This is a genomic window from Novosphingobium sp., assembly GCF_040398825.1.
Lineage (GTDB): Bacteria > Pseudomonadota > Alphaproteobacteria > Sphingomonadales > Sphingomonadaceae > Novosphingobium.
The window spans coordinates 1-57458 of record NZ_JBBATI010000025.1 but is presented as its reverse complement, the minus strand read 5'-3'; the positions used below and the strand labels follow the sequence as shown (position 1 = coordinate 57458).

At 64.0% G+C, this 57458-nt stretch carries 52 protein-coding genes (1 of these 52 running past the window's edge); 31 read left to right on the top strand and 21 right to left on the bottom strand.

All coding sequences use genetic code 11. The features are described from left to right. The 6 genes from ABWP89_RS12860 to ABWP89_RS12835 all read left to right on the top strand — a co-directional run. On the top strand, positions 1-336 hold the end of the coding sequence (locus ABWP89_RS12860; protein ID WP_353229727.1) for an acyl-CoA dehydrogenase family protein. The gene continues 861 nt to the left of window position 1, outside the view; 336 of the gene's 1197 nt are visible here — the last part of the coding sequence; the start codon falls outside the window, past its left edge; it ends in the stop codon at positions 334-336. A 3-nt stretch (positions 337-339) separates the two neighbouring features. Further along, positions 340-1452, top strand: coding sequence for an acyl-CoA dehydrogenase family protein (locus ABWP89_RS12855; protein ID WP_353229726.1), 1113 nt, complete (start codon positions 340-342; stop codon positions 1450-1452). A 171-nt stretch (positions 1453-1623) separates the two neighbouring features. Continuing rightward, a complete protein-coding gene (locus ABWP89_RS12850; RefSeq protein WP_353229724.1) occupies positions 1624-1968 on the top strand; it encodes a hypothetical protein in 345 nt (114 codons plus the stop codon). A gap of 141 nt (positions 1969-2109) precedes the next feature. Further along, positions 2110-3672 carry an acetolactate synthase large subunit gene (locus ABWP89_RS12845; protein ID WP_353229722.1) on the top strand — a complete coding sequence of 521 codons (1563 nt, stop codon included), beginning with the start codon at positions 2110-2112 and terminating at the stop codon, positions 3670-3672. A 43-nt stretch (positions 3673-3715) separates the two neighbouring features. Continuing rightward, positions 3716-5419: a class I adenylate-forming enzyme family protein gene (locus ABWP89_RS12840; RefSeq protein WP_353229720.1), complete on the top strand. Its 1704-nt coding sequence runs from the start codon at positions 3716-3718 to the stop codon at positions 5417-5419. A gap of 254 nt (positions 5420-5673) precedes the next feature. Further along, positions 5674-6438: an SDR family NAD(P)-dependent oxidoreductase gene (locus ABWP89_RS12835; protein WP_353229719.1), complete on the top strand. Its 765-nt coding sequence runs from the start codon at positions 5674-5676 to the stop codon at positions 6436-6438. Positions 6439-6479: 41 nt separating this feature from the next. Here the strand turns inward: ABWP89_RS12835 and ABWP89_RS12830 are convergent, their stop codons facing one another. Beyond that, positions 6480-8507 carry a protein-disulfide reductase DsbD family protein gene (locus ABWP89_RS12830; RefSeq protein WP_502915285.1) on the bottom strand — a complete coding sequence of 676 codons (2028 nt, stop codon included), beginning with the start codon at positions 8505-8507 and terminating at the stop codon, positions 6480-6482. A gap of 261 nt (positions 8508-8768) precedes the next feature. Between ABWP89_RS12830 and ABWP89_RS12825 the strand changes: the two genes are divergently transcribed. After that, a complete protein-coding gene (locus tag ABWP89_RS12825) occupies positions 8769-10460 on the top strand; it encodes an alkaline phosphatase family protein (RefSeq protein WP_502915283.1) in 1692 nt (563 codons plus the stop codon). A gap of 65 nt (positions 10461-10525) precedes the next feature. Then, positions 10526-11692 carry an FAD-dependent monooxygenase gene (locus tag ABWP89_RS12820; RefSeq protein WP_502915284.1) on the top strand — a complete coding sequence of 389 codons (1167 nt, stop codon included), beginning with the start codon at positions 10526-10528 and terminating at the stop codon, positions 11690-11692. A gap of 16 nt (positions 11693-11708) precedes the next feature. Here the strand turns inward: ABWP89_RS12820 and ABWP89_RS12815 are convergent, their stop codons facing one another. The 3 genes from ABWP89_RS12815 to hemC are packed head-to-tail and all read right to left on the bottom strand — an operon-like array spanning position 11709 to position 14309. Continuing rightward, positions 11709-12623, bottom strand: a complete 915-nt coding sequence (locus ABWP89_RS12815) for a hypothetical protein (RefSeq protein ID WP_353229717.1) — start codon at positions 12621-12623, stop codon at positions 11709-11711. A gap of 32 nt (positions 12624-12655) precedes the next feature. Beyond that, entirely contained in the window at positions 12656-13336 is a 681-nt protein-coding gene (locus tag ABWP89_RS12810; protein ID WP_353229716.1) for a uroporphyrinogen-III synthase, read from the bottom strand. A 10-nt stretch (positions 13337-13346) separates the two neighbouring features. Then, positions 13347-14309 (bottom strand): hydroxymethylbilane synthase, encoded by a 963-nt coding sequence (gene hemC / locus ABWP89_RS12805; protein ID WP_353229715.1) that lies wholly within the window; start codon positions 14307-14309, stop codon positions 13347-13349. A 45-nt stretch (positions 14310-14354) separates the two neighbouring features. On the opposite strand from hemC, the gene tsaD reads away from it, so the two are divergent. The 4 genes from tsaD (at position 14355) to ABWP89_RS12785 (ending at position 18572) form a co-directional block, all read left to right on the top strand. Next, positions 14355-15404, top strand: a complete 1050-nt coding sequence (gene tsaD, locus ABWP89_RS12800; RefSeq protein ID WP_353229714.1) for a tRNA (adenosine(37)-N6)-threonylcarbamoyltransferase complex transferase subunit TsaD — start codon at positions 14355-14357, stop codon at positions 15402-15404. Between the two features lie 34 nt (positions 15405-15438). Next, positions 15439-16491 (top strand): NAD(P)H-dependent glycerol-3-phosphate dehydrogenase, encoded by a 1053-nt coding sequence (locus ABWP89_RS12795; protein WP_353229713.1) that lies wholly within the window; start codon positions 15439-15441, stop codon positions 16489-16491. Positions 16492-16630: 139 nt separating this feature from the next. Continuing rightward, complete coding sequence (locus ABWP89_RS12790) at positions 16631-18082, top strand: lipopolysaccharide biosynthesis protein (RefSeq protein WP_353229737.1); 1452 nt, start codon at positions 16631-16633, stop codon at positions 18080-18082. Between the two features lie 16 nt (positions 18083-18098). Further along, positions 18099-18572, top strand: a complete 474-nt coding sequence (locus tag ABWP89_RS12785) for a helix-hairpin-helix domain-containing protein (protein ID WP_353229712.1) — start codon at positions 18099-18101, stop codon at positions 18570-18572. 70 nt (positions 18573-18642) lie between these two features. Here the strand turns inward: ABWP89_RS12785 and ABWP89_RS12780 are convergent, their stop codons facing one another. After that, positions 18643-19206: a hypothetical protein gene (locus ABWP89_RS12780; RefSeq protein WP_353229711.1), complete on the bottom strand. Its 564-nt coding sequence runs from the start codon at positions 19204-19206 to the stop codon at positions 18643-18645. A 44-nt stretch (positions 19207-19250) separates the two neighbouring features. Further along, a complete protein-coding gene (gene uvrB / locus ABWP89_RS12775) occupies positions 19251-21437 on the bottom strand; it encodes an excinuclease ABC subunit UvrB (protein WP_353229709.1) in 2187 nt (728 codons plus the stop codon). 164 nt (positions 21438-21601) lie between these two features. Between uvrB and ABWP89_RS12770 the strand changes: the two genes are divergently transcribed. Next, on the top strand, positions 21602-22165 hold the full coding sequence (locus ABWP89_RS12770; protein ID WP_353229708.1) for a DUF3617 domain-containing protein: 564 nt from the start codon (positions 21602-21604) through the stop codon (positions 22163-22165). Positions 22166-22279: 114 nt separating this feature from the next. Here ABWP89_RS12770 and ABWP89_RS12765 read toward each other — a convergent pair whose 3' ends face one another. Beyond that, complete coding sequence (locus ABWP89_RS12765) at positions 22280-23050, bottom strand: outer membrane protein (RefSeq protein ID WP_353229707.1); 771 nt, start codon at positions 23048-23050, stop codon at positions 22280-22282. 467 nt (positions 23051-23517) lie between these two features. Between ABWP89_RS12765 and ABWP89_RS12760 the strand changes: the two genes are divergently transcribed. The 7 genes from ABWP89_RS12760 to ABWP89_RS12730 all read left to right on the top strand — a co-directional run bounded on the left by ABWP89_RS12760 (position 23518) and on the right by ABWP89_RS12730 (position 31084). Further along, positions 23518-24387: an esterase/lipase family protein gene (locus ABWP89_RS12760; protein ID WP_353229706.1), complete on the top strand. Its 870-nt coding sequence runs from the start codon at positions 23518-23520 to the stop codon at positions 24385-24387. A gap of 155 nt (positions 24388-24542) precedes the next feature. After that, complete coding sequence (locus ABWP89_RS12755) at positions 24543-25826, top strand: MFS transporter (RefSeq protein WP_353229705.1); 1284 nt, start codon at positions 24543-24545, stop codon at positions 25824-25826. 165 nt (positions 25827-25991) lie between these two features. Beyond that, positions 25992-27440 carry a circularly permuted type 2 ATP-grasp protein gene (locus tag ABWP89_RS12750; protein ID WP_353229704.1) on the top strand — a complete coding sequence of 483 codons (1449 nt, stop codon included), beginning with the start codon at positions 25992-25994 and terminating at the stop codon, positions 27438-27440. Positions 27441-27473: 33 nt separating this feature from the next. Next, positions 27474-28421, top strand: coding sequence for an alpha-E domain-containing protein (locus ABWP89_RS12745; RefSeq protein WP_353229702.1), 948 nt, complete (start codon positions 27474-27476; stop codon positions 28419-28421). Between the two features lie 13 nt (positions 28422-28434). Continuing rightward, on the top strand, positions 28435-29274 hold the full coding sequence (locus ABWP89_RS12740; RefSeq protein WP_353229700.1) for a transglutaminase family protein: 840 nt from the start codon (positions 28435-28437) through the stop codon (positions 29272-29274). A 128-nt stretch (positions 29275-29402) separates the two neighbouring features. Then, positions 29403-30182 carry a proteasome-type protease gene (locus ABWP89_RS12735; protein WP_353229699.1) on the top strand — a complete coding sequence of 260 codons (780 nt, stop codon included), beginning with the start codon at positions 29403-29405 and terminating at the stop codon, positions 30180-30182. Between the two features lie 278 nt (positions 30183-30460). Further along, the gene (locus tag ABWP89_RS12730; protein WP_353229698.1) at positions 30461-31084 is read left to right on the top strand and encodes a response regulator transcription factor; all 624 of its coding nucleotides are present in this window, start codon (positions 30461-30463) and stop codon (positions 31082-31084) included. Between the two features lie 29 nt (positions 31085-31113). Here ABWP89_RS12730 and ABWP89_RS12725 read toward each other — a convergent pair whose 3' ends face one another. After that, on the bottom strand, positions 31114-31809 hold the full coding sequence (locus tag ABWP89_RS12725) for an extensin family protein (protein WP_353229697.1): 696 nt from the start codon (positions 31807-31809) through the stop codon (positions 31114-31116). A gap of 173 nt (positions 31810-31982) precedes the next feature. Here ABWP89_RS12725 and ABWP89_RS12720 point away from each other — a divergent pair, with 173 nt between their 5' ends. Then, the gene (locus tag ABWP89_RS12720) at positions 31983-34133 is read left to right on the top strand and encodes a S9 family peptidase (protein WP_353229696.1); all 2151 of its coding nucleotides are present in this window, start codon (positions 31983-31985) and stop codon (positions 34131-34133) included. A 104-nt stretch (positions 34134-34237) separates the two neighbouring features. Here ABWP89_RS12720 and ABWP89_RS12715 read toward each other — a convergent pair whose 3' ends face one another. After that, positions 34238-34747: a fasciclin domain-containing protein gene (locus ABWP89_RS12715; RefSeq protein ID WP_502915282.1), complete on the bottom strand. Its 510-nt coding sequence runs from the start codon at positions 34745-34747 to the stop codon at positions 34238-34240. 502 nt (positions 34748-35249) lie between these two features. Between ABWP89_RS12715 and ABWP89_RS12710 the strand changes: the two genes are divergently transcribed. The 3 genes from ABWP89_RS12710 (at position 35250) to serA (ending at position 39128) form a co-directional block, all read left to right on the top strand. Beyond that, a complete protein-coding gene (locus ABWP89_RS12710) occupies positions 35250-36107 on the top strand; it encodes a helix-turn-helix domain-containing protein (RefSeq protein WP_353229694.1) in 858 nt (285 codons plus the stop codon). Between the two features lie 135 nt (positions 36108-36242). Next, a complete protein-coding gene (locus tag ABWP89_RS12705; protein ID WP_353229693.1) occupies positions 36243-37403 on the top strand; it encodes a phosphoserine transaminase in 1161 nt (386 codons plus the stop codon). A 138-nt stretch (positions 37404-37541) separates the two neighbouring features. Beyond that, entirely contained in the window at positions 37542-39128 is a 1587-nt protein-coding gene (gene serA / locus ABWP89_RS12700) for a phosphoglycerate dehydrogenase (RefSeq protein WP_353229692.1), read from the top strand. Between the two features lie 55 nt (positions 39129-39183). Here the strand turns inward: serA and ABWP89_RS12695 are convergent, their stop codons facing one another. Then, a complete protein-coding gene (locus ABWP89_RS12695) occupies positions 39184-41535 on the bottom strand; it encodes a thiamine pyrophosphate-binding protein (RefSeq protein WP_353229691.1) in 2352 nt (783 codons plus the stop codon). A gap of 190 nt (positions 41536-41725) precedes the next feature. On the opposite strand from ABWP89_RS12695, the gene ABWP89_RS12690 reads away from it, so the two are divergent. After that, complete coding sequence (locus ABWP89_RS12690; protein WP_353229690.1) at positions 41726-42193, top strand: Lrp/AsnC family transcriptional regulator; 468 nt, start codon at positions 41726-41728, stop codon at positions 42191-42193. Between the two features lie 110 nt (positions 42194-42303). Here ABWP89_RS12690 and ABWP89_RS12685 read toward each other — a convergent pair whose 3' ends face one another. Next, complete coding sequence (locus ABWP89_RS12685; protein WP_353229689.1) at positions 42304-42876, bottom strand: NnrU family protein; 573 nt, start codon at positions 42874-42876, stop codon at positions 42304-42306. A 329-nt stretch (positions 42877-43205) separates the two neighbouring features. Between ABWP89_RS12685 and ABWP89_RS12680 the strand changes: the two genes are divergently transcribed. Next, positions 43206-45674 (top strand): TonB-dependent receptor, encoded by a 2469-nt coding sequence (locus ABWP89_RS12680; RefSeq protein WP_353229688.1) that lies wholly within the window; start codon positions 43206-43208, stop codon positions 45672-45674. Between the two features lie 73 nt (positions 45675-45747). On the opposite strand, the gene ABWP89_RS12675 is transcribed toward ABWP89_RS12680, so the two are convergent. Both ABWP89_RS12675 and ABWP89_RS12670 read right to left on the bottom strand, forming a co-directional pair. After that, on the bottom strand, positions 45748-46620 hold the full coding sequence (locus tag ABWP89_RS12675) for a tyrosine-protein phosphatase (protein WP_353229687.1): 873 nt from the start codon (positions 46618-46620) through the stop codon (positions 45748-45750). 78 nt (positions 46621-46698) lie between these two features. After that, complete coding sequence (locus ABWP89_RS12670; RefSeq protein WP_353229686.1) at positions 46699-47421, bottom strand: DUF4197 family protein; 723 nt, start codon at positions 47419-47421, stop codon at positions 46699-46701. A gap of 169 nt (positions 47422-47590) precedes the next feature. Between ABWP89_RS12670 and ABWP89_RS12665 the strand changes: the two genes are divergently transcribed. The 4 genes from ABWP89_RS12665 (at position 47591) to ABWP89_RS12650 (ending at position 51833) form a co-directional block, all read left to right on the top strand. Next, complete coding sequence (locus ABWP89_RS12665; RefSeq protein WP_353229685.1) at positions 47591-48724, top strand: ATP phosphoribosyltransferase regulatory subunit; 1134 nt, start codon at positions 47591-47593, stop codon at positions 48722-48724. Positions 48725-48898: 174 nt separating this feature from the next. Then, a complete protein-coding gene (locus ABWP89_RS12660; RefSeq protein WP_353229684.1) occupies positions 48899-50188 on the top strand; it encodes an adenylosuccinate synthase in 1290 nt (429 codons plus the stop codon). A gap of 3 nt (positions 50189-50191) precedes the next feature. After that, positions 50192-50701, top strand: coding sequence for a L,D-transpeptidase family protein (locus ABWP89_RS12655; protein WP_353229683.1), 510 nt, complete (start codon positions 50192-50194; stop codon positions 50699-50701). Between the two features lie 85 nt (positions 50702-50786). Then, the gene (locus ABWP89_RS12650; RefSeq protein WP_353229681.1) at positions 50787-51833 is read left to right on the top strand and encodes a winged helix DNA-binding protein; all 1047 of its coding nucleotides are present in this window, start codon (positions 50787-50789) and stop codon (positions 51831-51833) included. A 167-nt stretch (positions 51834-52000) separates the two neighbouring features. Here ABWP89_RS12650 and ABWP89_RS12645 read toward each other — a convergent pair whose 3' ends face one another. The 3 genes from ABWP89_RS12645 to folE form a co-directional block, all read right to left on the bottom strand. After that, positions 52001-52396, bottom strand: coding sequence for a winged helix-turn-helix domain-containing protein (locus ABWP89_RS12645; RefSeq protein WP_353229679.1), 396 nt, complete (start codon positions 52394-52396; stop codon positions 52001-52003). Positions 52397-52488: 92 nt separating this feature from the next. Then, positions 52489-53445 carry an NAD(P)/FAD-dependent oxidoreductase gene (locus ABWP89_RS12640; RefSeq protein WP_353229678.1) on the bottom strand — a complete coding sequence of 319 codons (957 nt, stop codon included), beginning with the start codon at positions 53443-53445 and terminating at the stop codon, positions 52489-52491. 12 nt (positions 53446-53457) lie between these two features. Beyond that, the gene (gene folE / locus ABWP89_RS12635; protein ID WP_353229677.1) at positions 53458-54123 is read right to left on the bottom strand and encodes a GTP cyclohydrolase I FolE; all 666 of its coding nucleotides are present in this window, start codon (positions 54121-54123) and stop codon (positions 53458-53460) included. A 179-nt stretch (positions 54124-54302) separates the two neighbouring features. On the opposite strand from folE, the gene ABWP89_RS12630 reads away from it, so the two are divergent. Next, the gene (locus tag ABWP89_RS12630; RefSeq protein ID WP_353229675.1) at positions 54303-54893 is read left to right on the top strand and encodes a PAS domain-containing protein; all 591 of its coding nucleotides are present in this window, start codon (positions 54303-54305) and stop codon (positions 54891-54893) included. Between the two features lie 447 nt (positions 54894-55340). Here the strand turns inward: ABWP89_RS12630 and ABWP89_RS12625 are convergent, their stop codons facing one another. The 5 genes from ABWP89_RS12625 to ABWP89_RS12605 form a co-directional block, all read right to left on the bottom strand. Further along, on the bottom strand, positions 55341-55913 hold the full coding sequence (locus ABWP89_RS12625; protein WP_353229674.1) for a hypothetical protein: 573 nt from the start codon (positions 55911-55913) through the stop codon (positions 55341-55343). Next, complete coding sequence (locus tag ABWP89_RS12620) at positions 55910-56164, bottom strand: hypothetical protein (RefSeq protein WP_353229672.1); 255 nt, start codon at positions 56162-56164, stop codon at positions 55910-55912. Before ABWP89_RS12620 ends, ABWP89_RS12625 begins: the two co-directional genes overlap by 4 nt. 88 nt (positions 56165-56252) lie before the next feature. Then, a complete protein-coding gene (locus tag ABWP89_RS12615) occupies positions 56253-56582 on the bottom strand; it encodes a hypothetical protein (RefSeq protein ID WP_353229671.1) in 330 nt (109 codons plus the stop codon). 32 nt (positions 56583-56614) lie between these two features. Continuing rightward, positions 56615-56917, bottom strand: a complete 303-nt coding sequence (locus ABWP89_RS12610) for a hypothetical protein (RefSeq protein WP_353229670.1) — start codon at positions 56915-56917, stop codon at positions 56615-56617. Between the two features lie 111 nt (positions 56918-57028). Beyond that, positions 57029-57458: hypothetical protein (locus tag ABWP89_RS12605; RefSeq protein WP_353229669.1), on the bottom strand; the 430-nt coding region annotated here is incomplete at its 5' end.

Here is a 57458-nt window from a genome sequence, read left to right as displayed (position 1 = left end):
CTGGAAATCGACCTGGAAAACATGAAGACCACCAATCTGCGCGTGCTGGTCGCCGCCGGCGAAGGCGCGGCGCCAGTCGCGGAAAGTTCGATGCTGAAAATCCGGGGGACCGAAATCCGCCAGTCGATCGATGACCTGATGCGCCGCGCCGCCGGTACGCATGCCCGGCCGTGGATCCCCGAATCATTTGAAGGCGGTTGGAACGGCGAACCGGTTGGCCCGGAATGGGCCGGGCCGGTGGCGACGCACTATTTCAACGATCGCAAGCTGTCGATTTTCGGCGGATCGAACGAGGTCCAGCGCGAAATCATCACCAAAGCCATTCTGGAGCTCTGAAAGATGGATTTTTCACTCGGTGATGACCGGCAGATGCTGGTCGATTCATTGCGGCGCTTTCTGGCCGACAAGCTGCCGTTTGCGCAGCGCAAGACCGCTGCGTTCGAAGGATCGGGCTGGTCGCGCGATGTGTGGGGGCAACTGGCGGAACTGGGCGCGATCAGCGCGTTGTTTGACGAAAGCGTGGGCGGGTTTGGCGGATCGCCGTTCGATGTCGGCGTGGTGTTTGGCGAACTGGGCCGCGCGATTGCGACCGGGCCGTGGCTGTCGGCATTGCAGGCCGGCCATGTGCTGGCCGCGGCCGGCCGCACCGACGATCTGGCCGCGCTGATCGATGGCAGCCAGGTGGTGGGTTATGCCGAGGAAGAGGCCGACACCTGGTTTGACCCGGCCGGCATCCAGACCCGGGCCACTGCGACGGCAACCGGCTGGGTGCTGGATGGTGCCAAGACGGTGGTGTCGTGCGCGGGCACGGTCGATCGGCTGGTGGTGGTCGCGCGCGGAGACTCCGGGCTGTCGACATTTCTGGTTGACCGCGGCGCGACCGGCATGACGGTGCGCGATTATCTGGTGATCGATGGCGGATCCGCAGGCGATGTGACCTTTGCCGCCACGCCGGCGGTGCTGGTGGGTGAAGCGGGCGGCGCCGGGCCGGTGATCGAAACCGCGCGCGCGCTGGGGCTGGTGGCGCTGGCCTGGGAAGGCGTGGCGGTGATGGATGTGCTGCGCGACCAGACGCTGGATTACCTGCGCACGCGCAAACAATTCGGCATCCCGATCGGCAAATTTCAGGCGCTGCAGCACCGCATGGCGACGCTGGCGCTGGAAATCGAACAGGCGCGCAGCGCGGCGATCAACGCCGCAGACCGTTTTCTGGGCACGCGGGTTGAACGCGAACGCGCCGTCAGCGCGGCCAAGGCGACGATTGGCAAGGCCGGATCGCTGGTTGCCGAAGAGGCAATCCAGATGCACGGCGGGATCGGCATGACGTGGGAACTGGCATTGTCGCACTATGCCAAGCGGCTGGTGATGATTGGCCACGAACTGGGTGATGAAGACCACCACCTGGCGCGGTATATCGACCTGGGCCACGAACTGGCGGACAGTGACGCCTGATTGGCAAAAGTGCAGAAATGACAAATCGGCCCCGGGAGCATGCTTCCGGGGCCGTTTTTTGGCTGAATAGGCGATGAAGCGCACGATCAGATTTTGTTAAACCCTGATGATCCAGCTTTGTGTGGTTGGACGCGGCAAGAGGGCCTGCGACCCGCTAGCGGAGGAAATTTCATGATCACCAACACCATGCGCAAACCTGCCATGATTGCTGCGGTTGCCAGCTTTGCCGTGCTGGCGCTGGCCGGCAATCCGGCAATGGCCGGTGAATGGGGGCGGCATCACCCGCGCCAGCATGAAGTGCTGGCGCGTGCCCACCACCAGATGAAGCGGATCAATCACGAACGGCGTGAGGGCGAATTGTCTGGCCCGCAGGCGCGCGCGCTGCGCCAGAACGAACGGGCGATCGTCCGGCAGGAACGCGCCGACGCGCGTATGCATGGTGGCCACATCACCCGCCATGAACAGCGCCAGTTGAACCGCGAAGAAAACGCGCAAGGCCGCGTCATCGGCCATTGATACCCAGGCGTTCATGAACGCGTGCACGGTGGTTGGCCTTGCCGTAAGGGCAGGGCGGACCATCGGCGGGTGCAAGTGCCTGACAGGGCTTGACGCGGCGAACTGCGCCTGCACCATGGCATCCGGACAGGATGTAACGGAATGGTGTACGGCGTGAACATGAATGGCGCAGAGGCGTTCGTTGCCACCCTGGCAGCGTGCGGGGTCGATACCTGCTTTGCCAATCCCGGCACGTCGGAAATGCAGCTGGTCGCCGCGATCGACCGCCAGCCTGAAATGCGCGCGGTGCTGTGCCTGTTCGAAGGCGTGGTGACCGGCGCCGCCGATGGCTATGCGCGGATGGCGGACCGGCCGGCGGTGACTCTGCTGCATCTGGGCCCGGGCCTGGCCAATGGGCTGGCCAATCTGCACAATGCCCGCCGTGCAGGGTCGCCGGTGATCAACATGGTCGGTGATCATGCCACGTATCATCTGCAGTTCAACGCGCCGCTGACATCGGATGCGGCCGGGGTGGCGCGGCCGATGTCCGACTGGGTGCGCACCGCGCAAAGCGCGCGCGATCTGGCGCAAGTGGGTGCCGAGGCCTATGCCGCGGCAATGGAATGGCCGGGCCGGGTGGCGACGGTGATCGTGCCCGCCAATCATGCCTGGACCGAAGGTTCGGCACCGGTGGCGCCGCGCGCGCTGGCCCCGGCACCGCGTGTGCCCGATGCGGTGATTGCCGATGCTGTGCAGGCCCTGCGCGCCAGCACCGGCCCGGTGGCGCTGCTGTTGGGCGGGCGGGCGCTGCGTGCCGATGCGCTTCACATGGCCGGGCGGATTGCGGCGGTAACGGGTGCACGGCTGGTGTGCGAAACCTTTGCCGCGCGGGTTGAACGCGGCGTGGGGCGGGTGGGTATCGACCGGTTGCCCTATTTTGGGGAAATGGCGGCCGAATATCTGGCGCCCTGTACCACCATCGTGACCTGCGGCACCGAACCGCCGGTGGCGTTTTTTGCCTATCCCGACAAACCCGGCACGCTGTGGCCGCACGACGCAACGGTGGTGCGGCTGGCCAGCAGCCGCGAAGATATGCTGGCGGCGCTGGAACACCTGGCTGACGCGCTGGATGCCCCGGCCGACCCGGCGGGCATTCAGCCGCGCGTGGTGCCGTCCGCCGGTGACCGGCTGGACGCCCATGGCGTGGGCGCGGTGCTGGCCGAACTGATGCCGGCGGGTGCGATCGTATCTGACGAGGGGCTGACCGCCAGCGCCGCGCTGTTTGAGGCAACGCGCGGCGCGGCGCCGCATGACTGGCTGATGGTGACCGGCGGGTCGATCGGGCAGGGGTTGCCGGTGGCGACCGGGGCGGCGGTGGCGTGCCCGGGGCGCCAGGTGATTGCGTTGCAGGCCGATGGATCGGGGATGTACACTTGCCAAGCCCTGTGGACGATGGCGCGCGAACGGCTCAACGTGGTGACGGTGATTTTCAACAATGCCTCCTACGCCATCCTCAACATCGAATTGTCGCGCGTGGGCGTGCGCAATGCCGGGCCAAAGGCGCTGTCGATGCTCAGCCTCGATCATCCGCGGCTGGACTGGTGCGCGCTGGCCAGCGGAATGGGGGTGCCGGCCGAACGCGTTGATACGGTTGCGGATTTTCGCGCTGCGTTGGCGCGTGCGCTGGCCGGCAAGGGCCCGGCATTGATCGAGGCGATGTTGTAATTCAGATCCGGATCACCGGGCAGGACATGAAAAGAGGGATGGGATGACGCCGGATCAGGCAAAAGCGGTGCTGTGCGCGGCGGGTGCGCCGTTCGAAATGGAAACCGTGACCGCGCATGGCCGCACGTTTCGCGCCTGGAAAAACGCGCCCGCGCATCTGGGCGTGCTGGCGCAGATCGGGCGCAGCCATGGCGCGCGCGAATTCCTGATCCATGAAGACGAACGCGTGACCTACGATGGCTGGTTTCGCGCGGCGGCGGCGCTGGCTGCGCATCTGTCCGACCTGGGGGTGCAGCCGGGTGACCGGGTGGCGCTGGCGATGCGCAATGTGCCCGAATGGCCGGTGGCGTTCTTTGCGGTGACCACGCTGGGGGCGATCTGTGTGCCGCTGAACGCGTGGTGGACCGGGGGTGAACTGGCCTATGGCCTGAACACCGCCGGGTGCCGCGTGGTGATCGCCGATGGTGAACGGCTGGATCGGATACTGCCGCTGCGCGATGGCTTGCCGGCGCTGGAACATGTAATCGGGGCGCGGCTGGGGGCACGCGCGGGTGCGGATTTCGAAGCGGTGGTGGCGCTGGAAAGCGTGATCGGGCGCCCGCAGGATTATGGCGCGTTGCCGGACCGCGATCTGCCTGTCGCCGATCTTGACCCGGATCAGGCGGCGACGATCTTTTACACGTCGGGCACCACCGGGCATCCCAAGGGCGCGCTGGGGACGCACCGCAATCTGGTGACCAACATCCTGTCCGGCGCCTATGTCCGGGCCTCTGCCACGTTGCGCAGCGGCGATGCGCCGCCCGCGCCAGGGCCACGCACAGCGCTGGTGTCGGTGCCGATGTTCCATGTCACCGCCTGCAGCGCGGTGTTGATGGGATCGGTGTTTGCCGGCAACACGCTGGTGTTTATGCGGCGTTGGGATGCCGGGGCGGCGCTGGCGCTGATCGAGCGTGAACGGATCAACCTGGCGGGCGGGGTGCCGACCATCGCCTGGCAATTGCTGGAGCATCCTGACCGCGAAAAATACGACCTGTCGTCGCTGGAATCGGTATCCTATGGCGGCGCGCCATCGGCGCCCGATCTGGTGCGCAAGATCGCACATGTGTTTGGCGCCGTGCCCGGCAATGGCTGGGGCATGACCGAAACCATGGCGACGGTGACCAATATCATCGGCGCCGATTACCTGGCCCGCCCCGACAGTTGCGGCACCCCGGTGGCGGTGGCCGATCTGCGCGTGGTCGATCCCGATACGCTGGCCGATCTGCCCACGGGCGCGGTGGGCGAATTGTGGGCGAGCGGGCCGATGGTGGTAAAGGCGTACTGGAACAACCCCGATGCCACCGCGCAGACCTTTGTCGATGGCTGGGTGCGTACCGGTGATCTGGCGCGGATCGATGACGAAGGGTACTGCTATGTGGTCGACCGCGCCAAGGACATGCTGATCCGCGGCGGCGAAAACATCTATTCGGCCGAGGTGGAAAACGCGCTGTATGATCACCCGGCGGTGATCGATGCAGCGGTGATCGGCATCGCGCATCCCACGCTGGGCGAAGAACCGGCCGCAGTGGTCCATCTGGCACCGGGGCAGGCCGCCAGTGAACAGGATCTGCGCGATTGGGTGGCGGCGCGGCTGGCCGCGTTCAAGGTGCCGGTGGCGATCCGTTTCCTGCCCGAAACTTTGCCGCGCAATGCCAATGGCAAGATCCTGAAACGCGAATTGAAAGCGCTATTTGGTGATGGATCGTAAGATAAAGCCTGCAAGATCATAACGCTTGCATTTTGTGCAAACGTAAATGCCTAACGGGCATTTGCCATGGTGTGCGGTGGCGACCAAAGCGGTCGGGCCTTTTCAGGCATCCTCTCCCAAACCTTTCAAGGGGGTTGGCGCATGCGCCAACCCCCCTTTTTTTGTCCGGGCTGACAGCAACAGGATTGCGCCGTTGCCAAACTATCGCCGCTCGTTAACACACCGGCGAAATGAACGACGCGACAGGATGGCCGATGGAAACCCCACGTTATGCGCTTGCCGGGCGGATTGCCCTGATCACCGGGGCCAGTTCGGGGATTGGCGCGCATCTGGCGCAGGTGTTTGCCGCGGCGGGGGCAAAGGTCGTGCTGGGCGCGCGGCGGGTGGACCGGATTGCTGCGCTGGCGGAACAGATCGGGGCAAGCGCGCTGCCGGTGGCGCTGGACGTGACCGACGAAGCATCGATCATCGCCGCCTATGACGCGGCAGAGGCGCATTTCGGCACGGTCGATACGGTGCTGGCCAATGCCGGGATTGCCGAAGCGGGGCGTGCGATCGATCTGACCGCTGACCAGGTGCGGCGGGTGATCGACACCAATTTTACCGCGGTGTACCTGACTGCGCGCGAAGGGGCGCGGCGGATGATTACCGCGGGCAGCAAAGCGACCGGGCGCGGGCGGATCGTGCTGACCGGGTCGATCACCGCCGAAATGACCGGGCAGGGTGACAGCGCCTATGCCGCCAGCAAGGCGGCAGTGGTGCATCTGGGCCGGCAGCTGGCGCGCGAATGGGCGCGCCAGGGGATCAACGTCAACACCGTGCAGCCAGGCTATATCCTGACCGAAATCGATGCCGACTGGTTCGCCACCGAGGGCGGGCAGCAGCAGGTGGCCGGCTGGCCGCGCCGGCGGCTGACACCGATCACTGCGCTGGATGATCCGATGTTGTTTTTCGCCTCGGACGCGTCGGCCTATGTCACCGGCGCGCACATCAGCGTGGATGACGGCCAGTCGCTGTAACGCGGTGGATGATACCAAGTCGCGCCATGCGCGACTTGGTTTTACTTCGCGGCGAGGTCGGCCAGTGTTGATGGCGTCATCACCTGCGCCAGTTTCTGCGGCTCACCCCCGGCGGGGTACCACAAGTACAGCGGCACCCCGGCGGCGCCGGCGCTGGTCAGAAAACGTGTGATCGCAGGGTCACGCCGGGTCCAGTCGCCCACCAGCACCACCACCCCCGCTTTTTTAAAGGCGGCGGCGGTGGCGGCGGTTTCGATCGAGACGTTTTCGTTGACCTTGCACGACAGGCACCAATCGGCGGTGAAATAGGCAAACACCGGCCGTCGCGCGGCGCGTGCGGCATCCAGCGCGGCCTGGCTGAACGGCGTCGCGCCGATCAGGCTGGCATCATCGTGGCGTTCGGCATTGGCCAGCCGTGGCGCGCCCGCCCCGGCCACGACCGCGACCACCACCAGCGCAGGTGCCAGCCACGTGGCAACGCTGCGCCCCGCGTGCTGCCCGCGCCCGGCCAGGCCCAGCAACAGCAGCATCGCCACCGCCAGCGCGATTGCCGCCGCCGCATATGTATTGCCACCCAGCCGCCACGCCAGCCAGGCCAGCGCCAGCACGGTCAGCCCCATTGGCACCGCCATCGCCCGGCGAAACCATACCATCCACGCGCCCGGGCGCGGCAGGACCCGACGCAGCGCCGGGATGAACCCGATCGCCAGAAACGGTAGTGCCAGCCCCAGCCCCAGCGCGCCAAACACCGCCAGCGCTGCCCATACCGGCAGCACCAGCGCCGCGCCCATCGCGGCTGCCATGAACGGCCCGGTGCAGGGTGTGGCCACAAACGCCGCCAGCAATCCGGTGCCAAATGCGCCCCAGGCGCCGCCCTTGCCAGGTGCGCCTCCCGACAGCGACAGGCCCGGCAATTCGTACAATCCGGCAAAATTGGCAGTAATCGCCATGGCCAGCAGCAGCAGCACCGCGACCACGCCGGGGTCCTGCAACTGGAACGCCCAGCCGACTTCGCTGCCGGCGGCGCGCAAGCCCAGCATGACCCCGCCCAGCGCAAGGCATGCCAGCATGACCCCGGCGGTATAGGCCAGCGCCTCAACATGCGCGTGCTGGCTGTTGCCGCGTGCCAGCGCCAGCGCCTTGAGACTGAGGATCGGGAATACGCAAGGCATGACATTCAGCACCAACCCGCCCGCCAGCGCGCCCAGCACCGAAAACCCCAGCAGCGCCCACGAAAAGGCCACGGGCGTGCCGCCATTGCCGGCAATCGGCGTGCCGCCCGCGGCGACCGTCCCGGGCTGTGCGGCAAAGGTGATGCCGCCGCGATCCTTGCCATCGCCATCGTGGCCCAGCGCCAGCACGCCCGACAGTGTGGAGGCGGGCTGTGGTGCGGGGCTTTTCGATTTGGCCAGATCGATGATCAGGCTGTCACCCGCGCGCGCGAACCGCTGCGGCGCGGCGTAGTCGATGACGCCATCATCGGCGATGAACACGTGCGGGTCGGTGATTGCCGTGGTGGCGGGAAAGGGGATCGACAGGCGGTATCCGGTCGCGGTCACCGCAAACCGTGCCGGCTGGTCCAGCGCGGCGGGCAGTGCGGCGCGCCAGGCGGCAAATCGGGGATCGGCCGGCGCGGCCGCACCCGGCGCAGCAACCGTGACAGTGGCGGACAGCGTGGCCTCTTCGGGCACGCAGATCGCGGCGGTGCAGGCCAGCCATTGCGCCTTTGCGCTGATTGGCAAATTGCTGCCGGGGGCCGCATCGCGCGGCAGCGTGAACGGGATCAGGAGCGCGAAATCGTGCTCGTAGACGTGGTTCATCAGCCCCGCGACCAGCAGTGTCTGTGGCACCGGAAACTGCATCGGGCCGGTCGCTGCCCCCTTGGGCAGGGTCCAGTCGAGCGTGGGGGGCAGCCCGGCATCACCGGGATTTGACCAATAGCCGTGCCAGTCGCGGGCGGGCTGCATGACCAGCGCCAGCGTCACGGTTTCGCCCGGCGCCCCGGCGTGTTCGGCAGCCAGGCTGGCGTGAATATGTGTCGGTTGGCCGGGGGACAGGCTTTCGGCCATGACCTGCCCGCCCAGCACCAGCGTGATCAGCACCGCAACCAGGGCAACCGTCCGCGCGGCGAACAGGCGCAGGGTTGCGGGCAGCGCGATTCTGGCCGGGTGTCGGTTGATATGAATGGGGAAAATCCGATGCGGCGTGACAATGGTGCAGGCCCCCTTGCACCGCGCGCCCGGGAAGGCCATCAGCGGCACAGATACTGACCCCGTTGATCCGAGTCCAGCCTGACCGCGGGACCGGGCTGCCAAGGAGCACCAAGAACCATGCGCTTTGCCCACAAGGCCATGCTGTTGCTGACCGGTTTGACCCTGCCGCTGGCCCCGGCCGCGCTGGCGCGGGATCATGCAAAGGCGCCGGTGGCTGTTATGCCTGCGTCCGCTGCGCCCGCCCCGAATGCGCCAAAGCTGGTGATCGCGATCGCCATCGATCAGTTTTCGGCCGATCTGTTTGCAGAGTACCGGTCGCAGTTTACCGGCGGGTTTGCCCGGCTGGCCAGCGGCGGCGTGTTTCCCGCCGGGTATCAGTCGCATGCCGCGACCGAAACCTGCCCAGGCCATTCCACCATTCTGACCGGGATGCGGCCGGCACACACCGGGATCATTGCCAACACCTGGTTCGATCAGTCGGTCGCGCGCGCCGGCAAGGCGGTCTATTGCGCAGAGGATGAAACCCGGACCGCGGCCGTGCCCGGCGACTACGTTGCCTCGGTCGCGCATCTGAAGGTGCCGACGCTGGGCGAACGGGTCAAGGCGGCCTGGCCGACCAGCCGCAATGTTGCGGTGTCGGGCAAGGATCGCGCGGCATTGATGATGGGCGGGCACCGCATCGATGAAGTGTACTGGTGGAAGGGCAAAGGCTTTGTCACGCTGGAGGGCGCGACGCCGACGCCTCCGGTGATTGAACAGAACGCGGCGATCACCGCGGTGCTGGCCAGCGGCGCGCCCGGGCTGGATCTGCCCGAGTCTTGCGCCGCGCACGATCACGCCATTACTGCGGGCGCGGTGACGGTTGGCACCGGGCGCTTTGCGCTGGAACCGGGCAATGGCAATGGCTTTCGCGTGTCGCCCCGGCTGGATCGCGCGGTGCTGGAACTGGCGACGCGGCTGGTCGATGCGGACAAGCTGGGGCGCGGGCCGACCCCCGATGTGCTGGCGATCAGCCTGTCGGCGACCGATTACATCGGCCATGGTTATGGCACGCAAGGCGCCGAAATGTGCATCCAGTTGCACCAGATCGACGCCGCGCTCGGCAGCTTTTTCGCCGGGCTGGATGCGCGCGGGATTGATTATGGCGTGGTGCTGACCGCCGATCATGGCGGGTTTGACCTGCCCGAACGCCAGCGTGAACAGGCCGCACCGCAGGCCCAGCGCGCCGATGCCGCGCTGCTGCCCAAGGCCTTGTCCGAACGCGTGGGCGCAGGCCTGGGGCTTGATCCCGCCGGGCTGTTCCTGGCCGAAGGGCCATCGGGCGATGTGTGGGTGCGCACCAACCTGACCGCCGATCAAAAGGCGGCGGCCATCGCTGCCGCCCGCGCCGATCTGCTGGCCCGGCCGCAAGTGGCTGCGGTGTTTTCGGCGGCGGAACTGGCGGCGACGCCGATGCCCGGCGGATCGCCCGAAACCTGGACGCTGATCCAGCGTGCGCGCGCATCGTATTATGCGCCGGTGTCGGGCGATTTTGTCACGCTGCTGAAGCGCGGGGTGATGGCGATGCCGGTCCCGGCGCCAGGCTATGTGGCAACGCATGGCAGCCCGTGGGATTATGACCGGCGCGTGCCGATGCTGTTCTGGCGCAAGGGGATGACCCCGTTTGAACAGGCCAGCCCGGTGGAAACGGTGGACATCGCACCCAGCCTGGCGGCATGGATCGGGCTGAAACTGCCGGCGGACACGTTTGACGGGCGCTGTCTGGACCTGGATGCCGGGCCGGGCACCACTTGCGGAGCCGGCCAGTGACCGGGTCGCTGGGGCCGGTGCCGATCGCCGCCGATGTGGTCATCCTGGGCGGTGGCCTGGTTGGCATGACCCTGGCGATCGGGCTGGCGCGCGAAGGCATTGCCAGCGTGGTGGTCGACAATTCCGACCCGGGGACGCAGACGGCCGAGGGTTTTGATGGCCGTGCCTCGGCCATTTCGACCGCCAGCTGGAACCTTTATACCAACCTGGCCATGGCGGCAGAGCTGGAGCCGCGCGGCTGCCCGATCGCGGCGATTGCGGTGACCGATGCGATGAAGCCAGGGCGCATCGATTTCCGCCCCGATGAAGGCGAAGGATCGCTGGGCCGGATGTTTGCCAACCGCGATCTGCGGCTGGTGATGTACCAGACCGCTGCGCGTGAAAGCCTGATTACCTATCTGCCGCGCGCCAATGTGGTGCAGCGCCACCGCGATGCGCATGGCGTGGTGATCACGCTCGACACCGGCACGGTCATCAATGGCCGCCTGCTGGTCGCGGCCGAGGGACGCCGGTCGCCCACGCGCGATGAAGCCGGCTTTACCCCGGCGCGGTGGAGTTATCACCACCGCGCGGTGATCGCCGGGCTGATCCACGAACGGTCGCACGACAATGTGGCCTGGGAAATTTTCTATCCGGCTGGTCCGTTCGCGTTGTTGCCGCTGCTGGATGATGACGCGGGCCGTCATCGCAGCGCGCTGGTGTGGACGGTGGCCGAAAACGACGCGGCGGGTGTGCTGGCATTGCCCGATGCGGCGTTTCTGGCCGAAGTTTCGCAACGCATGGGCGGGATGTTTGGCGCGCTGACGCTGGCATCACCGCGGTCATCGTGGCCGCTGGATTTCCATCACACTGCCAAAGTGGCCGAACAGCGGCTGGTGCTGGTGGGCGATGCCGCGCATGGCATGCATCCGATCGCCGGGCAGGGCCTGAACCTGGGCCTGCGCGATGTGGCGGCGCTGGTTGAGGTGCTGGGTGACGGGATGCGCAAGGGGCTGGACCCGGGCGATGCGCAATTGTTGACGCGGTATGAACGCTGGCGTGCGCTGGACAGCATCATGGTGGCCGGCGCGACCGACGTGTTGACGCGGCTGTTCGGCATTTCCGGACGGTTGCCATCGGCGGCGCGGCGGATCGGCATGGCCGGGGTGCAGCGCAGCCCTTTGCTCAAACGGTTTTTCATGGACGAGGCGCGCGGCATGCGGGGAAAGCTGCCTGCGCTGCTGCAGGGCTGAACCGCAGCGCGCGTTTTCAGCGCGCGGGCACCGGCGTGGTTGTGGTGGCGGCAGGTGGTGCTGCCTGCACGGTCGCCGGCGGGGTGATCGGTGCAACTGTTGGCGTTGCCAGCGCGGTGCTTTCCAGCTGATCGAGCGCGTGCTGCGTGGCCAGCCAGTCGCGCGCGTGCGCCAGCCAGTCGGTTGCCGCGTCCTTGCCCGGCATCCGTTCCACTTCGGCAATCGCCAGATCGACGCGTTGCCCGGCCAGCGCGATGCGCGCGCGGGTCATCCGGCTTTCCGGGGCGGGCGATGGCATGTCATCGTGGCGGATGACGAACATGCCGGCGATCTGGCGCGACATCCAGTCCCAGCTGCCCTCGCTGGCCGGGCCGGCGGTGAGGCGCGGTTGCAGCATGATGAACTGTTCGGTCAAGCCGCCGATGGTCACCGGTTTTTGCGCGGCGGCGACGATCTGGTCGACGGCGGTCGGCTGGCTGTCACCAAACCGCACGCGCAGCGCGGTTTCCAGATAGCCCAGTGGCTGGCCGCGGTCGACCGCGCGGCGTGCGGCCAGCGCCACCAGCAGCGCTTCGGCACGGGTGGCCTGCCCGGATGCGGCGACGGCCTGCTGGTTCAATTCGGCCAGCCGCTGTTGCAGCGCGGACAGCCGCGCGGTGGCATCGGCAAGTGCGGCATTGGTGGCGATCAGATTGCCCTGCGCGACGATGGTGGCGGTCGCGGCGGTCGGTGCCGCAACCGGGGTGGTTGGCGCGGGTGGCGACAGCAGGGCGGGCAGCGATTTGTGCAGCCAGCCAGTGTGCCAGCCGAACCATGCGCCCGCCACCAGCCCGATCAACACGAGCGTGGCCATGACCACCGCCAATCCACGCCGGCCGGAACGTCGCAGCGGACGTAGATCGACCGGTGGATTGATTGTCGTGTCCTGCATGCGTGCTTTTTCGCTTTGTTGTGTCCCGAAGGTCACAGGGTCTGACACATTTGCCGGGCCAAGGAAAGCAGTGCTTGATCATCGGGATTTTCGGCGATGGCAATCGCCTGCCAGCCGGCGCCTGCGGCAGCCGCGATTCGCGGGGCCAGGCAGGCCAGTGCGATTCGGTTCCGGGCCAGACCATGGCGATCGCACTGGCCGCACCAATGGCGCGCAGCCTCTGCCGAATGGAGCAGCACCAGCGCCGGGCCTTGCTGCAGCAGCGCGGCCATGTCCGGCGCCAGTGGCTGGGCCTGTGCGGCATAGACCACCACATCATGAATGGTCACGCCAGGCGGTGGTTGCAGCGGGACATGCGCGGCGCCCGCCAGCCGCAGATAGTGGCCGGGGGGCAGCGCCGCGACGACCATCTGCAATCCGCCGCTGCCGGTGGTGGCTACGGTGAATCCGGCGTCACGCGCGGCGCGCGCGGTCGCCGGCCCGACGACATGGGCAGGAATGGCGCGCAAGCCATCAAGCCCACGGCCGCCATGCGCAAACACCGCCGCGCTGCCGACGAGCACCCCGTCCCAGCGCGTTGTGGCGTCGATCTGCCATTCTGCCGCGGCATAGGCGAACAGCGGGGCGGCAAGGGCATCCAGGCCCAGCGCATGCGCGGCGCGGCAGGTTGCGGTGTTGCCCGGTTCCGGGCGCAGCACCAGCACCGGGCGCATCGCGCAGGGCTTATCCGACGCTCTGGAAATGCCGGGTGATCGCGGCGGGGGCATCGGCCAGCAGTTGATGCGCCAGTGTGGTCGCCTGTTCCGGCGCGCCGACAGGCACGGTGATTTCACCGGTCACCCGGTCGGTGCCATCGGGGCTGTAGAGCGCGGCGATAAGATGCAGCGTATCGCCGTCGTGCCGGGTCAGCACCGCGATCGGGCTGTGGCAGGTGCCGCCCAGCCCGGCCAGCAGCGCGCGTTCAGCGCGAATCGCGGCATGGCTGGGGGCGTGGTCGATCGCGGCAAACAGCGCGATGACATCGTCGCGCGCGGCCAGGCATTCGATGCCGATCGCGCCCTGCGCCGGCGCCGGCAGCCAGGTGGCGGCATCCAATGGCGTGCCCACATCGGCCACCCCCAGCCGGTCCAGCCCGGCGGCGGCGAGCAGCGTGACATCGGCCTCACCGCGTTCCAGCCGGCCCAGCCGCGTTGCGACATTGCCGCGAAACGACACCACGGTCAGATCGGGGCGGGTGTGGAGCATTTGCGCGGCGCGGCGCGGCGCGCTGGTGCCGACGCGTGCGCCGGCAGGAATCGTGGCAATGCTGTCGGCGCCGATCAGCGTATCGCGCACATCGGCGCGCGGCAGTACGGCAGTGATTGTCAGCGTGGCGGGGCGGACGGTTTCAACATCTTTCATCGAATGCACCGCGGCGTCGATGGTGCCATCGGCCAGCCACACATCCAGTTCTTTGGTCCACAGCGCTTTGCCGCCGATTTCGGCCAGCGGGCGATCGAGAATGCGATCGCCACTGGCGATCACCGGCACGAGTTCGACTGCGCTTTCGGGCCAGCCATGCGCCGCACACAGCCGTGCGCGGGTTTCTTCGGCCTGGGCCATGGCCAGCGGGGATTGGCGGGTACCGAGCCGCAAAATTGCAGGGCTTGCGGTTTCGGGCGACGGGGGCGTGGTCGGATCAGTCATGCACCGCTTGCTGTATATGCGATTATCTCTAAGGGAAAGCTCCCCATGGCATTGATCCTCGGCATTGAATCTTCGTGCGATGAAACCGCGGTGGCGGTGATCGACGGCCTCGGCGCGACGTATGGCGCGCGCGTGGTGGCGCAGCGCATTGCATCGCAGGATGCGGCGCACCGGCCTTACGGTGGGGTCGTGCCCGAAATTGCCGCGCGCGCGCATGTCGAAGTGCTGGCGCCGATGGTCGCGGCCACGCTGCACGATGCCGGGATCACGCTGGAGGCGATCGACGCGATTGCCGCCACCGCCGGGCCGGGGTTGATCGGCGGGGTGATGGTCGGGCTGGTCACGGGCAAGGCATTGGCGATGGCGGCCGGCAAGCCGCTGATCGCGGTCAACCATCTGGAGGGCCATGCGCTGTCGCCGCGGCTGGCCGACCCGACGCTGGTCTATCCCTATCTGTTGCTGCTGGTGTCGGGCGGGCATTGCCAGATTCTGGAAGTGCGGGCGTTGGGCGATTATCGCCGGATTGCCACCACGATCGACGATGCGCTGGGCGAAGCGTTTGACAAGACGGCCAAGATCCTGGGGTTGGGCTATCCCGGCGGGCCGGCGGTGGAGCGGATGGCGCGTGATGGCAATGCGCGCGCGGTGCCGCTGCCACGGCCGCTGCTGGGCAGCGCAGAGCCGCACTTTTCGTTTGCCGGGCTGAAAAGTGCGGTGATGCGCGCGCACGAAACCGGGCTGCATGATCCGGCCGATCTGGCTGCGGCGTTTCAGCAGGCAGCGATTGACTGTGTGCTGGATCGTCTGCGCGTGGCCCTGCGTTTGTCGGGGCCGGTCAGCGCATTGGTGGTGGCCGGCGGCGTGGCGGCCAACCAGGCGTTGCGCGGCGCGTTGCAGGCGGTGGCAGATGATGCCGGATTGCGGCTGGTGGCGCCGCCGCTGCCGCTGTGCACCGACAACGCCGCGATGATCGGCTGGGCCGGGGCGGAGCGTTATGCGCTGGGGCTGTTTGACCCGCTGGATGTGGCGGCCCGCCCGCGCTGGCCGCTGGATGCCAACGCCGCGCCGGTGCGCGGCGCAGGGGTGAAGGCATGAACCCGCGCCAACAAAAGCGCGCAGGGGTGAAGGCGTGACCGGCGTTGGTGTCATCGGTGCGGGCGCGTGGGGTACGGCGCTGGCGCAATTGCTGGCCAGTGACGGGAATCACGCGGTCAGGCTGTGGGCACGGTCGCCCGGTCTGGCGCAGGAAATCAACCAGACTCGCGCCAATCTGCGCTATTTGCCGGGGGTGGCGCTGCATCCGGGCGTGGTGGCGACCAATGATCTGGGCGAATTGGCCGGGCTGGGCGTGCTGCTGCTGGTCACCCCGGCGCAGGCCGCCGGTGCTGTGCTGACGCAGTTGCCCGATTTTGCGGGCGATCTGGTGTTGTGCGCCAAGGGGATCGAGGCTGGCAGCGGCCGGCTGATGGTGGATGTGGCGCGCCAGGCGCACCCGCGCGCGCAGATCGCGGTGCTGTCGGGGCCGACCTTTGCGCACGAAGTGGCCGCCGGATTGCCCACCGCGGCGACGCTGGCGTGCAGCGGGGGGCAGGACCAGTGGCAGCGGCTGGCGCCGCTGTTGGCGCGACCGGCGTTTCGCCCGTATTTTTCGCAGGACGTGATCGGCGCCGAAATCGGCGGCGCGGTCAAAAACGTGCTGGCGGTGGCCTGCGGCGTGGTTGAAGGGCTGGGGCTGGGGCAGAATGCGCGCGCGGCATTGATCAGCCGGGGTTATGCCGAAATGGTGCGCTTTGGACTGGCGTGCGGGGCCGATGCCGAAACGCTGACCGGGCTGTCGGGGCTGGGCGATCTGGTGCTGACCTGCAATTCGCCGGGCAGCCGCAATTTTGCACTGGGCATGGCACTGGGGCAGGGTGCCAGTGCGGCGGCCGTATTGGCGGAATGCCATACTGTTGCCGAAGGCGCGCATACCGCGCCGGTGCTGGCCGACCTGGCGCGCGCGCGCGGCATTGCCATGCCGATTGGCGATGCCGTCGCCGCGCTGGTATCGGGAACCGTGCCGGTCATGGCCGTGGCCGAAGCGCTGCTGGCGCGACCGTTGCGTTCAGAGTTGGATCAGGCCACAATGCGTACAGTCACCGGGCGGCAGACTGATATGATGGGGGAACCCGGGCTTGGCTAAGGCGATTGCCGGTGTGAACGACGTGACCGTGCCGATTGTGGCAGGCGGAACCGCGTTTGCGCCGGGCGCAGACCACCATACCGACAATGGCGATGATGGCGACATTGCCGCGTTGGCCAAAGGTGGCCGTACCAATATCATGGGATTTCTGGTGCGCCTGATCGCCAGGGTGCCGTTTCTGTTCATTGCCAGCCGGCTGTACGGCGCCAGCGCGATGGGGCGGCTGGCTTCGGCGCTGGTGATGGTCGAATTTGCCGGGTTGCTGGCGACGCTTGGGCAGACGCGTGGCCTGGCACAGCGGCTGGATGAAACCGGCTGGTCCGGGCGCAAGCAAAGCCTGGGCGAAGTCTATGATCCCGACGCGGCCACCCATGCCGTGGCTGATGCCCTGCTGGTGACCACGCTGCTGGCGGGGGCGATGTCGCTGCTGATCTGGTGGTTTCCGCAATCGATGTATCCGCGCGGCAATTTCAGCCTGGCCGAACGGCTGCTGGTGCTGGCGGTGTGGACAATGGCGGTGGGCGATATTGCGCTGGCGGCGCTGGCATTCCGCTTTGACATTGCGACCACGGTGCGCGCGCGCGCGGTGGTGGAACCGTGGACGCTGTCGATCACAGCGGGGCTGGCCTATTTTGTCTATCCCGAAGGCGGGCTGGCGCTGGCCTACCTGGCCTCGGTCGCGGCGGCGACGGCGGTGGCGCTGGTCGCGCTGGTGCGCGCCTATGGCCTGCCCCGGCGCTGGCGCCCGCGCCCGCTGGCGCTGTTGCGGCTGGCACTGCGCAACATGCCGCTGGCCGGCGCCGATGCGGTGGAGTGGGGCACGCGCAAGATCGATGTGTTCATCCTGCGCTTTTTCATCGGCAATGAGGCGCTGGGGATCTATTTCTTTGCGCAGCAGTTTGCGTCGTTGCCACAAAAGCTGAAGACCAGTTTTGAACCGGTGCTGGGGCCGGTGATCACGCGCAATGTGCGCACCGGCAACATGGCCGCGATTGCCGCACAAGTGTGCCAGGTGGGGTTCTGGATCACTGCAGCGCAGACCGGCATTGCGCTGGCGCTGGCCATCCCCGGCGCCGGGCTGATGGGGCTGGGCGGGCCGGCCTTTGTGCAGGGCACCATGGCATTGGTGTTTCTGCTGGTGGCCGAAGTTGTCGCCGCGACCGGCGTGGTGAGCGAGGCGGCACTGATCTATGTGGCACGCATGCGCAATTTGTGGATCAGCCTGGCCACGATCGTGGTGCAGGGAACTTTGACGCTGGGCTTTATTCTGGCGGGGCAGCATTTTGGTTTGCCCGCGGTTTGGCAGGCGGCGCTGGCGGCGCTGGCGATGGCGCTGACGCTGGGGGTCAGCTCGTTGGTCAAATCGATCCTGTTGTCACGGATTGTCGGCGCATCCATCAACAATTGGCGCTGGGGTCTGGTGTTTGCGGCGATACCGGCGGCGCTGGTTGGCGCGCTGGCGCATCTCTTGCCCGAATGGGCTGAACTGCTGTTTGGCATTCCGGCGATTGTCACGGTCTATTGCATGATTATCTGGCGGTTCGGGTTCGGGCCGGAAGACCGCGTGCTGTTGCGCAAACAACCGGCATGAAAAGGGTTGGACGACGATGATGGCGTGGATCGAAGCAAACAGCATGCTGGCGGCGGGCATTGCGCTGGTCGTGATCGGCCTGATCTGGCTGGTGCTGTCGCGGCGGCGGCGCCCGGCGCTGCGCCGCGATTATCACGATGTCCTGTCCGAAGGGGCGGGGCCGGCGCAAAGAAATTCCGCGCTGATCGACGCCGCGCCGGCGGCGGCGATCGTGCCGCCGGTGATTGCCGAGCCGGTGGTGGTGGATGCCACCGGCGATGATCTGACGCGGATCAAGGGTGTTGGGCCGAAGTTGAGCCGGCTGCTGAATGATCTGGGGATCACGCATTATGCGCAGATTGCTGCGTGGACCGAGGCCGATCTGTCCGCGATCGACCCACAGTTGGGGGCGTTTGCCGGGCGCCCGGCGAAGGATGGGTGGATTGAACAGGCCGCGTTGCTGTGCGGTGGTGATACCGCCGCTTATGAGGCGAAGTTTGGCAAATTGTGAGCGGATGTGTTTTTTGAAAAAGGCGTGATTTTCCAGCTAAGATTCTGAAATTTCAAAATGGCTTAAGCTATCACGGCTTGGCGTTGTGGCAGCGTTTCACCACGTCGCGGGGCGGTTCGCCGGCGCTGACCTTGATCAGCCCGCCGCCGGGCAGGGTACCGGTGAACGGCCCGGTGAACACGTCGGTATCGGCGTCGGCGCCATCCAGACTGCCCTGCCAGACATAGCCGCGCTGGCCCGGCACGGCGGTTGCGTCCACCGGTATGCGCACGATGCGGTGTTGTCCTTCGATCGCGAACAGCGCGCCCGCGCCCAGTTCGGCGGCGATCGGCCGGGTGATCAGCAGCCGGCCGGCGGTGCAGGACAGCGTCAGCATCGCGCCGGCGCCCGGGACGCCGAAACGGGCAGTGTCACCGTCCAGGGCCCAAACCGCCTTGCCATCGGCGTTAGTGGGTAACTGGGGCGCGGGCAGCGGATCGACGGGGGGCAGCGTGACACGGCGCGCATCCAGCGGGCCGTCATCGCTTTGCGCGTCGGCGCTGGCCTGCGGTAGCGGCGTGGCCTGCGAACAGGCGGACAGCACGATCAGCGCGGCGACCGCGATAGAATGGCGAAACAGGGGCAAAATCCTCACGCCCAAGGCTATAGGCATTGATCGCGGGTGGCCGCAAGTCCGGGTTATTTGCCCCACTTCGCCTGTTTTTTGCTGAACCGGGTTTTGCGCGTGCCAGGCTTGCCGGCATCGCTGCGGCCGACGATGGGCGCCTTGCGATCGGGGTCGGGCAGTCCGAGTTCGGTCGATACCAGCCGGCGGATTTCATCGCGCAGCCGCCCGGCCTCTTCAAATTCCAGATCGGCAGCGGCGGCGCGCATGCGCTTTTCCAGATCCTCGATGTATCCGCGCAAGTTGTGGCCAACCAGATTGTTGCGGCCATCGTCCTCGATATCGATGATCACGCCGTCGCGGCTGGCGGTATCGGCGATGATGTCGGCAATGCCGCGCCTGATCGACGTCGGGGTGATGTCGTGTTCGACGTTATAGGCCTGTTGCTTTGTGCGGCGGCGGTCGGTTTCGGCAATTGCGCGTTCCATCGATCCGGTCATGCGGTCGGCATAGAGGATCACCCGGCCATCGATATTGCGCGCGGCGCGGCCGATGGTCTGGATCAGGCTGGTTTCGCTGCGCAAAAAGCCCTCCTTGTCGGCATCGAGGATGCACACCAGGCCGCATTCGGGGATATCCAGCCCTTCGCGCAGCAGGTTGATGCCGACCAGCACGTCATAGACGCCGAGCCGCAGATCGCGGATCAGTTCGATGCGTTCCAGCGTTTCGACATCGGAATGCATGTAGCGCACGCGCAAGCCGGCCTCGTGCATGAATTCGGTCAGGTCTTCGGACATGCGCTTGGTCAGCGTGGTGACCAGCGTGCGATAACCGGCGTCGGCCACTTTGCGGCATTCGTTGATGCAATCCTGCACCTGGTCTTCGACCGGGCGGATCAGCACCGGCGGGTCGATCAGCCCGGTTGGGCGAATGACTTGTTCGGCGAACACGCCGCCGGCCTGTTCCATTTCCCAGGTGCTGGGCGTGGCCGATACCGCCACGGTTTGCGGGCGCATCGCATCCCATTCGTTGAACCGCAACGGACGGTTGTCGATGCAACTGGGCAGGCGAAAGCCGTATTCGGCCAGCGTCATCTTGCGGCGGTGGTCGCCGCGCGCCATCGCGCTGACTTGCGGGACGGTCTGGTGGCTTTCATCGAGAAACAGCAGCGCGTTTTCCGGCAGATATTCGAACAACGTCGGCGGCGGTTCGCCCGGCAGGCGCCCGGTGAGGAAACGACTGTAGTTTTCGATCCCCGCGCATGATCCGGTGGCGGCGATCATTTCCAGATCGAAATTGGTGCGCTGTTCGAGCCGCTGCGCTTCGAGCAATTTGCCCTCTGCTTCCAGTTCCTTGAGCCGTTCGGTCAGTTCGAAGCGGATTGCATCGGCGGCCTGCTTCATCGTCGGGCCGGGGGTGACATAGTGCGAATTGGCATAGACGCGCACTTTTTCGAGCCGGGCGCCGGCCTTGCCGGTCAACGGATCAAATTCGGCGATGTCCTCCACATCGTCGCCAAAAAAGCTGATGCGCCAGGCGGTGTCTTCGTAGTGCGAGGGGAAAATTTCGATCGAATCGCCGCGTACGCGGAAGGTGCCGCGGGCAAAGGCAAGATCGTTGCGCTTGTATTGCAGCGCGACCAGTTTGCGGATGATGTCGCGGCTGTCGACGCTATCGCCTTTTTTCAGGTCAAAAATCATCGCCGAATACGTCTCGACCGAGCCGATGCCGTAGATGCACGAAACCGAGGCGACGATGATCACATCGTCGCGTTCGAGCAGCGACCGCGTAGCCGAATGGCGCATGCGATCGATCGCCTCGTTCACCGAGCTTTCTTTTTCGATGTAGGTGTCGGAGCGCGGAACGTAGGCCTCTGGCTGGTAATAGTCGTAGTACGACACGAAAAATTCGACCGCGTTGTCGGGGAAAAAGCTTTTGAATTCGCCATAGAGCTGCGCGGCCAGGATCTTGTTGGGCGCCAGGATCAGCGCGGGGCGCTGCAATTCCTCGATCACTTTGGCCATGGTAAAGGTCTTGCCCGACCCGGTCACGCCCAGCAGCACCTGGGTGCGTTCGCCATCGCGCGCGGCGGCAACCAGATCGGCAATCGCGGTCGGCTGATCGCCCGCCGGCTGGTATTCCGACACGACTTTGAACGGCCGCCCGCCTTCGGCCTTTTCGGGCCGCTGCGGTTTGTGTGGAACGAAAGTGCCAGAGGTATCGGGCTCAGACAGGCCCCTGCGGATAACGAGTTCGGCCATGGTGTTTGCGGGTGTTCCGGATGCGGGGTTGGTATGCCCCGCCAATATGGGCGTTCCTGTCCCGTTCCGCAATCAGCCGTGGCAGGCAGCGAGGGCAATTTGGCACCGCGCCCAATTGCTGATATCCTGCGCCTTGAAAACACGGTGGACGAGGGGATGGGGCAATGCGGATCACGATAACCACAATCAGCCTGCTGGCCGTGCCTGCGCTGTTGGCCGGATGCGGCGAAAAGAAGGCGGTGGAGGTGAAAAACGCCAGCGCCAGCGAAGTGGCCAGCAAAGTGACCGATGCCGGCATTCATTTTCAACCCGGCGCATGGGAAACCACGGCGAAAATGGCGGACGTGTCGATCGAGGGCCTGTCGCCCGAAATGGCTGCCGCGATGAAATCGGCCATGGCACAGAATGCTGCCGGCCCAGCCCATGTGACGCGCACCTGCCTGACCCCGGAAAAGGCGGAAAAGCCCGACAGCACGTTTTTCGGGAAGGGCGATTCGCACTGCACTTATAAGGATTTCACGATGGGCGGGGGCAAGATTGCCGGGACGATGGCCTGCAAGGACGAAGGCGGCGACCGCACCATGACCATGAACGGCAGCTATACCCCAGACAGCTATACCATGGACATGACCATGGCCGGCGACCACGGTGGCAAGGCGATGACCATGCATCTGGTCGCCACGTCGCACCGCGTGGGCGATTGCAGGCCGGATGACCGGACGAATTGATGGGTGATGCAGCGTGCCGGGGGTTAACCCACGGCGCGCGACCAGCGGGCACTGCACGATTTGCCAATTGCGCAATGCCCGTTGGTCACGACGACCACGTCTCCATTCAAAGTGTCAAAAGCGGGCGTTTACGCCGATCGTGGCGGTGAAGAAATGGGTCTTCATGTCCGCGACAAAGCCGCTGGTTCCACCTCCTGCGCTTAGCGCAGAATTGCCGAAATCGGAATAGAGCCCCGTGGCGGCCAGCGTGATGCGCGGGGCTATGCGGTATTCCAGGCCGCCGCCGCCGGTCCAGCCCGTGGTCTGGTGGCGCGAAACGGTAAAGCCGGAATTGGTGATCAGGGTTTGGCGCAGATCGCTGAGCGCCAACCCGCCGGTGCCGAAGACAAGCAGGCGATCGAACGCAACGCCGGCGCGCGCGCGGACGGTGCCGACCACGGTGCCATGGGTATAAGTGGCATAGCCTTCATTGGGCCCGGCGACGCCCGTGCCCAGCCCGGCGGCGCCAGTGGAAAAGGTGGCGATGTTGAAATCGCTTTCGGCGCCGATCACCATATGCCCGAATTGATAGTTATAGCCCAGCCGGGCGCCAGCGCCGGCGCTGGTTCTGGTGCGGTGGTCTGCGATCGGCTCAGTCTGGACAACCGTCTGCCCGCTGATCTGCAAGACTGGCGGCCCGTCGGTTGATCCGCCGGTCGGCTCAACAACCGGCGCCTCTGTCGTATAGGTGTTCGTGCCGGTGGCCGACGATGTGGCGGCCTGCACAGTACCGTTGACCCCGCCATAAAAGCCGGTCCAGTTGTTGGCGGGAGCCTGGGCTTGCGCCGAATATGCGACAAATGTAAGCAGTAAAACGCTCGAAAAGATCTTGTTAATGTGCGTCATTTTAACACCCCTCCTGCCCGGTTGTTACCAGTACTGATAAAAAGCCATTGGTTTTATTTTCATGGAAATTTCTTAAAACAAGAATGTTGGATTGTCTGCTTTGCCTATTGTGCAATAGCCTGATTATCTTTGATTAGTTGAGTGGTTTTCGGATGTATTGGATAAAATCTGCAATCCCTGCAGGTCGTAAGGTAAATCGCCCGCGGGTGGATTGCCCGCGAAAGTCCGTGCCGGTCGGCCGTGCACCCCGCACGGTCCCGCGCACGCGCGCGCCGTGTTCTACCGTGGCGGGCAGTCGCGTCGTGCCGTCTTCATATCATCCCCTGGTCTGGGAAGATTTTGGTGGGGTGGTTGGCGGCTTGTTTGATAATTTATGCCCCAAAGGGCGGTTTTTGACATCAATATGTCACAATCGGAAAAGTGTCGCGTTCATCGCCGGTTGATCTCATGGTGGGCATGAGATGGCGATGAAACGACTTCCCTCTGCGGGCCTGGCCCTGACACCGTTGCGATTCGCGGGCGCTGCTGATCGCGATCTGGGCGATCGGTGGCGTGATGCGCGGGCGCGGCTGGGAGATTGGCGGCGGGCGATTGCCTGGCGCGGGGCGCTGGCGTTTCAGCCGCGGCCGAGCGAGGCGCGCGGGCCGGCATTGCCGCGGTTGTTGAGCGAATTGAAAACGCCGTTTGAACTGTGGCGCGCGCGGGGTGCCGAACGGCGCGATCCGACCGCCATGCTGCCACCGGGGTTGTCGCGGCCGGTGATGCTGTTGCCCGGGTTTGGCACGCACCCGTTGCGGATGCGGCGGCTGGGCCATGTGCTGGCGGCCGCCGGGCACCGCGTGGCAGACTGGGGGCTGGGGTTCAATTTCGGGCCGGATGCCGACCGGTTTGACCGGTTGTGCGAACGCGTGGTGACGATGGCGCGGCGTGAAGGCCAGCCGCTGGTGCTGATCGGGTGGAGCCTGGGCGGATTGTTTGCGCGCGAAATTGCGCATCGGCATCCTGATGCGGTGGCGATGGTGATCACCATGGGATCGCCGTTTTCGGGCGACCGCCGTGCCAACAATGCCTGGCGCGCCTATCAGCTGATTACCGGCCACCTGGTTGATGCGCCGCCGGTGGGTGACCGCTGTTTCGGTGTAAAGCCGCCGGTGCCGACAGTGGCGCTGTGGAGCCCGCGCGATGGTATTGTATCGCCGCGCAGTTCGTGTGGGCGACCGGGCGAGCGTGATCGTGCGCTGGCGATGCGCTGCACCCATCTGGGCTTTGCCAGTCACCCCGATGTCGCCCGTGCGCTGGTGGGGGTGATCGCCACGCTGGATCAGGATAATCCCTGAGCTGAGCCCTTGCCGTGCTCGCAGATAGCCTGGCGCCTGGGGATAGCCCCCACTCCAACCCCTTCGCTGAAGCGGAGGGGCTTAAGATGGCTTGGCGGTCGGGTGTAGGCGCGCCATAGTCATCCGGTACGGCATTGGCGCGGATCGGGGATGGCATGGGGCAGGTGGACGGGGTTGATGGCGTGGCGGTGCTGCGCCGGGCCAGTTGGCGGATCATCCCGTTGCTGGGGCTGGCCTATATGATCGCGTTCATGGACCGGTCGAACATCAGCTTTGCCGCAAAGACCATGAACGCCGACCTGGGATTTTCGGCGACAGTCTATGGCATTGGCGGGGGCGTGTTTTTTGCGTCGTACGCGCTGTTTGAAATCCCGTCGAACCTGTTGCTGGAACGCGTGGGCGCGCGGCGGTGGATTGCGCGGATCATGATCAGTTGGGGGCTGATCGCCGCCGCGATGATGTTTGTGCAGACCGCCTGGCAATTCTACGCCTTGCGATTCTTGCTGGGGATGGCGGAGGCAGGGTTTTTCCCGGGGGTGATCCTGTACCTGTCGTTGTGGTTTCCGCGTGCAGCGCGCGGGCGGGCGATCAGCCGGTTTTATATTTCGGGACCGCTGACCCGCGTGGTGATGGGGGTCCTGTCGGCCTGGCTGCTGGCGCTGAACGGGGCCGGCGGGTTGAAAGGCTGGCAATGGCTGTTTCTGGTCGAGGGGCTGCCGGCGGTGCTGGTTGGCCTGCTGGTGCTGTATGCGCTGCCCGAAACGCCGCAGTCGGTAACCTGGCTGACGCCAGCGGAAAAGGACTGGCTGGCGGGGCAATTGGCGGCGGATGCGCCGGTTTCGGCGCGCCATGGCAATCCGCTGGCCGCCTTACGCCTGCCGGTGGTGCTGTTGCTGGGCATGGTCGGGCTGTTGACCACGTGTGCCTATTACACCTTTACCCTGTCGGAACCGCAGATCCTGGCGCAAGTGACAGGCTGGTCGATGGCATCGATCGGCGCGCTGGTCAGCGTCAGCGGGCTGGTGGGGGCGGCAGGCATGCTGTTTACCGGGTGGTTGTCGGACCGCAGTGGCGCGCGACTGCCGTTTCTGCTGGTCAGCACCGCGCTGGTGATGATCGCCTATGCGTTGTTTGCGCTGAACGGGGGGCTGGCGTTGGGGCTGGTGGCCTATGTCCTGTTTGTAGCCAGCTGGGGATCGGTCACGTTGTCGGTGTGGATGCTGTGCACCGATCTGGTGCAGCCACGCAACATGGCGGTGGCCACCGCCATGGTCAACACGATGAGCCAGACCGGGGCGTTTTTCGGCCCCATCGGCTGGGGCATCGCGCGCGATGCGACCGGTGGCTATCACGCCGGGTTTGTCGGGCTGTTTGTGGTGCAATTGCTGGCGCTGGGGTTTGTGGTCGGATTGATGCGATATCGGCACGGGCAACGGTGATTTTGCCAAAAAGGGCGTTGCCGCGATCGGGCCGGGCTGGAATGGACACCAGATGGGCCATGTCTTGCGGGGAAGCGCCATTTTTGATCGAGGTCATTCAACGGTAAACCGACTTGTCCGCAAGGCTCACCTGTGCAAGCTTGCGCGGCGAGACGGAATGAACCCATGACCAGTGCCACACCGACAGCCCCCGCCTATGACGAAATGCTGGATGGCGATGGCGCCGTGCGCCCGGGTTATGAAGGGTACAACCAGTGGCTGGCCGCGCAACCGCCAGGGCACCTGAAACGCAAGAGGGTTGAGGCGGAGGCGTTTTTTCGTCGCACCGGCATCACCTTTAACGTTTATGGCGCCGCCGATGCCGAAGAACGGCTGATTCCGTTTGACCCGGTACCGCGCATCATCACCGCCGGGCAATGGCGCAAACTGTCGCGCGGGATCGAACAGCGGGTACGCGCGCTGAATGCGTTTTTGCACGATCTGTACCATCGCCAGGAAATCGTGCGCGCGGGCCGCCTGCCCGAACGGTTGTTGTGCGACAATGCCGCCTATCTGCCGCAGATGGCCGGGTTTACCCCGCCGGGCGGGGTGTACACGCATATCGTCGGCATCGATCTGGTGCGCACCGGCGAAGACGATTTCATGGTGCTGGAGGACAATGCCCGCACCCCGTCCGGCGTGTCGTATATGCTGGAAAACCGCGAAACCATGATGGCGATGTTTCCCGAACTGTTCACCCGCGTGCGGGTGCGCGAGGTTTCGGATTATCCGCGTCGGCTGGCGCGCAGCCTGGCCGCGTGCGCACCGCCGGCGTTTGCCGCCGATGGGCGCGACAAGCCGACGGTGGCGGTGCTGACCCCGGGCATCTACAATTCGGCCTATTACGAACATGCCTTTCTGGCCGACCAGATGGGTGCCGAGCTGGTCGAGGGCAGCGATCTACGCGTCGAAGGCGGGCGCGTGGTGATGCGCACGACGCGCGGGTGGCAACCGGTCGACGTGATCTATCGCCGGGTCGATGACGATTTCCTGGATCCGCTGTCGTTCAATCCGACGAGCGTGCTGGGCGTCGCCGGGATCATGGATGTATATCGCGCGGGCGGGGTAACGATCGCCAATGCGCCGGGCACCGGCATTTCGGATGACAAGGCGATTTACAGCTTCATGCCGGAAATCGTCGAATTCTATACCGGGGAAAAACCGATCCTGCCCAATGTGCCGACCTGGCGCTGTTCAGAGGCGGATGCGCTGGGCTATGTTCTGGACAACCTGGCCGATCTGGTGGTGAAGGAAGTGCACGGGTCGGGCGGGTATGGCATGTTGATCGGGCCGACCTCGTCCAAGCGCGAAATTGCGGCGTTTGCGGCCAAATTGCGCGCGCGGCCAGACAATTACATTGCCCAGCCGACGCTGTCACTGTCGACCGTGCCCACCTTTACCAAGGCCGGGCTGGCGCCGCGCCATGTCGATCTGCGGCCGTTTGTGCTGGTCAGCCCGCATGGCATCGATATTACCCCGGGCGGGCTGACGCGGGTGGCGCTGAAAAAGGGATCATTGGTGGTCAATTCGTCGCAAGGTGGCGGCACCAAGGACAGTTGGGTGCTGGATGATTAGACCTTGGCGCAATCGGCAGCCGGGATGCGCGGCATGCTAGGGCGTTCGGCCAACGGCATCTTCTGGCTGTTCCGCTATCTGGAGCGCGCGGAAAACACGGTCCGGCTGATCGAGGCCGGGTTTCGCATGGCGCTGACCCGCGACAGCGGAGCGGCGAGCGAGGAATGGCGCAGCGTGCTGATCACGCTGGGGCTGCACCGTGCGTTTGCGGCGCGTTATGGCAAGGACGTGACCGGGCCGCAGGTGTTCAATTATGTGCTGCGCGACCGCGACAACCCGGCCAGCGTGCTGGCGATGATCGAAATGGCGCGCACCAATGCGCGGATGGTGCGCACCGGGATCACCCGCGAAGTGTGGGAAGCGGTCAACGAAAGCTGGATGAAGCTGAAGGATGTGCTGGCACGCCCGGTGACCGAAACGCGGCTGCGCGATGTGCTGGATGCGGTGCGGCGGCAATCCACGCTGGTGCGCGGCGCGATCGAAGGCACCATGCTGCGCAACGACATCTTTTATTTTGCGCGGATCGGCACGTTTATCGAACGCGCTGACAACACCGCGCGCATTCTGGATGTGAAATACTATGTGCTGTTGCCCAGCCTGTCGGCGGTGGGATCGAGCCTGGACAATGTGCAGTGGGACAATGTGTTGCGTGCGTGCGCGGGGGAACGCGCCTATCGCTGGCTGAATGCCGGGCAGATGGACCCGCGCGGGATTGCCCAGTTCCTGATTCTGGACGAACGCTTCCCGCGCAGCCTGGCGTTCTGTTATGACGAACTGTCGACCAACCTGGCGTGTCTGGCGCGCGAATACGGCTTTGACACCGAGGCGCACGGCATTCAGCGCGATGCCCATGCACAATTGGCGGGCCTGACCATCGAAGGCATTTTCGACCAGGGCCTGCACCAGTTTATCGAGCAATTCCTGGCCTGCAACTATCGCCTGGCGCAACAGATCCAGCGCGATTACCGCTTTGTCGAATGACCGGACCGCCCCCATGCAGCTAGCGATCGATCATGCCACCACCTATCACTTTGCCGGCCCGATCCGGCGCGGGCTGCAACGGTTGCGGCTGACCCCGGTGACCGCGCGCGGGCAGACCGTGCTGGCGTGGGAGGTGGCGTGTGATGGCGCGACGGTGGAGGTCAGCTATGATGACGAATATGGCAACCGCACCACGCTGGTCAGCCTGACGCCGGGCACCACCACGGTGACCATCCGCGCGCAGGGGCGGGTGGAAACCCGCGATGAGGCGGGGGTGGTCGGGCGCCATGCCGGCTATTTGCCGTTGTGGCATTTTGCGCGCGAAACGCCGCTGACAGCGGCGGGGGCCGGGATTGCCGCGCTGGCGGCGGCGGTCGCGCGCGATGCCGCGCACGACCAGTTGGCCAGGCTGCATCTGCTGGCCGAACGGGTGGGTGAATGCGTTGCCTATGCCCATGGCCATACCGATGTTGCCACCACGGCAGAGGCGGCGCTGGGCGCGGCACGCGGGGTGTGCCAGGATCAGGCGCATGTGTTTATCGCGGCGGCGCGGCGGATGGGGATTCCGGCGCGCTATGTCAGCGGCTATCTGCAGATTGACGGCCGTGACGATCAGGACGCCGGGCATGGCTGGGCGGAAGGGTTTGTCGAAGGGATCGGGTGGATCGGGTTCGATGTGGCCAACGCGATCTGCCCCGATGACCGGTATGTGCGGGTGGCCACGGGGCGCGATTACCTGGATGCCGCGCCGGTCAAGGGGCTGACCTCGACAGTGCCTGACGCCAGCGGGGCGGCGGCTGTGCGCGACCGCATGGAGATCACGGTGGCGGTGCGTGCGCTGGCAGTGACCTGATAGACGGATTTGGCACCGAATCACATGATTTGGTGCTAACACCGGTCTGACATCACAGACAGCGCCGGATCGTGCGGGCCTGATCATGGCCGACGATCGCGCAACAATCCCGGGCGGAACCCTTTTCGATGACATATTGCGTGGGCATGATGCTGGACCGCGGGCTGGTGCTGATGAGCGACACCCGCACCAATTCGGGCGTCGACAACATTTCCACCTTTCGCAAGATGTTCACGTTTTGCGTGCCGGGCGAACGGATCATCACGCTGATGACCGCGGGCAACCTGGCCACCACGCAATCGGTGATCAGCCAGCTGGAGGAACGCAACAAGGTGCCCGGCGATCGCCACCCGTCGATCCTGGAGGCACCGACGATGTTTCAGGTGGCGGGTGAGGTCGGGCGGCTGGTGCGGCGGGTGATCGAAGGGCCGGGCGAATTTCCCGACCCCGGCGAGGGCCCGCAGGCCGAAGGCGCGCGGTTCAGCGCATCGATCATCGTTGCCGGGCAGATCCGCGGGATGGAACCGCGACTGTTCCTGATTTATCCTGAAGGCAACTTTATCGAGGCCAGCTTTGACACGCCGTTTTTCCAGATCGGCGAAACCAAATATGGCCGGCCGATCCTGTTGCGCGGCTATGACCGGGCGATGGGGTTCGAAGACGCGGTAAAGCTGGTGATGGTGTCGTTTGATTCGACGCTGGCGGCCAATCTTTCGGTCGGGTTGCCGCTGGACCTGCTGGTGATCGAACGTGACCGGTTTGTTCCGCACCACCAACGCCGGATCGGGGTTGACGATCCCTATTTTCGATCGATTTCGCGGGGCTGGAGCGAGGCGCTGCGCAAGGCGTTTCAGTCGCTGCCGGCCTATGACATGGCCACCGACACCGACGTGACGACGCCTGCGTAAACACACTGAGAAGAAAACCATAGCAGTATTGCTTAGGCAGAATACTTAGCCATATTGGTTAGGTGATTCACTTGGGGTGGTAACCAGGCCATCATTGTTTGGGCTCAAGCGGGGTGTGGCCCCGCCAAACCGGTCGCAGAAAACCTTTGCTTTAACAAACGTCTCCGTTCCGGAGGCGAATTCCCTTAGGATTGTGTGAGGGGACGTTGGTGTTTGCCCGGTGGTTGGGTTCGTAATGAAACTAACCCCATTGGCCTTATGCCATCAATCAATGGTTCATGGTTCACATGATTGACCGCGTCACCCTGCACATCCTCGATGGCGACTCTGCTCGCCGTGCACAGCTCGCCCGCCTGGCCTTTGCCGCCGGGCACCATGCCGAAATCTATGCCAACACCGAAGAGCTGCTGGCGCATGCCCCATCGGGGGGGCTGGTGCTGGCGCACGATGATCCGCCAGGGCTGGCAGTGCCCAGCCTGATCGCGGCGATGATGCGTGCCGGTCAATGGTTGCCGGTGATCGCGATTGCCGAAGTGCCCGATACCGTGGCGGTGGTCAGCGCGATCAAGGCGGGGGCGCTGGATTATCTGGGGGTGCCGCAGCAGATCGGCCCGTTGAACGACGCGATTGCCCGTGCCGCGCGAGAGGCGGAAACGCATCGCGCCCAGCGCGCCCGCGCGGCAGAGGCGCGGCAGCGCATCGCGCGGCTGTCCTTGCGCGAACGCGAAGTGCTGGACCGGCTGGCCGAAGGGTGCAGCAACAAGGCGATTGCGCGCGACCTGGAAATCAGCCCGCGCACGGTGGAAATTCACCGCATGAAGATGATGGGCAAGCTGGGCGCGCGCCATGCCGCCGAAGCGGTACGGTTGCGCATAGAGGCGACCGGGCTGGACGCCGCCTGACCGGCCGGCGGTGCCGGAACACGACCCGATCAGTGGCAGATACCGCGCGCGGCGCCGACCTCCAGATGGAAATGGTCGTGGTGCGCGGGGTTGTAATCCGGGGTCAGCACCACGCCAAACCGCTTGCAGGCGCTGGCACGGATGACGCGCAGGAAATTGCGTTCGGTCGGCGTTCCTTCCGACCAGCCGCCCTTGACGCTGATGCGGTGCCCATCGGCCAGCACGAAGCCGGCGATATCGACCGCATTGGCGCTGGCATGGCCGCTGCGGCGGTCGGTGCCAGCCACATTGCGGCAGTTGTAGCTGCCCATGGTGTCGATGCGCGACAGCGGGCTGCCCAGCATCTGGCGCGCGGCGCGATCGACGCCATAGCGCGCCCAGCCTTCCAGCGACGAGGCCAGCGGGCAGGTGACGGCACCCAGGTTGGCCAGTTGCAAATGGGCATCATCGCTGCGCAGCCAGCCCAGCCGCACGGCGTTGTAGGTGGAACAGCCGGCGCCAAAATACTGATCGGGCAGCGGGGTGAAATTGACCTGGGTCTGGCTGAGGCTGGCCAGGCACTGGCGTTCGGCGGGTGCGGGTGCGATGCGCATGGTCATGGTCGATTGCGGCGCGGGCTGATGCGCCGGGCTGCCGACACAACCGGCCAGCGCCGGCAGCATGAGCCACGCCAGCCACCAGCCAGCGGTAAGGCGACGGCGCGGAGTCGGGGCGGGAGTGGCCATGGGGCGATCATCACCCGGGTATGGTAAACAAACCCTTGCCGCCCCTGGGCATTTTTCCACGTAGAGGTGCGGTCTGGCTGTTCGTCGGGCGGATTGTGCCTTGCGTCCGGGGGCAATGTCCATAGCTTCGGCGTGGGGACCGGCCGGGGCGGCCCGGTTGCGGGGGAAATGGCATGAATTGCGTTGCGCGTTGGGTGTTTGTGGCCGGGCTGGCGATGGCATTGGCGGGGCCGCTTTGGGCGCAGGAACAGGCTGGGGCCGGGCTGGCGGATTACCTGCATTTTCCCGCGGTCGACGGGCTGGTTGCATCTGCCGATGGCACCCGCGTGGCATGGGTGCGCAATGTCGATGGCGAACGTGCGGTGTTTGTGGCTGGGGCGCCCGCGTTTGTCCCGGTCAAAGTCACGGCCTTTGCCGGCGATGACGGGCAGGAATTGACCGGGCTGACCTTTGCACCCGATGGCCAGAGCCTGGCGTTTGTGCGCGGCGGTGACCATGACGCGAATTATGCGGCAGCGGGCGGGTTTCCGCCCGATGCGGCGTCCAGCCCGGAACAGCCGCGCATGATGATCTGGCGGGTTGATCTGGCGGGTTCGGCAATGGCGCAGGCAGTGACCGAGGGTGACGCGCCGGTGCTTTCGGCCGATGGTCGTATGGCCTTTGTGCGCGACGGCGTGGTGTACGCGATCGGCCGCAAGGACAAGGACGCCACCCGGCTGTTTTTTGACCGCGGCAAGGATCATGGCCTGGTGTGGTCGTCGGATGGCAAGCGCCTGCTGTTTGTGTCGGAACGCGGAGATCACAGCTTTGTCGGGGTCTATTCCGTGCCGGACCAGCCCTTGCGCTGGCTGGCGCCGAGCATCGGCAACGATGACGATGCGGTGTGGTCCCCCGATGGCCGGCAGATCGCCTATACCCACGTGACCGGCTATAGCGGCCCGCCGGCGCTGACCACGCAACGGGCAGATCCCTGGACGATCAGGGTGGCCGATGCCGCCACCGGGGCTGCCACCACGGTGTGGGCCAGCGGCGCGACCCTGCGCGACAGCTATCCCGATGTGACCGGCGGCGCCAATCTGCACTGGGCGGGAAATCAGGGCCTGACCTTTCTGTCGACCGCCGACAATTGGCCGCATCTTTATGCGCTGGCGCTGACGGCGGCGGGCGGCAAACCGGGCGCAGCGCGGCTGCTGACGCCTGGTGCATTCATGGTCGAGCATGTCGGTGCCAGCAGCGATGGCCAGACGCTGTTCTATTCGGCCAACACCGGTACCACGGCGCATGACGATGATCGCAGCCATATCTGGCAGGTGGCGGTGCTGGCTGGCGCGCCGGTGGCGGTGACCCGCGGCGAAGGGCTGGAATGGGAACCGGTCGCACTGGCATCGGGCGTGGCGTTTGTCGGGGCGACGGCGCAGGCGCCCTGTGCGGTGGCAATCGCCGAGGCGGGCGGGACAAGGGTGCTGGCCGGGCAGGCCGCGCCAGTGCCGTTTCCACAAAGCCGCCTGATCACCCCGCGCGCGGTGACGTTTGTGGCGCCGGACGGACTGACCATCCACGCGCAACTGTTCGAAGGCGCCGGGACGGGGCGCAAGGCTGGCCTGGTATTTGTTCATGGCGGGCCATCGCGGCAGATGCTGCTGGGCTGGTCGTACATGCGCTATTATTCCAACGCCTATGCGATGAACCAGTATTTTGCCGCGCACGGCTTTACCGTGCTGTCGGTCAATTACCGCCGCGGCATCGGCTATGGCCATGATTTTCAGCATCCGGCGGGTGGCGGTTGGCGCGGGTCATCCGAATATCAGGATGTGCTGGCGGGCGCGCGCTATTTGCAATCGCTGCCTGGGGTTGATCCGGCCCGAATCGGGATATGGGGCGGGTCCTATGGCGGGCTGCTGACCGCGCTGGCGTTGGCGCGCAATTCTGACGTGTTTGCCGCCGGGGTCGATTTTCACGGGGTGCATGACTGGTCGCTGGATCTGGGGGATGATGTCGGAGGGGCGGCGACCAATGGCGTGCCCTATGGCCGGTATGAACAGGGCGATCGCGATGCGGGGATGAAGCTGGCGTTTGAAAGTTCGGCCATGGCGCGGATCGCCGATTGGACATCGCCGGTGCTGTTCATCCATGGTGATGATGATCACAATGTGCGGTTTGATCAGACCGTGGACATGGAACGGCGGTTGCCGGCGCTGGGCAAGGCGCCGATCGAGGATCTGATCCTGCCCAACGAAGTGCATGATTTTCTGCGTGCGCAGGACTGGGTTGCTGCCGATACCGCGATGGCAGAATTCCTGACGCGCAAATTGTCAGTGCGATAGGCCGGTTCGGTGGTGTGGGTGTTGTGTGGAGTGCGGGATATTGGGTGATGCGGTGGAGGAATGCGCCGTTCCGACGGAATGCGCATCCCTCCGCCCGCAGACGGTTACATTTTTGGGGGCATCAGCACGGTGTCGATCACGTGGATCACACCGTTTGAGGTCATGATGTCGGCAGTGGTCACCTGCGCATCATTGATCATCACCGTGCCACCGACGACCTTGACGGTCACGCTTGCGCCGTTGACAGTCTTTGCCTCGGTCAGTTTGACCACGGTCGCGGCGGGGACTTTGCCTGCGACCACATGATAGGTCAGGATCGCGGTCAGGGCGCCCTTGTTTTCAGGTTTCAGCAGCGTGTCGATCGTGCCGGCGGGCAATTTGGCAAATGCTGCGTCGGTCGGTGCGAACACCGTGAACGGGCCTTTGCCCTTTAGCGTGTCGACCAGTCCGGCTGCGCCCAGCGCCGCGGCAAGGGTCTTGAATTGTCCGGCGGCGACCGCCGTATCGACAATATCCTTGTCCGCAGCAGCGTATGCGTTGACGCTGCCAAAGCACAATCCCATCATAGTTACGGTTATCGCGGCGACTTTTCCAAATCCAGTGACCATTGTCATTGCTCCTTGAGCCATCAGGACCAGCCGGTGGTTGCAGTTTGTGCAACAGTATGCCCGTAGTCCGCCACGTGATGTCTGGTGCGGGTGGTCCGATGTCAATATTTGCAGCGACGCCTGCCCGTATGGGTCAGAATTGACCTGCCATCTGCGAATTCATCGACTGTTCAGTAAATGGGGCAGGTCTGGTCGCAAAGATGGGCGATGAGCCGGACATCGCTGGCTTTCCATGGCGGAGGCCGTTGCGTGGGCAGGTGTGCGGGCAGTTGCCGTGGACGTTGCGGAATATAGCCCGGATGGTGAATCAAGTGGGTTGTTTAATCGATTGATTGTACGCAAGCAGTGCCGGGTGTGCACGTGCAGCAATTCTCGGCAAATCCTGCACCAGGCCGGTTACCGGCGCGATTGTCCGGCATCGGATAGTGTTACCGGATGATAACAGCGGTTGCGTCCGCCAGATTGGCCATTATCTTGGCATAACAAGAATTAAATCAGGGCGTTGCGAATGTCGGACATCGGGATGGATTATCGCCAGCCGGCGGCAACGTTGGCAGAGCATGTGTCATTTTTTTACCAGGTTCGCCAAACTGCCGGCAGTTTCAGTGCGGTTGACCGCGCCGACTATGCGCAATTGCGGTTCATTCTTGCCGGAGAAAACGGCCATTATCAGTTCGTCGACGGCACTGTCCAGGCGATGCCCACCATCTATATCCAGGGCCCGACCACCGGCAACACCACGATCAGCGGATCGGCACCGATCGATGTGGTGGGGGCCGGGCTGATGCCGGCGGGCTGGGCGGCGCTGGTGCCGATGGATGCGTCGGCGGCTGCCAACCGGCTGTTTGATGCGGTGCATCTGCTGGGGCCGGCGGTGGTCGAAGCGCGCGCCGCGCTGATCGCCCATCCCGATTTTGACACCCGCGTGGCGATCGTAACGGATCTGTTTGAGCGGCTGATGGCCAGGGCCAGCCCGGATTTTCATGCCTTTGTGCACCAGGTCAATGCCTGGCTGGCCGACAGCGTGACCCCGCAGATCGGCGATCTGCTGAGTGCCACCGGGCTGTCGCTCAGCCAGGTCGAGCGGCGATGCAAACGCTATTTCGGATCGCCGCCCAAAATGCTGGCGCGCAAATACCGCGCGTTGAAGGCGGCAGTGGCGATGACCCACCACGATACCAATCTTGACCAGATTTTGGCCGACGGGTTTTATGATCAGTCGCACCTGATCCGCGAAATGAAGCATTTTACCGGCATGACCCCGACCGCGTTTGCCGCGCAGCCGACCGTGTTCAACCAGCAGATTGCCAAGCGCATCGAACTGGAACGCAGCAATCCGATCGAACGCAAATCGCTGATAACCTGACATAAAAATGCCCAATCGGGGGTGTGCCCGATGGTGCGCACACTGCTTTGGTTGACACGGGGTAATCTGCCAGTAGAAGCGGCGCCGGGCCACGCGGTCCCAACGCCGCGCGTGCTCTCTGCAAGGAGAGACTACATGTCTGATACCCGTACTGCCGCAGATGCGGTTGCCAAGCCGACCGTAAAGCCTGCGCGTCCGTTCTTTTCATCCGGACCTTGCGCCAAGCCTCCCGGCTTTTCCCCCGACAAACTTGCCACCGCCTCATTGGGGCGCTCGCACCGTGCCAAGATCGGCAAGCAGCGCCTGGCGCTGGCGATCGATCTGATGCGCGAAGTGCTGGAACTGCCCGATACGCACCGCATCGGCATTGTGCCCGGGTCGGACACCGGCGCGTTTGAAATGGCGATGTGGACGATGCTGGGCGCGCGGCCGGTGACCACGCTGGCATGGGAAAGCTTTGGTGAAGGCTGGGTGACCGATGCGGTCAAGCAATTGCAGCTGGAACCCACGGTCATGCGTGCCGATTATGGACAGCTGCCCGATCTCGACAAAGTCGATTGGTCGAATGACGTGCTGTTCACCTGGAACGGCACCACGTCTGGCGTGCGCGTGCCCGATGGCGAATGGATCCCCGATGATCGTACCGGTCTGTCGTTTGCCGATGCCACCAGCGCGGTGTTTGCCTATGACATGCCGTGGGACAAGATCGATGTCGCAACGTTTTCCTGGCAGAAAGTGCTGGGCGGCGAGGGCGGCCACGGCGTGATCGTGCTGGGCCCGCGCGCGGTCGAACGGCTGGAAAGCTATACGCCGTCGTGGCCCCTGCCCAAAGTGTTCCGGCTGGTTTCCAAGGGCAAGCTGACCGAAGGCGTGTTCAAGGGCGAAACCATCAACACGCCATCGATGTTGGCGGTCGAAGACGCGATCTTTGCGCTTGAATGGGCCAAATCGGTCGGTGGCCTGGCCGGGTTGCAGGCGCGTTGCACCGCCAATGCCCATGCGCTGGACAAGATTGTCGCCACGCGGCCCTGGCTGGGGCATCTGGCGCATGACAGCGGTACGCGGTCGCGCACATCGGTGTGTTTGACTGTGGCCGGTGCCGACGCCGATTTTATCAAGGCGTTTGCCGGCTTGCTGGAAAAGGAAGGCGCTGCGTTTGATATCGCCGGGTATCGCGATGCGCCGCCGGGTTTGCGGATCTGGTGCGGGGCGACGGTTGATACCGCCGATATCGCGGCGCTGGGGCCATGGCTCGATTGGGCCTGGTCGGAATTGCGCGTGGCCGCCACGGCCTGATTTTTCCGGCTGGGCACGGTTTTCGTCGCCCTGCTGCGCTTCCCACCAGCGTTTTACACCCCCACCCAACCCTCCCCCTGAGGGGGAGGGCGTTTGACCAGCGGCGCGTTTGCGCGCGAAATTCGAAGGTTTTTTCCCATGACAAAGCCCAAAGTGCTCATTTCCGACAAGATGGACCCCAATGCCGAGCGGATATTTATCGACATGGGTTGTGATGTCGATGTCATCACTGGCAAGACGCCCGAAGAGCTGATTGCGATCATCGGGCAGTACGATGGCCTGGCCATCCGCTCGACGACCAAAGTCACCAAGGCGATCATCGATGCCGCGACCAACCTGAAAGTGATCGGCCGCGCCGGGATCGGCGTGGACAACGTCGATATTCCCTATGCCTCGGCCAAGGGCGTGGTGGTGATGAACACCCCGTTCGGCAATTCGATCACCACTGCCGAACATGCCATCGCGCTGATCTTTGCGCTGGCGCGGCAATTGCCCGAAGCCGACCTTTCGACGCAGGCGGGCAAGTGGGAAAAGAACCGCTTCATGGGCGTGGAAGTGACCGGCAAGACGCTTGGGCTGATCGGCGCGGGCAACATCGGTTCGATCGTGGCCAGCCGCGCGCTGGGCCTGCGGATGAAGGTTGTGGCCTATGATCCGTTCCTGACCCCCGAACGCGCGATCGAAATTGGTGTGGAAAAGGCCGATCTGGATACGCTGCTGGCCAAGGCCGACTTCATCACGTTGCACACCCCGCTGACGTCGGAAACGCGCAACATTCTCAGCCGTGAAAATCTGGCCAAGACCAAAAAGGGCGTGCGGATCGTCAACTGCGCGCGCGGCGGGCTGATTGACGAGGCGGCGTTGAAGGACATGCTGGACAGCGGGCAGGTGGCCGGCGCGGCGCTCGATGTGTTTGATGTCGAACCGGCCAAGGACAGCCCGCTGTTTGGCACGCCCAATTTCATCTGCACGCCGCATCTGGGTGCGTCGACGACCGAGGCACAAGTCAATGTCGCGTTGCAGGTGGCCGAACAGATGGCCGAATTCCTGACCACCGGCGGCGTCACCAACGCGTTGAACGTGCCGTCGTTGTCGGCCGAAGAAGCGCCTAAGCTGAAGCCATACATGGCGCTGGCCGAAAAGCTGGGCGCGCTGGTGGGGCAACTGGTGGGTGATGAGGTGAAAAGCATCGCCATTGAAGTCGAAGGCGCGGCGGCGCAGCTGAACCAGAAGCCGATTACCGCGGCTGTGCTGGCGGGGCTGATGAAGCAGTATTCGCAGACCGTGAACATGGTCAACGCGCCGTTCCTGGCCAAGGAACGTGGGCTGGACGTGCGTGAAGTGCGCCATGATCGTGAAGGCGAATACCGCACGCTGGTGCGCGTGACGGTGGGCACAGCGACGGGTGAACGCGCGGTGGCGGGAACCTTGTTTGGCAATGCCCAGCCGCGGCTGGTCGAAATATTCGGCATCGCGATCGAGGCCGATCTGGATGGCGACATGCTGTATATCGTCAATTCCGACACGCCGGGCTTTATCGGGTCGATCGGCACGCTGTTGGGGGCAGAGGCGATCAACATCGGGACGTTCCACCTGGGTCGCCGGGTTGCCGGCGGCGAAGCGGTGCTGTTGCTGTCGGTTGATAGCCCGGTCAGTGCAGAAGTGCTGGCCAAGGCGCGCGATCTGAACGGTGTGCGCCAGGTCAAGGCGCTGAAGTTCGGGTAATATTGGCGTGGGCAGGCGGGTTGGTCAGGGCCAACCCGCCTGCCGGTTGCGGCGGTTAGACGAACAGTTCGGCCGCGGCGTCGATAATCGCGTCGCTGTCCAACCGGTAGGTGCGGTACAGATCGGGCAGATCGCCGGTCTGGCCGAAGCGGTCTGTGCCCAGCGGCACCACGCGCTGGCCGCGCACCCCGCCGATCCACGACAATGCTGCGGGCGATCCATCGAGTACGGTGATCAGCCCGGCATCGGCCGCCAGCGGCGCCAGCAGGTGTTCGATGTGCGACGGTGCGGGGGTTTCGCCGGTCCAGCGGGCGGCATTGCGTGCTGACCAGCTGCGATGGAGCAGATCGGCAGAGGTGACATTCAGCAGGCCGAGCCCGGGGATATCTTCGGCCAGATCGGCCCAGGCGGCCAGTGCCTCTGGCGCGACGACGCCCGAAAAAGCAATTGCGGCGGTCGCGCCTGGCGCCGGCCGACGTAGCCAATAGCCGCCCGCCAGCGCATCGCTTTGCCAATCGCTGCTTTCACGCGGTGCTTGCGCGATGGTGCGGGTCGACAGGCGCAGATAGACCGATGAGCCATCGGGACGCTGCATCAGATCGAAGGCGTGGCCCATCATCAGCGCGACTTCATCGGCATAGGCGGGTTCATAGCTGGTCAGGCCGGGTTGACCCATGCCGATCAACGGGGTGTTGATCGACTGGTGTGCGCCGCCCTCGGCCGCCAGCGTGATGCCCGCCGGGGTGCCCACCAGCAGAAAGCGCGCATCGGAATAACAGCCGTAATTCAGCGCATCGAGCCCGCGCGCAATAAACGGATCATAGACTGTGCCGACCGGCAGCAGCCGCGTACCGAAATGGTCGCCCGCCAGCCCGAGCGAGGCCAGCAGCAGGAAGAAGTTGTTTTCGGCAATGCCCAGTTCGATGTGCTGGCCGGCGGCGTGTTGCTGCCATTTCTGCACTGAAGGGATTTTGGCGTTCAGGAACACGTCTTCGCATTCCTGCCGGCGGAACAGGCCGCGCTGGTTGACAAAGGCGCCCAGATTGGTGGTCTGCGTCACATCGGGCGCGGTGGTGACCAGCCGGTCGGCCAGATCGCTGTCGGTTTTGGCCAGATCGAGCATGACGCGCCCGAATGCGGCCTGGGTCGAATTTTCCTCACCGGTCGGCACCGGGATGGGGGGCACCGGGATCATCGCGGCGGGTGCACCGCGCTGCTGGCGCGCGATCGGGCTGTGCGCGACAAAGTGCTGCAGCGTCTGCGCCAGATTGTCGCCCAGGCCGGCCCATTTTTCCCATTCCTGCCCGGGGGCAACGCTCTGCGATGCGCGGAACTGTTCCATCTGGGTCGGGCTCATCATGCCCGAATGGTTGTCCTTGTGCCCGGCCAGCGGCAGGCCGTGGCCTTTTACGGTATAGGCGATGAACATCGTTGGCCGGTCATCCTGGCACGCGTCAAACGCATCGATCAGCGTTTCGATGCAGTGCCCGCCCAGATTGGTCATCACCTGGCCCAGCGTGGCATCATCCATGCTGTCGAGCAGCGCACGCACGCCGCGCTTGGTGCCGATGTCGGCCAGCAGCCGTTCGCGGAACGCCGCGCCGCCCTGGTAGGTCAGCACCGCAAATTCGGCGTTGGAACAGGTGTCGATCCACTGTTCGATCACGCGGCCGCCGGGGCGCGCAAACAGTTCGCGTTGCAGGCGCCCGTGTTTCAGCGTGACCACGCGCCAGCCGCAGGTTTCAAAGATATCGTCAAACCGGCGGAACATGCGATCGGCCGTGGTCGCGTCGAGCGATTGGCGGTTGTAATCGACCACCCACCAGCAATTGCGCAGATCGTGTTTGTACCCTTCGATCAGGCATTCGTAGATATTGCCTTCGTCAAGTTCGGCATCGCCCATCAGCGCGATCATCCGCCCCGCCGCATCGGGCTGCAGCTGACCATGGCCGATCAGGTAATCCTGCACCAGCGAGCTGAACGCGGTGACGGCGACGCCCAGCCCGACCGACCCGGTGGAAAAATCGACCGGGATGGTGTCCTTGGTGCGGCTGGGATAGCTTTGCGCCCCGCCCAGCCCGCGATAGGTGGTGAGCTTGTCAAGCGTCTGGTTGCCCAGCAGGTAATGCATGGCGTGCAGCACCGGGCCGGCGTGGGGTTTGACCGAAACTTTGTCATTGGCACCCAGCGCGTGAAAATACAGCGCGGTCATGATCGCGGTGATCGATGCGCAGCTGGCCTGATGCCCGCCGACCTTAAGCCCGTCGCGCTTTTCGCGGATATGGTTGGCGTGGTGGATGGTCCAGGCGGACAGCCACAGCAGCCGCTGGTTGACATGTTCCAGCGCGGTGATGTGATCGCGGCGGCTGTCGGTGAGCGCGGTGCCAGTCTGATTGGCAGTGGTCATCATACCTGTCATCGCTCAACCCCGTCGCTGCTTCTGGCACCGTTCCCGCAATGTGTACCAGAATGGTGGGTCATAGCGCTGCGGGCCCCATTCTGTCCTTGCGGAATCGGGCATGATTTCACGGTATATTGGCAATTTATGCCATTTGAGTTAGGGAAACACGCAGTTCATGCCGCTATCGGGAATAATCATGCCACATCCTGACCTTGATCCGATTGATCGCCGCATTCTGGGCGAATTGCAGCGCGATGGGCGCATGACCAACCAGGACTTGTCGGAACGGGTGGGCCTGTCGCCGTCGCCGTGTCTGCGCCGGTTGCGCGCGCTGGAGGCCGATGGCGTGATCGCGGGCTATGTCGCGCTGGTCGATCCGGTGCGGGTCGGTTTGCCGGTCGCTGCGTTTATCCGCGTGCGGCTGCACCGGCAGGATGACCGCCACCTGGCCACGTTTGAAAGTGCGGTGGCGGGGTTTGCCGAAGTGATGGAATGCTATCTGATGACCGGCGATGCCGATTACCAGGTGCGCGTGCAGGTGGAATCGCTGGGCGCGTTTGAGGATTTTCTGCGCCAGAAACTGACCCGCATTGATGGTGTGGCCGAGGTTACCACCAGCTTTGCGCTGCGGCCGATCGTCTACAAGACCGCGCTGCCGGTTTAGCCTGGCGTTAGAGCGTGATGCGAAAAAGTGGGTACCGGTTTTTCGCAAATAATCACGCGTAAACAAAGACATCTAGAGCATGATGCGATTCTTTCTTATCGCATCCTGCTCTAGCCCATCGGTGACACGCCGATCAGCAGCAGGTGCAGCCACATCGCAAATACCCCGGTCAGTACCGTGCCGACAATCACCACCAGCACAGTGTTTGCGGCGCGCGGCGGGACCACTGGCTTGCCCGATGGGGCGCGCAGGCGGCACGAGATGAAATCGGCAATCGCCCAAACCAGAAAGGCGCCGAACAGCGCCACCGCGCCCGGCGTGGCCCTGACCAGCAGGTGCCCCAGCGCCCACAGGCCGACACCGGCCACCATCGGGTCGCGCAGCAGGGTCTTGATATGGTTGCCCGGCCAATAGGCCGCAGTGTTGCAGACAAAACCCAGCCACACCAGCGTGTAGGTCAGGTGGCGCAGACCGGGGGGCAGCGCATAGAGCGGTTCCGCCCCGCGCGTCTGGCCATAGCCGTAACCGATCAGGATCAGCCCCGCCAGCGCCGCCAGCGTGTACAGGCCTTTCCACGGGCCATCCCCCAGCCGCGCGATAACGCCGGCGCGCCAGCCCGGGGCAACGATCTGCACAGAGTGGGAACCCAGGAAAAGCGCGAGCCCTGCAATCAGCCAAACCATGCGAACACATCTCCCCCGCCCGATATCGTTCTCTACCATCCGCCTCCAGCCCGGTGCGGTCAAGGGCATGGTGGTGTCGCTGCATTGCGGCATAGGTGATGGTGCTAAGGCGATGCGCGCGGGTTACGCTAAAACTGCATGAATTCAATTAATCCTTCGACTTTGTCGGGCGTGCGGCAGCCAGCGATGTGGCCTGACGGTGCATTGTTACGCAACTGCGACAAAATCCGGAATTGGCCGGGCAAGCCGTAACAATCGCCCTGTGGGCGGCCGGGTGCGTCCGATGACGCCCACTTTACTGTCAAATGGCAAAAAGAATGAGGGTCCCCATGCTTCACATCCGCAACCACCTGGCACTGACCGTGTCGTCCATCGCCACCGCCTTGCTGATCGCCCAGCCCGCACGGGCGGCTGACGCAGCCCCTGCCCCCGCGCCCGATGCAGCGGCGCCCGAAATCAGTGAAAAGCTGAACGAGATCGTGGTGACCGCGCAAAAGCGGCCCGAAAACCTGCAGAAAGTGCCGATCGCAATATCAGCGCTGAGCGGCGCGGCATTGCAGGAGCGCCATGCGCAATCACTGCTCGATCTGGGTGACGGCGCGATTCCGTCGCTGCGGGTCGATCCGTTCTTTTCCCGCCCCAGCGCGCTGATCATCAACGTGCGCGGCATCGGCGTGCTGTCGGACAGCAACCAGCCGGCGCGCGACCAGGGCGTCGGCGTTTATATCGATGGCGTCTATCTGGGCCGTCCGCAGGGGTTGGGCACCGCATTGTTCGATGTCGAAAACCTGGAAGTGCTGAAAGGTCCGCAGGGCACACTGTTTGGTCGCAACACCGAAGGTGGCGCGGTCAGCATCACCACCAAAAAGCCGGCCGGCAAGTTCCGCATGAACACCACCATCGGTGCGGGCAACTGGGGCAGTTACAAGGCGGAAAGCCATATCGATCTGCCCGAATTTGCCAATATCAGCGTGAAGCTTGACGGGATTGTCAGCCATCGCGACGGCACAGTGAAAAATAGCCTGCCGGGCGCATCGGATTTCAATGCCTATGACAAGCGCGGCCTGCATGGCGAGCTGTTGTGGAAACCGGCGGCGAATTTCAGTGCCGATCTGTCACTCGACACCTCGTACGATGCGACGACCACGTTGTATCAGCAGTATATTTCAGCAGGCACTGGCCTGACCGGGCCGTCGACCACCGCTGTGGTTGCCAACGTGCTGCCCGCGCTGAACCCGCTCCAGCCAACCCGCGTGACCAAGGCCATTGTCGGATCGCCCGAGCAGCCGGGGATCGGCCGGAGCGACGGCGGACGCCTGACGCTGGAATACAACGTGATGCCCACGCTGAAGCTGAAATCGATCACGGCCTATCGTGAACTGACGCAGAGCCAGTTTGACAACGGGTCGGTTGCCACATCGATGTCGATACCGAAATCGGTGGCCACATCGGCCACTGGCGATACCAATTTTGCCTTTGGACGGTACAGCCTGGCCAATTTCCGCCAAAACCAGGTCAGCCAGGAAGTGCAGGCGATTGGCGAGATTGAGCGCGTGAAGTACCAGTTTGGCGCGCTGTATTACCAGGAACGCGTGCAGGACAATGCCCAGGCGTTCAACACGATGAAGTTTACCGACGTCGCCGGCAGCGCCTATACCTATATCCCCTATGACCTGTCGGGTCAGAGCATGGCGGCGCCGGTGATCCAGCGTGCCAGCTATGTGCGCACCACCAGCATCGGTGTCTATGGCCAGGCGACGTATACCCCGCCGATCGCGGGGGACATTGCCCACCTGACTGTCGGCGCGCGCTATACCAATGACAAGAAGGCCGGGGTGTTGTTCACGGTCAACGGTGCTGCGCCGATCGTGCCGGTCAACGGGGTGAACGTGCAGGCGCCAATCGCCCTGAACGCATCGTGGTCGCGGGTTGATCCGATGATCAACCTGGCGATCGATGCCACGCGCGACATCAACCTGTATGGCAAATGGAGCACCGGTTATCGGTCGGGCGGCGCCAATTCGCGTTCGCTGACCTATGCCCGGTTCAACCCCGAAACGCTGTCGATGTTCGAAATCGGGGCAAAGACCGAATTCTTTGATCACCGTGCGCGCTTTAACGTTGCGGCCTATACCGGCGCTTACAAGAACATTCAGGTCGATTTTTCCGGTGCTTACGTCGATTTTACGGTCAACCCGCCGATCTTTACCACCCGTACCACCACCAACACCGTCAATGCGCCGACGACCGGGCGCGTGAAGGGGGTAGAAGCCGACCTGACCTTCAAACCGGCACCGGGTCTGACCATGAACCTGAGCTATGCCTATAACAGCGTGCACATCCCGGCCACGTTGAACCCGTTCCCGATTCCCAACAGCGGCGGGCAATATATCACCGTGCCGATCCCGATCTATCAGACCGAAACGCCGCAGCACGCCGCCAGCGGCGCGATCGACTATGAAGTGCCGATCAGCGGGTTTACCCTGCGGGCGCATCTGGATGGCAACTACAACTCTGGCTATTATGCCAACGGCACGGATTCCAACTACGACACGGCAACGCGTGCGGTGACGTATGCGCAGCCCAAGGGGGATTCGGCCTTTGTGGTGAACGGTCGCCTGGCGCTGACCGATTTCGATCTGGGAGCAACCGGCGGCAAGCTGACGGTGGCGGTCTGGTCGCGCAACCTGTTCAATGAACAGCATCTGTTTTACAAGTCTGGGTCGGCCGCAACGGGCATCCAGGGCTTTTTCAACGATCCGCGGACGTTTGGCGGTGAAATCAACGTTCGTTTCTGATCGACCGGACAAAACGCCAATGCAATCGGGGGCGCCATGCAGATGGCGCCCCCTTTTTTCAATCAGGGCAGCGTCAGTCGAGGTAAAGCTTACGCAATTGCGCAATTTCTGTTGGCCCGACGCCCAGCTCATCGCGGAGATAGCCCGGCGCGCCATCGGTATGCGCGTCGACCACTGCCAGCGCCGCTTCGATATAGCTGCGGTCTGCCGCCAGGAACGCCTTTTGCACCGCAGGTGGCAGGCTGGCCATCGGGCCGCTGGCCTTGCCCGCCATCAGCGCGGCGGTGTCGAGCGTCTGGTTGGTCAGCAGATAATCATCGATCACGGTCTGGCGCGGCACGCCCAAGGCGGTCAATACCAGCGCGGCGGCAATCCCGGTGCGGTCCTTGCCCGCAGAACAATGGAAGGCCAGCGGCGCCTGGCCCGCCACCAATTGTGCAAACATGCGGCGGTATTGCCCGTTGAATTGCGCCAGCATGCGCGGATAGCTGGCCGCCAGACCGGCACGCGCGGATTCGGCGGTCCAGGTGTTCATTGGCCCGGCGGGCATCAGCATGCGGTAATCGAGCAGATAATCCTGCGTCAGCATCAGCGGGGCGCCGGGTTCGGGCCAGGCCGCCGGTTCGGCCGCGCGTTCGCGGGTGTCGCGCAGATCGCACACCACGCGGATGCCGATCTTTTCCAGCGTGGCGTAATCGTGAGGGGTCAGCCCGTGCATCGATCCCGAACGGAATAGCAGGCCCCATTTCACGCTGTGGCCGTCGGTCGTGCGATAGCCGCCCAGATCGCGGAAATTGCGTCCGCCTTCCAGTGGCAGGACCCGCTGGTGCGCGGCGGGGGTGGTTGCCGAGGCGGTCGATGGGGCGGCGACCTGCGCCAGCAACGGCGGGCAGGCGGCGGCCAATGCCGCGGCAATCATGATGGTCAATCGTCTATCGTGGCGCATGTGCGTTCCCATCAGGCAAAGGTCTTTCACGATCGCTACCACGGCAATTGTGCCAGCGTGGTGACATCCGGTCCGAAGTCAGAGCGGGATCGCGCCGAGAACCCCGCGCAGGGTGCCCAACGGATCGGCGCGGAGACGGGCTTCTTCATCGGCCATATAGCGATAGATGCCGTTGAGGGCCTGATCGGTGACTGAATTGCCAATCGCATCGCGCGTCAGGCCCAGTGACCCAACCAGCGGGTTATGCCCGGAAAGCCGGTCGAACGCGGAATAGGCACCGATCCTGCGCATCGCGCTATCGATCAACGGCCGCACCTGTTTGTGCAGCACATCGCCGGAACTGGTGCGAAGATATTGCGTGCCGCCGTCACGGTGGGTGGCAATATCGGGAATATCAGTAAGCCGCATGCGCGCAATGGCGGCACGAAACACCGGCTTTGCCGCATGGGCGGCCATGCCGGCGGCATCGTTGAGCTGTCGCGTGATGCGATCCAGCCCGCCCACTTTGCCGACAGCGCCCAAAACATCGCCCAGCAGGCCGCCACCCCCGCCGACACCACCACCGACACTACCACCGATATGGCCAAGCCCCGGAATGGCGATGCGGATTGCCTGGTCATTGTAAAACGCGCCGGGCACGGCGAGGTGGTCGAGCGCATGATCCGATGCCGAACCCAGCAGGTTGGTGAGTGGCGAGCCAGGCGATTGTGCCCGGCCAGGGCCACCAACAGCAAACAGCGCCCCCATTGAGGCCAATGACGCGATAACCGCGCGCCGTTGCATGGGCGATGTTGGTGACATGGTGATTTCCCCCGTGCGGGCGGGCTGGGTTGGGTCGCCAGCGCCGGCACAGCAAACCTTGCCGCTTTGCGCTGCGCCAGTCCAGCCCTGCGAAGTGCTGCCCCGGCGTGCGCGGACACCTGCGCAGGCCCTTTTCCTTTTGACCACAATCCGGCTACAGGCGCAGATCATGAGCACCAGCGCAATCACCAGCAGCCAGCCGGATCTGCTGCCCGAAGGTCTTGAGGACCGCCTGCCGCGTGAAGCGGCGACCACCACGCGGGTCATGCGGGCGATTCATGGCGTGATGCATGGGCATGGCTATGACCGCGTGTTGCCGCCGATGGTTGAATTTGATGAAACGCTGGGCGCGCGGATGGCGGGTATCCGTTCGCGCAGGATGTTTCGGTTTGTTGATCCGCAAAGCCTGCGGATGTTGATTTTGCGCGGTGATCATACCCCGCAGATCGGCCGGATTGCGGCATCGCGGCTGTCGGCCGCGGCGCGCCCGTTGCGGCTGTGTTATGCCGGGCAGGTCGTGCTCATCCGCGGCGACGGGCTGGACCCGGCGCGTGAACGGCTGCAATGCGGCGCCGAACTGATCGGGGCGGACAATGTCGCGGCGGCCAGCGAGATCGTCGCCACCGCGATCGAGGCTTTGCAAGCTGCTGGCGCAACCGGTGTCAGTGTGGATTTTACGCTACCCGATCTGGTTGATGTGCTGGCGGCGCAGGCGCTGCCGCTGGCGCCCGACGCGATTGAGGGGGTGCGGCGAGAACTGGATACCAAGGATGCCGGTGGCCTGGTTGATGCCGGCGGTGCCGGCTATGTCCCCTTGCTGTATGCCACCGGTGATTTCGATCGCGCGATCGAGCGGCTGGCAGCGTTTGACACGACCGGGGTGCTGGCCGGACGCATTGCTGCCTTGCGCGAAATCTCTGTGCGGTTGGACGGGCGTGCGCGCCTGACGCTCGACCCCAGTGAGCGGCACGGTTTTGAATACCAGTCGTGGTTTGGTTTCACGCTCTATGCCGATGGGGTACGCGGCCTGCTGGGGCGGGGCGGAACCTATCGCATTGCCGGGCCGAACGGGGGTGAGGTGGCCACCGGGTTTTCGCTGTTCCCCGATGCGCTGATTGATCGCCTGGCGGTCGCGGAACCGGTTGAGGACTGTGTGTTTCTGCCACTGGGGCACGATGCCGACGCGGCCGCGCGGCTGCGTGCGATTGGCTGGCGCACGATCGCCGCGCTGTCTGCCACCGACAACGCTGCGGCATTGGGCTGCAGCCATCTGTTGACAGTTGATGGCCCGGTGCCGGTTTGACGGGATGACGCGGGCGGGATCGCGGGGGCGGGCCTTGACTTGGCCCACGATCTCCCGCAGTTGCGCCCCCGCGATATCGCAGGCCTGGTTGTCAGGCATGCCCGTTCCATCCGCGACGCCGAGACCTGTCGAAGGGCGTTTTGCGGATCACCCGGCAGGGGACAAATTGTAACCATGGCAAATGTTACCGTGATCGGCGCCCAGTGGGGCGATGAGGGCAAGGGCAAGATTGTCGATTGGCTGGCCAGCCGCGCCGACGCGGTGGTGCGGTTCCAGGGCGGCCACAACGCCGGCCACACGCTGGTGGTGGGCGACCAGGTCTACAAGCTGAGCCTGCTGCCATCGGGGATCGTAACCGGCACGTTGTCGATCATTGGCAACGGGGTGGTGCTGGACCCATGGGCGCTGCAGGCCGAAGTGGAAAAGCTGACCGCGCAAGGGGTTACGATCAACCCCGATAATTTTGCGATTGCCGACAATTGCCCGTTGATACTGCCCTTGCACCGCGATCTGGATGGATTGCGTGAAGCGGCGGCCGGTTCCGGCAAGATCGGGACCACCGGGCGCGGGATCGGCCCGGCCTATGAGGACAAAGTTGGTCGTCGCGCGATCCGGGTTTGCGATCTGGCGCATCTGGATTCGCTCGATACGCAATTGGCCCGGCTGTGCGCGCACCATGATGCCTTGCGTGCAGGGTTTGGCCAGCCGCCGGTTGATCGTGAGGCCCTGCTGACCGAATTGCGTGCCATCGCGCCCTATGTGCTGCAATTTGCGCAACCGGTGTGGAAGCGGCTGCAAACCGTGCGCAAGGCGGGCGCGCGCATCCTGTTCGAGGGCGCACAGGGCGTTCTGCTGGATGTCGATCACGGGACATATCCGTTTGTGACATCATCCAACACGGTGTCGGGAACCGCGGCGTCTGGTTCAGGGCTGGGGCCGGCGGCGACCGGATTTGTGCTGGGCATCGTTAAGGCCTATACCACCCGGGTCGGATCTGGTCCGTTCCCGACAGAACTGACCGATGACATTGGCCAGGAGCTGGGCGAACGCGGGCATGAATTTGGCACGGTGACCGGGCGCAAACGGCGCTGCGGCTGGTTTGATGCGGTGCTGGTGCGGCAGTCTTGTGCCATTTCCGGGGTTACCGGAATTGCCTTGACGAAGCTGGACGTGCTTGACGGGTTTGACAAAGTGCGGATCTGTACCGGCTATCGGTTGCACGGCAAAGTGCTGGATTATCTGCCCAGCCATGCTGCCGATCAGGCCGCGGTCGAACCGATTTACGAAGAAATGGACGGCTGGCACGGCACCACGGCCGGTGCGCGGTCGTGGGCCGATCTGCCGGCGCAGGCGATCAAATATATCCAGCGCGTGCAGGAATTGATCGAAACGCCGGTGGCGCTGGTGTCAACCTCACCCGAACGTGAGGACACGATTCTGGTGCGGGACCCGTTCATCGACTGAACCATGGTGCGATTCGCGCGCATATCATCCTATGCACTTGGCCTTGCGCTGTTGAGCGGAACGGCGCCGGGCCATGGTGCAGGCGTGGCGCAAGCGCAGCAGGTCGATCGGTTGCTGATCGAAAAAGCCGCGCGGCGGATCACGCTGTTCGCCGCCAGTGGCGCGGTGGTGCAGGTTTATCAAGCCATCCAGCTTGGCTGGCAACCGGTTGGCGCTAAGCACTTTGCCGGCGACGGACGCACGCCCGAAGGCCATTACCGGATTGATCGCGGGCTGGAAAACAGCGCTTATCACCTGGCGTTGCATGTGTCCTATCCGTCAACTGGCGATCGCGCCTTTGCCGCCGATCGGGGTCGCGATCCCGGTGGGGCGATCTTTATCCATGGTCAGCCAAACGGAATGGACCGTCCTGCCGGCGATTGGACCGCGGGGTGCATCGCGGTGGACAACCAGCAAATTGAGGAAATCTGGTCGCTGGTGGGTGATGATACCCCGGTCGACATTGTCCCTTGATCCAAATTCGAGGTATCCGTAGTTGACCTTATAGGCGTTTGTTCCACTCTTGTTCGCGTTTGGGCGCGAAAGGATCAGAGGAAACATGGGACAGACTGCACCGCAGTTCGAATACGGCAGTGGCGAATCCGGGTCTGGCCATGGATTTGATGGCGGAGCGGGATTTTCCCCGGTCGGCCGATCGGGGCTTGCTGTCTCAATCTTTGCCGATCGCGGTTATCTGCGGGCGGAAATGGCTGAGGATGCCGCTGCTGCAGGGCTTCGCGTGGCACAAACGACGGATCTTGCCCGGTTGCTTGAACCGGGTGATCCGCCGTCTTTGCCCGATCTTGTGCTGGTGGATTGCCCGGTAATTGACGGGGCCGAACTGGCTGCGCTGTCACGGCTTGATCTGAGGGCATCGCAGGCGGGGTCGCATCTGGTGGTTTCGACTTCCATGGGTTCGCTGGATGAGGTGTTTGGTTGCCTTGACAAGGCTGATACACAGATTCTGGTCACCCCCAGCCGCGCGGACCGTGTGATTGCGCTTGGCCGTGTCCTGGCGCGGTCGGGAAACCGGGTGCGCGAACTGTCGGAGGAAGACCGGCTGAGCCTGTTGCGGTTGACCGAGCAGGTAAGCCAGATCGCGCACAAGCTGGAAAAGCTGTCGTCGCATGGCGCGGCAGAGACGCCTGGCGCATTCCGTTTTGAAAATCAGGCTGGATATACCGCCAAGGTTGATGCCAAGCTTGATCCCCAATTTGATGGTGGCAGCGACCGCTTGGTCAGGGCGTCGCGGCCGCCGCTGCCCGATCCACGGCTGGTGCGCAAGATCATTCGCCAGCGCCAATTGCGCGCACGGTTTTTTGAAGGCGACCTGTTTGCCGATCCGGCGTGGGACATGTTGCTGGATCTGACGGCTGCAAGAGTTGAGCATGTGCGTGTTTCGGTGACGTCGCTGTGCATCGCATCGGGAGTTCCACCGACCACAGCGCTGCGCTGGATTGGGCAGATGACTGATGCTGGTTTGTTGCAGCGGGTGGACGACGAAACCGACCGGCGTCGTGCTTTCATTACGCTGACGGACAAGGCTGCGGACGCCATGGCACGGTATTTTTCCGAACTTGGCGCCAGCGCAGCGAGCCTTGTGTAGAAACATCTTTCGTATGCAGGGCTGGGGGCTTTTTCACCTGCGCCCTGCTGCGAGACCCACACAGTTGATCTTTGCGGCGGTGGATCTGGCGGAGGTTGGCGATTGCGTTGGGTGGTGTCAGAGGTGGCCTTGGCCGTATCATGAAATGCGCCAAACCGCCCAGGAGGTCAGCCTTCGCCGTGCGACAGGTGCGCAGAAGGTTCATGCGGAATTGGTCTTTCGCGGATGAGCGATGCCAACGTGTGCCAGCCGTTTTCTTCGGCGCATGTATCAAGGCTTTGTTGCAGGTCGCGATACCGGATCAAGACATTGAGCCCAAATTCGGTCAAGTGCGCGCCACCGGCAGCCCGACCTGGCGTAGTTTCTACAAGGCGGCTTTGCCAGCATCGGTTCATGACATCGACCAATTGCCATGCACGCCGATAACTCATTCCCATCTGGCGGGCTGCGCCGGCGATCGAACCCGTGGAAGCAATGCGTTCCAACAGGTCGGCTTTTCCAGGACCCATGGCGATTGCATCATCGCACAACACTTGCAGTTTCAGCTTGATAGTCTGCTTCACCGCATGCCCCGCACCACAATCTCTACTGCGGCATCTTTGCGCAGTCGTGCGCGTAGATCAAGCGATTGCAAGAAGTTGCGGCAGGCGGAAGCCTATCCCACAATTGCGATCGATTCGGTGACCATGCGCTCGCCAAGGCGGCGTCCCGATAACCAGGCGGATTCAATCCGGGGGCCAATCAGCCAATCGCCGCAAGCGCCAACCTGCAAAGCTGGATTCCAAAGGCAGCCCACGCCTGTTCCCGCCGACAAGGCGTAACGCCAGCGGTGGATTGACTGGCCCACCGGCGCGGGTAGCGCTGCCCCTATTTCCTCCTCTAGCGCTTTGAACAAATGCGCGCCGACATCTGTTTGGGATTTTTCAAGGTTTTGTAAAGACCATTGCGGAGTCGCCTGAACGACCCAACTTTCGGGACCAGAACGACCGGGCTTTTCGTTGTCGCGTGTCGCCCACGCCACGATGCCGGAATCGCGGATCAGCCCGGTATGATGATCCAGCCGTTCCGAAAAGGCATACATGGCGGCCCAGCATGGTTGTGATCGCGCAAATAGCGCCGCCTGGGCAAGTTGAAAGTCATGCAGGGTGAGGATCGGCGCTGTTTGTTCAGCGGGCAGAGCAAGCACGACAGAGTCGTAAAGTGTGTCGCCCTGACCATCGCCAACCAGTTGCCAGTGCTTGCCTTGTCGTTTCAACCCTTTGATCAAGGATGAAAAGGTTACGTCCTGCAATCCCGCCAGGTGGCGCACGATCGTATTCATGGCGGGTACGCCAACATAAGCGTCGGGGCGTGCGATCGGCCACCTTGCGACGAGGCCCTGCGCCTCCCAACTACCGACTTGCTCGGCAAATGCCGCGTCGCGCACCGTAAAGTATTGCGCACCGAAATCGAACACGGCTGGGCCCACTGTTGTTTCGATGCGGCGACTGGCCATCCGGCCACCAGGCCCGCGGCCCTTGTCAAACAGGCTGACTTTGAACCCCGCCAGTTTAAGCGTCTGAGCACAGGACAGGCCAGAAATGCCCGCCCCGATGATTGCCACATGTTGCACGATCAGCTGGCCCTATCCGTGGCCCATGAGCGATAGCACTTCTTTTCGGCTGGTCGCATCGTCAAGAAAGCAGCCTAGCATGCGGCTGGTGACCATACCTACGCCCGGGGTGCGCACACCGCGACCGGTCATGCATCCATGCTGTGCCTCAATCACCACAGCGACGCCTTGCGGATGCAGATTGTCCCAGATGCAGCGCGCGACTTCGCTCGTCAAACGCTCTTGAATTTGAAGCCTGCTGGCATACCCCTGAAGCACCCGCGCCAGTTTCGAAATCCCCACGACCCGGTTGCGCGGCAGATAGGCAATCGACGCCAATCCTGTGATCGGCGCAAGGTGGTGTTCGCAATGCGATTGGAATGGTATATTTTTCAGCAGAACGACCTCGTCATAACCCGCCACTTCACTAAAGGTGCGTCGAAGGTGAATCCCCGGATCATCTTGATAGCCTGCGCAATATTCTTTCCACGCACGGCCGACGCGTGAGGGGGTATCGATCAGCCCTTCGCGATCAGGGTTTTCTCCGGCCCAGCGCAGCAAAGTGCGGATTGCGTCCTGCACGTTGTCAGGCACCTCAGCCCTTGCACTATGCCGGTGGCTGGCGGATTGCGCGCTGGCATCGTTGCCTGGGCCACAGTCAGTGTCGATGTCCTCGACATCCAGCGCAACATAGTTCATTCAGAACGTTCCTTTCGCACCCCATGCGCATTTGGTGCGAGTGGTGTTGACTTTCGCCCTCGGCAAGCCGGTTTCGGCTGTCCCCGGGGTACAGCCGGAAGATCGGCGTCGGGTACGACAGTGACAACATGGTCCAAAGGGCAGTTGTGCTGGTGGCGACAAAAGCGTTGGGAGCATGCATGTCGATAAGTGTCATGATAGAAAACAGTTCGGTCGCCGCGGTCGTGAGTGACCCGCGTTTGCCCGACAATCCTATTATTGCCTGCAATCAGGCTTTCGTGGATTTGACCGGATACAGCCCGGACGAAATCGTCGGTCGCAACTGCCGCTTTCTGCGCGGACCGGGAACCGAAAGCGCCCTCAGCGACGAATTGCGCTCCGGGATCGCTGCTCGTGTGCCGGTGATGGTCGAAATCCTCAACTACAAGAAAAATGGAACACCATTTCGCAACGCAGTGATGGTCGCTCCGATTTTCGATGCAGAGGGCGAGCTGGAATACTTTCTCGGGTCCCAGGTCGAGCTTTCCGCCGGAGCGGATGAAGCACGCAAGTCGCGTGCGGTGATAGCGCGGGAAAAGGTTGAAGGGCTGCCGAAACGCCAACGCGAAATCCTGGAGTGCATCGCTGCAGGAAAGCTCAACAAACAGATCGCGTGGGAGCTGCAGTTGAGTGAACGCACGGTCAAACTGCACCGTGCCGCAGTTTTAAAGGCACTCAGCGTCAGGACGAGCGCCGATGCAATTCGCATGGCGATCGAAGCCGGTCTGTAGCGGCGGCGACGCAAAGGCTTCACTTGGCGAAACCGATCCGCCTATGTATAGGCAGCGTCGGTGTGCGGGCGTGGCGGAACAGGTAGACGCAGCGGACTTAAGATTGATCGATGCTTGGGTGCGCGTCGGGAAACCGGCGCTGCAGAACTGCTCAAATTCGGGGAAACCTTTGATCTGGCAATCCCGAGCCAAGTCCTTGTGAATAGTTCACAGGGGAAGGTGTAGAGACTAGACGGGCAGCACCTAACCCTCGAATGCGAGGCAGGGTGAAGGGATAGTCCAGACCACGAACACGGGTTGCAAAGTTTTCAACCCATGGCGGCGAAAGCCGAAGTTGGTACGAAAATCCGTTGGGCATTGCCCGTGCCGGTTCAAATCCGGCCGCCCGCACCACACGTCTCAACCGCTTTTCACATGTTCGACGCTGACGGAATGCACCCCGTCCATCTACTCTGCACTGTTGCGCGGTAACGGATCGATGGTCGATGCCCAGTCATGCGCTGCGATCGCATAAGTCACCGCGTCGGTGCAGGCGTGCACGTCCCGGCTGGATACCATGATGGCATCGGCGGGCACCGGCGGAGAAGTTGCGGCACTGCCACTCGCGGCGCTGGCAATGGCCGCCCCGGCACCGCGTGCAACGTCTGTGGCGCGCAAGCGGTGGCTGACAATGTAAACATCAGCAGCAGGCTGTGCGTTTGCCAGTTGGGTTTGATATGCATGATCCGCCTCGTTCGCTTTGGCCTGGTACACGGCCCTTTGATGGTGCAGCGCTTCCGCCGCGATCCGGGTCGCTTCGGATTGCGCGGCCATGATGTGCGCTTTGTCGGCCCTCAGCCGGGCGATCGTACGGTCTTTCACCTCGATCACATGCCAGCACAGCGCGAGCAGCGCCGCACAGAGCGCCAGAGCCGCCGGATAAGGGTTGCGGGTCGCCGATGCCCATCCTGCCGCGCCAGCGCGCGCCAAACGGTTTGGCAGGCCCAAGGCCTTGATGATCAGCCAGATCGCGCCGATCACGGCTTGGGCTCCGTCCCGTTGGTGCCCCAAATCAGCCCACCGATCGCGGCGACAATCAGCGGGACATAGACCTGCAGCGCAGCCAGGAGGGTGGCCCATGTGTCCACGCTGGCGGTTTTGGTGACCACCGTGGCGGCCGCCGCGACGGGCAGCAGGATCAGCAGCACGATCGCGATCGCCATGCCGATCAGGCGGCCGATGGCCACGGTTTCATTGTCGGCGCCGGTCAGCGCCTGTTTCAGCCAGGTCATGTCATTGTCCCCCCAGGATCTGTTGCAGGATTGGCATGATGTCGGTCGGCACGGGGCGCACCGGGCGGTGCCCAGGCTTGCTGACGTTTCAGGCGTTCGCCCAATCGGCATGCTCGCTCGCGTCGGTGCTCCAATGAAACGACAGCGCAGCGGCCAGTTGCCCATCGTTGAGCGGGTGGCCAGCGAAAGCGCGGTTGATGGCGGGCATATAGACGGCATTGAGACGGGCGGTCGACGCTCGGATGCAATCCACCAGCGGCGCGGGCCGGTGGACTTGGTCCTGCACAGCGATCTTGGCCGACGCGGTCAGGCCCATGGCCCATGTCCAATTGGGCGGATCGGCGCTGTCCAGATAGCTTTCGAGGGCAATACCTTCCTCGGTCGCCAGATAGGCGACGGCACGGGGTGTCAGTTGCATGGGGATTGCCTTTGTTGGTACATCGCCGCCGATCATTCTGGCGCGTCGCCGGATTTCTTGCGCAGATCATCGAGCAGGTGCCTGGCGCGCAGCAGGACCGGGGCGGTGGGGTCGAATTCCTTGATTTTCAGCCATAGCAATTCGATCACGGTCAGTTGGATCGCGCGGCGCTCGTGGCTTTCGCGTTCGCGCTGGCGACATTCGTCCAGCTGTTCTTCGATGCCGACAAAGCGGCGCTCGATCTTGTCCCAGACAAATTTTCCAGCGGCGCCGATCGTTGTCAGCGCGCCACCGCTACCGACCACCAGGGTCACGATATCTGTCACGTTGCTCAAAGTTCGACCTCCGGGCATTAAAAAGCCGTCCGGAGGCGGCGTGAGTGATCAGGGCCAGCGGACGGAGTCAAGTGAGTGGCCGCGTTGTGGAGGTCAGGCTGTGACATCCGGTCATACCGCCGCCCCCGTCGCATCCACCCAAGCGGCGCCCGTCCACCAGATCGGCTTGCCATTCGCGTTAAGCGTAGTGTCGAAATAAAGATAACCCATGTCAGCAACACCCAGCGCGGGGCGGCTCACTGTTACATTCTTGGTTGCGCGCGGCCCGATACTCGACCAGTTCCCGGTGGCAGCACCCGTTGCGATGTATTGGCGTTTGTTCGTATAATCCCAATAGAGTTCTCCTTCGAGGCGCGGAGCAATTACACCGTAGGGTGAACCACTTCCGCGCCGCATCAAGGGCGCTTCCATCGCTGTGCCATCCGGTGTTTTGATAAATAAAACTGCGTTGGCATTGGTGGAACCAACCCAGCAAACACCGCCAGATACGATATTGGTGTTTACAGAACGGATTTGAAGAGCAATTGGGTCGGATACTTTG

Coding starts and splice junctions, on each gene's coding strand:
- ABWP89_RS12855 (WP_353229726.1), top strand. CDS start 340: ATGGATTTTTCACTCGGTGATGACCGGCAGATGCTGGTCGATTCATTG.
- ABWP89_RS12850 (WP_353229724.1), top strand. CDS start 1,624: ATGATCACCAACACCATGCGCAAACCTGCCATGATTGCTGCGGTTGCC.
- ABWP89_RS12845 (WP_353229722.1), top strand. CDS start 2,110: ATGGTGTACGGCGTGAACATGAATGGCGCAGAGGCGTTCGTTGCCACC.
- ABWP89_RS12840 (WP_353229720.1), top strand. CDS start 3,716: ATGACGCCGGATCAGGCAAAAGCGGTGCTGTGCGCGGCGGGTGCGCCG.
- ABWP89_RS12835 (WP_353229719.1), top strand. CDS start 5,674: ATGGAAACCCCACGTTATGCGCTTGCCGGGCGGATTGCCCTGATCACC.
- ABWP89_RS12830 (WP_502915285.1), bottom strand. CDS start 8,507: ATGGCCGAAAGCCTGTCCCCCGGCCAACCGACACATATTCACGCCAGC.
- ABWP89_RS12825 (WP_502915283.1), top strand. CDS start 8,769: ATGCGCTTTGCCCACAAGGCCATGCTGTTGCTGACCGGTTTGACCCTG.
- ABWP89_RS12820 (WP_502915284.1), top strand. CDS start 10,526: ATGACCCTGGCGATCGGGCTGGCGCGCGAAGGCATTGCCAGCGTGGTG.
- ABWP89_RS12815 (WP_353229717.1), bottom strand. CDS start 12,623: ATGCAGGACACGACAATCAATCCACCGGTCGATCTACGTCCGCTGCGA.
- ABWP89_RS12810 (WP_353229716.1), bottom strand. CDS start 13,336: ATGCGCCCGGTGCTGGTGCTGCGCCCGGAACCGGGCAACACCGCAACC.
- hemC (WP_353229715.1), bottom strand. CDS start 14,309: ATGACTGATCCGACCACGCCCCCGTCGCCCGAAACCGCAAGCCCTGCA.
- tsaD (WP_353229714.1), top strand. CDS start 14,355: ATGGCATTGATCCTCGGCATTGAATCTTCGTGCGATGAAACCGCGGTG.
- ABWP89_RS12790 (WP_353229737.1), top strand. CDS start 16,631: ATGGGATTTCTGGTGCGCCTGATCGCCAGGGTGCCGTTTCTGTTCATT.
- ABWP89_RS12785 (WP_353229712.1), top strand. CDS start 18,099: ATGATGGCGTGGATCGAAGCAAACAGCATGCTGGCGGCGGGCATTGCG.
- uvrB (WP_353229709.1), bottom strand. CDS start 21,437: ATGGCCGAACTCGTTATCCGCAGGGGCCTGTCTGAGCCCGATACCTCT.
- ABWP89_RS12770 (WP_353229708.1), top strand. CDS start 21,602: ATGCGGATCACGATAACCACAATCAGCCTGCTGGCCGTGCCTGCGCTG.
- ABWP89_RS12765 (WP_353229707.1), bottom strand. CDS start 23,050: ATGACGCACATTAACAAGATCTTTTCGAGCGTTTTACTGCTTACATTT.
- ABWP89_RS12760 (WP_353229706.1), top strand. CDS start 23,518: ATGAAACGACTTCCCTCTGCGGGCCTGGCCCTGACACCGTTGCGATTC.
- ABWP89_RS12755 (WP_353229705.1), top strand. CDS start 24,543: ATGGGGCAGGTGGACGGGGTTGATGGCGTGGCGGTGCTGCGCCGGGCC.
- ABWP89_RS12750 (WP_353229704.1), top strand. CDS start 25,992: ATGACCAGTGCCACACCGACAGCCCCCGCCTATGACGAAATGCTGGAT.
- ABWP89_RS12745 (WP_353229702.1), top strand. CDS start 27,474: ATGCTAGGGCGTTCGGCCAACGGCATCTTCTGGCTGTTCCGCTATCTG.
- ABWP89_RS12740 (WP_353229700.1), top strand. CDS start 28,435: ATGCAGCTAGCGATCGATCATGCCACCACCTATCACTTTGCCGGCCCG.
- ABWP89_RS12735 (WP_353229699.1), top strand. CDS start 29,403: ATGACATATTGCGTGGGCATGATGCTGGACCGCGGGCTGGTGCTGATG.
- ABWP89_RS12730 (WP_353229698.1), top strand. CDS start 30,461: ATGGTTCACATGATTGACCGCGTCACCCTGCACATCCTCGATGGCGAC.
- ABWP89_RS12725 (WP_353229697.1), bottom strand. CDS start 31,809: ATGGCCACTCCCGCCCCGACTCCGCGCCGTCGCCTTACCGCTGGCTGG.
- ABWP89_RS12720 (WP_353229696.1), top strand. CDS start 31,983: ATGAATTGCGTTGCGCGTTGGGTGTTTGTGGCCGGGCTGGCGATGGCA.
- ABWP89_RS12715 (WP_502915282.1), bottom strand. CDS start 34,747: ATGACAATGGTCACTGGATTTGGAAAAGTCGCCGCGATAACCGTAACT.
- ABWP89_RS12710 (WP_353229694.1), top strand. CDS start 35,250: ATGTCGGACATCGGGATGGATTATCGCCAGCCGGCGGCAACGTTGGCA.
- ABWP89_RS12705 (WP_353229693.1), top strand. CDS start 36,243: ATGTCTGATACCCGTACTGCCGCAGATGCGGTTGCCAAGCCGACCGTA.
- serA (WP_353229692.1), top strand. CDS start 37,542: ATGACAAAGCCCAAAGTGCTCATTTCCGACAAGATGGACCCCAATGCC.
- ABWP89_RS12695 (WP_353229691.1), bottom strand. CDS start 41,535: ATGACCACTGCCAATCAGACTGGCACCGCGCTCACCGACAGCCGCCGC.
- ABWP89_RS12690 (WP_353229690.1), top strand. CDS start 41,726: ATGCCACATCCTGACCTTGATCCGATTGATCGCCGCATTCTGGGCGAA.
- ABWP89_RS12685 (WP_353229689.1), bottom strand. CDS start 42,876: ATGGTTTGGCTGATTGCAGGGCTCGCGCTTTTCCTGGGTTCCCACTCT.
- ABWP89_RS12680 (WP_353229688.1), top strand. CDS start 43,206: ATGCTTCACATCCGCAACCACCTGGCACTGACCGTGTCGTCCATCGCC.
- ABWP89_RS12675 (WP_353229687.1), bottom strand. CDS start 46,620: ATGCGCCACGATAGACGATTGACCATCATGATTGCCGCGGCATTGGCC.
- ABWP89_RS12670 (WP_353229686.1), bottom strand. CDS start 47,421: ATGTCACCAACATCGCCCATGCAACGGCGCGCGGTTATCGCGTCATTG.
- ABWP89_RS12665 (WP_353229685.1), top strand. CDS start 47,591: ATGAGCACCAGCGCAATCACCAGCAGCCAGCCGGATCTGCTGCCCGAA.
- ABWP89_RS12660 (WP_353229684.1), top strand. CDS start 48,899: ATGGCAAATGTTACCGTGATCGGCGCCCAGTGGGGCGATGAGGGCAAG.
- ABWP89_RS12655 (WP_353229683.1), top strand. CDS start 50,192: ATGGTGCGATTCGCGCGCATATCATCCTATGCACTTGGCCTTGCGCTG.
- ABWP89_RS12650 (WP_353229681.1), top strand. CDS start 50,787: ATGGGACAGACTGCACCGCAGTTCGAATACGGCAGTGGCGAATCCGGG.
- folE (WP_353229677.1), bottom strand. CDS start 54,123: ATGAACTATGTTGCGCTGGATGTCGAGGACATCGACACTGACTGTGGC.
- ABWP89_RS12630 (WP_353229675.1), top strand. CDS start 54,303: ATGTCGATAAGTGTCATGATAGAAAACAGTTCGGTCGCCGCGGTCGTG.
- ABWP89_RS12620 (WP_353229672.1), bottom strand. CDS start 56,164: ATGACCTGGCTGAAACAGGCGCTGACCGGCGCCGACAATGAAACCGTG.
- ABWP89_RS12615 (WP_353229671.1), bottom strand. CDS start 56,582: ATGCAACTGACACCCCGTGCCGTCGCCTATCTGGCGACCGAGGAAGGT.